Source organism: Candidatus Poriferisocius sp. (assembly GCF_965214065.1).
Taxonomy (GTDB): Bacteria; Actinomycetota; Acidimicrobiia; order Acidimicrobiales; family Bin134; genus Poriferisocius.
Genome location: NZ_CBDCAT010000027.1, coordinates 1 through 55,682 on the forward strand (window position 1 = coordinate 1; position 55,682 = coordinate 55,682).

A 55,682-nucleotide genomic window follows, 5' to 3' on the forward strand; every position below is an offset into this window, starting at 1 on the left:
GGAAGACGTGGCCGCCGCAGCCCTGGTGGGGCTGGGAGAGCTGGCCGCCACCGGGTGTACCTCCGCCTCCGACCACCACTACCTGGTGCCCCACGGGGACGACGCTGTGTTCGACGCCATCGTCGAGGCAGCCGCGGCAGTGGGCATCCGCCTGCATCTCAGCCGGGGCTCCATGGACCTGGGCGAATCGCAGGGCGGGCTGCCCCCCGACCATGTGGTGGAAGATCTGGACTCCATCATGGCCTCCACCGAGCGGATCATCGCCCAACACCACGACGGCGACATGGTCCACGTGGTGGTGGCGCCGTGCAGCCCGTTCTCGGTCAGCTCTGAGCTGATGGAGGCTTCGGCTGCGCTGGCCCGTCAGCACGGCCTGCGGCTCCATACTCACCTGTGCGAGACCATCGACGAGCAGGAGCACTGCCTGGAGCGTTTCGGCCGTCGGCCGGTGGAGCAGCTCGACGATTGGGGCTGGGTGGGAAACGACGTGTGGCTGGCCCACGGCATCTGGATCAACGACGAGGAGATCACCCGACTGGGCTCAGCCGGCGTGGGGGTGGCCCACTGCCCGTCGTCCAACGCCCGCTTGGCCGCCGGCACCTGCCGGGTGACCGATCTGGAGGCCGCCGGTGTGCCGGTGGGGCTGGGGGTGGACGGGGTGGCATCCAACGAGGTGGGTGGCCTGTTCCCCGAACTGCGCCAATCGCTTTATGCCGCCCGGCTGCGGGCCATGGACCCCAGCGCCTTCATGCCCGCCGACGCCGTGCGTTTGGGCACCACCGGCGGAGCAAGCTGTCTGGGAGTAGCCGACCGGCTCGGGAGCATCGAACCCGGCATGGCCGCCGACCTGGCCGTGTGGCCCGGCGACGACATTGCCGATGTGGTCGATCCTTTGGCCGGACTGGTGCTCGGCCCCGACCGCCGAGTGCGCCACCTCTACGTCGCCGGCAACCCTGTCGCCCAAGACGGCCGCCTCCTGGGCTGCGACCTCGCCGCCGCCCACGCCGAACTAGCCAAACGAGCCCGACGCCTCTGGGCCTAGCGGTGTGAGCGTTCTATGCAAGCGCGCTAGAAGAGTTCCTTGCCGGTCTTGAGACGCTCCAACCCCCACTTGCCACTGCCTAGGATCCCAATGGCCCACGCCGCCAAGAAGTGCATTATCGCCACCTCTCCACCGTGGTGGAGAGCGTCGAATCCATGATCCGGATCCCAGTAATGAGGCCAAAGCCCACGCTCCAGGTGAATCATGAAGAAAGACAGCGCGGTCACAACCATCATGGCCCCAGCAGCCAGCCGGGTAATCACGCCTAAACCGATCATGACGGCGGCGATCAACTCGACATAACCGGCGATGTCCACCAAGGGGTCCAGATCCTGTTCGGCGGGAAAGTTCCACAACAAGAAGGTCTTCTGGATGCCGTGCATCGCGGTCATGACAGCGAAGCCCACGCGGAAGAACAGATACAACTCCCCAAAGTGAGCGCCGAAAAACTGGCCCAGGTACCCGTCTTGGGGAGAGCCTTTGCCGAACCTGAACACGCTTCGAGCGATGCGCGGCCCTACCCGAGGTGAGCCTTCGGAGGTGCTTTCCCCTTGCTTTTGTGTGCGAGACATGCCTAGTTGCGACCCTTTGTGTTGACACGAAAGGAATTCTCTCCCGTACTGATAGGCGTGGCTGCCCGAATGGATTCTAGCCAGTAGCGCTATCTGCCGGTGAACGTGGCCTTTCCAGGGCCGCTCTCCAGGAAACTGGCCACGCCGATGCGGGCGTCGTCGGTGCCGAAACAAGCGGCGAATTCCTCGATTTCCACGTTCAGAGCCTCATCCAGGGGCAGGGCGAATCCCTCGAGGATCGCTCTTTTGGCCATGGTGAACGCCGCCGGCGCGGAGCAGTACCGGGCGGCAAGCTTGACCGCCTCGTCGTAAACCTCATCATCGGGGTAGGCGGCTGAGGCCAGTCCGATGGACACCGCCTCGTCGGCCCAAACGTTGCGCCCGCTGTAGATCAGCTCTTTGGCCTTCGTGATGCCCACCAGGCGGCTGAGCCTCTGGGTGCCGCCTCCGCCGGGGATTATCCCCAGGTTGATCTCGGGCTGGCCCAGAACCGCCCCCTCGCCGATCAGTCGGAACTCGGCTGCCATGGCCAGCTCACACCCCCCGCCCAGCGCATAGCCGTTGACCGCGCAAATTGTTATCTGCGGAAGCATCTCCACCGCCCGAAACGCGGCATTGAACCTTCGGGCCAGGTCCCGGCCGTCCTCTACTCCCATTCCGGTGAACTCGCTGATGTCGGCGCCGGCGGCGAACACCCGCGGCCCGCCCCAGATCACCACCGCTCGCACATCAGTCATGGCCGACAGCTCGTTGACCGCTTGATGCAACTCGGCCAAGACCTGCGCGTTCAGCGCATTGGCCTTGGGACGGTCCAGTCGCAAAGTTGCCACTCCTTTGACCTCGCCAGTTTCAACTCTGACAAATTCACCCATGTTTGCAGTGCTCCCTTCTGCTGGGAGGCCACCGTATTCAGTGAACGCCCAACCTGCTCAGTCATGGTTCAAACGATCGGGAAAGGTGCTCTTGACTGGGACGGGGCCTCAGGCCAGGCCATGGCGCTCGAGGAAGCACACCGTCAAGTCGGCGCAATCCTCAGGGGCCTCAAGCTGGAGAAAATGCGTTTTGTCGGGCAAGAAGTCGTAGTCGAGCTTAGCCAAAATACTCAGATCCAAACTGGGCAAGAACGAGTACTGAACCGTGGGGTCGGCGCCTATGGCTTTCAGTGGGATGTCGATGCTGTCCAGAAAGCGGGCCACCTGCATGGCAAAGCCGAAATACCACTCGTAGAGCCGGGCCTCGTGCTCGGGCGGGCAGCGAAGCTGGTATCCGCCGCCTTCCGCGGGCTGGAGCGTGGTCTCAGAAAATAGCGCCCGGGTTTCCGGCGACATGAGGGAGTAGGCCGGTGCCTGACCGAACATCTCGGCAAGTTCTTGGCACGACTCAAAATGGCTCTGTCGGCGCCGGGCCCGCCTCGCTTGGCGCTGGCACACCTCTTCTAGGTGCCTGCTGCTGTCTCCGGGCAGTTCGAAAACCGGGTCGAACATCACCAAGGCGGCGAAGTCCGGCCTTTGGTACTGATGCGCCACCGCAATGACGGTGGACACCGAATGGAAGAGGCCCACACACGGCTTCGGCCCCCAAGAAGATGAGATGGCGTCGATGACGGTCTGGTTGTCACCCACCAGGGTCGGGATGTTGTAGCTGCCGATGGGGGTGGCGGAATTCCAACCGTGGCTCCGCAGGTCGAAGATGCAGATGTCGAAACGGTCGGCCAGTAGCGACCAGTACGGGTAGTAGAGGTCGGCGGCCAATCCGCATCCGTGACTCAGCACCAGCCTTGGCCCGTCGGGGTTGCCGTGCCTCCGCACGGAGATGGCGGAACCATCGGCCATGACCGCATCTATGGTTCCAGACGGCTCCGGCACCCTCCAGCTAGACACCGCTTCATTGTACACCCATACCCCTGCCGATCCATCGCCTAATCGCGCTGCGAACTCGAACAGGCAAAGCCCCCTGGGAGTACGACTCAGGCAATCGACTAATATTCTCGGATTACGTTTACGGCGAGGAGCAGCCCATGTCGATAATCGGCAACGTAAGCCTCACGGCAACCGATGTAGACGCGTTCTCCAACAGCCTCGACCGCCTGATGGAATTGGCCGACAGCGCAGTCGAGCATGGAGGCCGGTACTTGGCCAAGGGCGGAACCATCGAAGCGACACAGAGCGAGCCTCCGCCGGACCGGATTCTGGTTCTGGAGTTCGAGCATGTGAGCCAAGCCCGGTCGTGGATGCGATCGGCGGAATACGCCCAGTTCACCGACCTCGCAAGCACATGCTGCCAGGTGCGATCCATGATCGTCGAGGGAACATGAGCGCCGACACCCGTCCCGAGGGGGCGGCATCGGACCGAACCAGCTCGCGAGAGGTCGTGATGTTCCCCGGCGGCGGGATCGACATGAACAACATGCGAGAGACCCCCCTGCTCGACACCAGCTACATGAGGCGCATGAGCGGCCATTTGGGCATCGACTTCGTCTCCAAACTGGCCAACGGCGAGGTGGGATCGGACCCCGGCCCATACCAAGCCAGCGTGGCGGCTTTGACCTACGCCTGCACCCGCCAGCGCTACGGCGGCGCCCGGCCAATGGCGGTGATCGGCCAGTCGAGCGGGGTTTGGGCCGCCGCGGCGCTGATGGGTGCCATCTGGATCGAAGATGCCTGCAACTTGCTGATGATCCGCGGGGATCTGATTGCCGAGGCGAGCGCCCGCCACGGCGAGGGGCGAATGCTGTCGGTGGTGGGCCCGTCCCCAGACGAGACCGCGGCAATTGTGGAGGGGATAGACGGCTGCTGGGTATCGGGAGTAATGACACGGAGTTCGGTGACGCTGGGATGCCGCTTGGAGGTCCGCGAAGACGTGGAGAGCGCTCTGTCCGCCGAGCTGAATGCCAACGTCGTGCGACTGCCCATAGATTTCGCCAGCCATTGCCCTTTGATGGACGGGGTGGCCGACGAGCTCAAAAAGGCCATGGGCGATCTCGAGATCATCGACGGCGCCGACACGGGCGCAGTCGAGTTCTACGACTGCTTCACAAGCGATCCCGGCCCGGTGAGCCTTGACGACCTGAGGGACCGGTTGGCGCTGAACATCGAGAAGCCCTTCGACTTGATGGCCACCGTTCAATCCTTCGACGACGATGCGCTGTTCGTGGAGTCGCTGCCCAATGCGGGAATCTTCAACATGATCCGCTACTCCGGGATTTCGCGCCGGAGAATCATCAAGGCCGCATGAGAAGCCTCCCGGCGGCACAGGCGCCGGCGGTCGTGGCCAGCGGATCGAGCCCACTGGGAAGCGCCATCGTGCGATCTCTGGCCGAAGCGGGCCACCCGGTTTCTTTCGGATGCGACCCGGAGACCCGAGACGGCGCCGAGATGGAACAGGAGTTGGCTGATGCCGGACACCTTGTAGCGGCGTTCGAGCTGAACGTTTTGGATTCGAGTTCGATGGGCCGGTTCAAAGACCTGAGCACGGGCCGTTTCGGGCCGCCTCTTTGTGTTGTGGCCAACTCGCCCGCGGGCATCTCGGCCCATGACGGCGGCGAGCCGGATTGGAACCGGGTGGTGGACGCCAGCCTCTCGGCGGCCTTCCGGCTGGTTCAGCAGTTCACCCCCGAAATGCAGTCGCGGGAATACGGACGTGTGGTATTGGTCGGCTCGGCGGCGTCATTGGTGGGCCGACCCGAACAGGCTGCGTTCTGCGCCGCCAGCGCCGGTCTGGAGGGGTTGACAAGGTCTCTGGCCGTGAAGTTGGCCCCTTTCGATGTTCTGGTGAACGCGGTGGCCCCGGGATACATCGAAGAAGACCGCGACGGCCTCACCCCCGAGGTGCGGAGCAAGAAGGTCGCAGCCAGCATCGCGCTGCGCCGAGTGGGCCAGGCAACAGAGGTGGCCGAGGCGGTTCGATTCTTGTGCGGTCCCGGCCCCAGCGCCATGACAGGCAACGTTCTGCGGGTGGACGGCGGCCTTACCGCCTGAGCGAACCGGCTCTCTATGCGACCGGCATTTTGGGCGACCGGCTCTCTATGCGACCGGTTCTTTGAGCACTGCGGCCGATTCTCCGCAGTCCACGTTCACAATGGTGCCGGTCACATATGAGCTTTCGGGTCCTGCTAGCCAGCATATGACCGCGGCCACCTCCTCAGCGTCGGCCATGCGACCCAGGGGATTGCGTTCTTTCAGGGATTCCTGCCAACTCAGGGCCAGTACATCGGTCATGGGCGACTTGACCACCCCGGGGGCAACGATGTTGGCCCTGACCTTGCGCCGCCCCACCTCGCGCGCCAAGGAGTAAAGGGCTGAGTTCATCGCTCCCTTGGTCGCCGCGTAGGCCACCTGGCCGGGATCGCCGAGTTCTCCCCGAACCGAGCTAACCCACACGATCGAACCCCGCCGTTGGGCCAACATCGCAGGCAGCAACGCCCGCGTCACCGCCAACGGCCCGAGGAAGTTCACCGAGATCATTCGCTCGACCGACTCCATCTCATACTCGGTCAACAGCGAAACCTCGTGGATGCCCGAAGCAGCAACAAGCGCATCGCAGCCCCAACCGGCGGCTTCCAGCCAGGCTTCGACCTCATCGCCGGCACCGGGCTCGGTGATGTCTAACGGCAGGTCTGCCACTCCGATGCGGAGCAGTTCTTCGGGCAGGCCGCGCCGGCTTACGCCCACCAAATTCCACTCCGGCGCCATCGCCCGGCACACCGCCATCCCTATAGCCCCGGTCGCCCCGAGGATCACGGCCGTCGGCCTCGAAGCTTCGGTCGTCATGGAATCGGCCTACGCGCTAATGGCCGTGCCAGCCTCAAGAGGTGCCGTCGGGGAGCTCTACGGCCAGATCAACCCCTCCGGCGTCAGAGTGGAGGCGCTCCAACTCCAGCAGAAGCTCGGGCTGCCGGCGTCCCGACAGCTCAACCGCATCGCCTCCCCCCCCTCCAGGCACCACCCGAACCCCGACCGCGCCGGCCGTATCCGGCGGCAGCTCGAACCCGCCCGAGGCTCGGGCAAAAACGGCATAGCCCACTTCAACCGCTCCCGAGCACACGCCTCGCACCGCGGCGGCCACCGCGCTGAGGTCGGCGTGGGCATGGTTGGTGTACTGGCAATGCCGCCAGCAGTCGATTCCCTCCTTGGCCGCCAGGTATAGAGCGATGTTGTAGAGCTTTTGCAGCGGCAGCAGCGGGTTCAGCCCTTCCGCCATTGCGGTCAGCGCCGCAATCCGGTCGCTCTCGTCGGCCAGTTCGTCGGAGAAGTCCACGTCAAGCTGCAAGGTGTCCTTGGCCCCGGCGAAGTACAGGCCGCAGCCGCGCCCGGCCATCTCCCCGCCGTCGCCCAGCAACTCCTTGAAGCAGGCCAGCGTGAGCACTTCGAAATCAGAGACGCAACGCCGATCGTGGCGGAACGGAACCAACTCCCGGTGGTTCAACTCATACGGGGTGTCGAAACCGATCTTGGCCGAGGCCGATACCAGCGCTCTCATGGCTGCCTCAAGAACAGCGAGGCGTTCGACCCTGCCAGGCCAAATGAGTTGGAGAGCACCCCCCGGCAGGTGCCGTGCCTGGCCCCGTCAGCGATGTAGTCGCCGAGGCTGCACCGGGGATCAACCTCGTTGAGGTTGGCAGTGGGGGGAAGCGTCGAGGTGTGGATGGCCATCGCGCCGAACGCCGCCTCGAGTGCTCCGGCGCCTCCGAGCAGATGCCCGGTGACCCCCTTGGTGGAGCTCACCGGAGGTGCCCCATCGCCGAACACCTTCTGCACGCCCTCGCTCTCCGACACGTCATTGTCCACGGTGGAAGTTCCGTGCATGTTTATATAGTCCACCTCACCAATCGAAGCGCCAGCGCTGTCCAGGGCTCTCTGCATCGCCAGAGCCTGTATATCGCCGCCCTCGGAGCCCGCGGTGAGGTGAGCAGTAGACACCGCCGTGCCCCACCCAGCCAGCTCGGCAATGGGCTCTGCGCCGCGGGCTTCTACGCTGCGCTCCGACTCCACCACCATCACCCCGGCACCCTCGGCGATCACGAAACCGGCGTGGGTGATGTCGAAAGGCCTCGAGGCGCTCTTGGGCGTGGAGTTGTGCCTGGTCAACACACCCATCCGCGAGTGGACGGCCACGATCACCTCGTTGATGTTGGCATCGACGCCGCCGGTAATCACGATGTCGGCCAAACCAGAGCGCACAATCTCGCCCGCTTCCAACACCGCCACACCGCCCGCCGAGCAGGCGGTGGTGATACCCGAATACCGGTCGCCGAAGTCGGCGCCGATGCCCTCGTGGGCACCCTCCTGGGGGCGTCGCACATAGCCCGAGAGATCGGTTCCGTTCACCGTCTCGCCCCGGCATGCGGCTGCGAACTCGTCAATCTTCCACGCGAACCCATGACTGGCCACCGCCGCCCTGGCCCGCGGGTCAGCCACGACTCGCTCCCGCTCCAGCCCAGCCTGCTCAAGGGCCTCTGCTTCAGCGAAGCGGTAGAAGTCCAACAGCCGCAGAGGCGACGACTCATACCCGGCGCCGTCGCGGGCGGGAACCTGCCCGGCCACCTTGCAGTCGTTCTCTCCGACTTCGACAACCTCCAGCCGGGCGGTGCCCGACCGGCCCGCCACCGCGGCCGACCAGCTTTCCTCCATTCCCCAGCCCACCGGGCACACCGCGCCCAGGCCGGTGATCAGCGCCCTAGCCATTCTCGTCCAGCGCCCGCTGGAGCAGGGCTACCAGATCGCCCACCTTGAGCACCACGAAAACGTTCTCCACCCGATCCCCGGCCGATATGCGGCCGTCGTCCAACTCGGGCATGAAATCGTTCAGTGTGGCAAGGCCCTCATCGGTGACCCCGCCATACTCATCGAGCCAGCGGATGCCGGCCTCCTCGAAGTGGCGCTGGATATGGGCGACGGCCATCTCGACTCCGAACGCCTTGCGAACCTGGTAGTTCATGTCGAGGATGTCAAGCGAGTCGGCGTCGAGGTCGTCGTACAGAAGTGAGTCGTCGCTCACCTCGTCCACCTCGATGTCGAGCGACTCGGCCACGATGTTGTGGACTTTTGCGGTCAGATCTTCCATGAAATGCTCCTTTGGGCTTCTATCGACCGGTCCAGTGGGACTCTTCGAGCATGGGGTCAGGTGGAAGCGGCTGCGCCGGCCCCCGCAGAGGCGCTGTGCCGTCCACCAGCGTGGTCCAGTAGTCGTAGGCCAGGTCGCCGATCAGGTTGCCCAGCGGCACCGCTACCTCTACCGAGGGCCAGAAGTGAACTCCACCCCAGACCCGGCTGGCCGCACAGGCCTCCTCATACTCGCTCCAGGTCTCGAAGTTGATCTCGACGTCTTCGGCCGGGGTGACGCCCGGCTCGATGGTGTTATTCCCCGCGGCCCGAATACCCCGGTATCCGCCGGTGGCGTCTTCGCCGTCGGCGAACCTTCGCAGAGCCTGTGCGTAGGCGCCGCAGAATGAGGTGGTGGCCGATGGGTACTCGGGATGGTCGGCCGTGCCGGCAAAGCTCCGCCATGAGCTGGCTGGCATGCTGACGGTGCCCTGGCCGGGACCGCCCCACGCTTCGACGGTCTCGTCGCCGAACAGATGGTGGATTGCGGTAACAGGCCGCACTGCGTCAAAGCGCTGCTTCTCCTGCCAGACCACCACGCCCACATCGTGGGAGGCCATCTCTACCAAAAAGGAGATCTGGATGAAGTCCACGATGTCCACGATGTGCTTCACGTCGGGAAGGATCTGCGATCCTCGCAGCTTGTTGTCGAAGAACATGACGATTTCCTTCTTGTAATCGTCAAGGCCCGCTGACTCGTCCAACACCTCTTGGGCCTGTGCCCGGTACGCCTCGGCGTTGGTGTGATCGCTTTCTGTGGGTGGCTCAACCCGGTAGTCCCTTGGGTTGAAGCCGGAGAAAGGCTCTACGTTGGCCCACTGGGGAGTCACGAACACCTGCGACCTGAACACGCCGTCGGTGTGGGGCACGATCAGGGGCTGCCAGCGCGACGCATCAGTCAGCTCATGGGGAGAGTTGACGGGCACATAGCCGGTGGTGTCTCGCCACGCCATGCCGTTGACGTCGCCAAACTGGTTGAACCCATCGGCGCGACGGGCATCGAGGGTGCAGCGGGCTGCCAGGTTGCCGATCGCCGCCGCAGTGGCATCAGTGCGATCGCTGCTGTCGCAGGGCCAGTCCAATCCAGACTCGTCGTCAGGGTCTAGCCCATGATCGGTGAGCATGGCGCGCCACTCGTCGGCCCGGTGGGGGGCGAAATCCAACATCAGGCGGTACATGGAGTGCATTACCGCGGTGTTGGGCAGCAGATTGTCGTCTGACTCAGAAGCGGGTCGGCGCGCAATTCGGGAGTAGATGCCGACGGCGGTCTCGTCATAAGGCGCTACCGCGTCAAAAGCCGCGCTGTACATCTGCACCGTGTAGCGGAACACCACCGAGGCGTCGTTGAGCGCCGGGGACACCTCTGAGGAAGCCCAAGGACCGAGGCGGGGGATCAAGATCCCATGCATGGCGTTGCCATTCACCAGGTCGAACTCGCCGTTGGGCCCTTCCCGGGTCAGCACCCCGGGCTCAGTCGTGGGCGTCGGCTCTGGCGTGGGCATCGGCTCAGCCGTGGGCGTCGACGAAGAATCGTCCGTTTCTGTGGAATCGCCGGCCTCAGGATCAGGCACATGCATCATTCGATAGACCATCAACAAGTTGGCCTGATCGGCTAGCAATTGATCGCGCTCAGCGATGTCGTCTGCGGTCGGCTGCTCGGGAGCAGGACCGGGTTCACTGCTTTCGAAATCGGGGCAGCCCCCGGGCACAACACCGGTGTCCACGCCGAGCTGGCAGCGGTAGGTGTTCAACATGTTCTCGTGCTCGGCTATCTGCCGGTCTAGGTCAGCAGCTTCGTCTGTGGTCTGGGCTGAGGCGCCCCCCACCAAGACCAGCCCGAAAGCCAGCACTGACAGGACGCAAACCACTGCGAACCAAGGCTTGCCCCGCACGGCCATCTGCAAACGTCCAGAATCCTTCATTGTTGCCTCTTCTCAAGTCACCAAATGAAAGACCTCATACAGATTTGAGTGCTGCATGAGGTCTTTTCCGGTATGCACCATGTTAACAACAATGTGCTTTGTCAACAACAAGGTGCTATGTCAACAACAAAGTGCTTTGTCAACAACAAAGTGCTTTGTCAACAACACAGGGCGGCCAACGCCTCCCAGGTGCGATCAATCTCGTCTTCGGTGCCGATGGGAGCAGCCAAAATACTGGTGGCGCCTGCTGACATGAACGCCGCCAGCTTTTCCGATACCTCATCCTCGCTGCCGATGACGCAGATTTCCCCGGCGCCGGATAGGCCCTCGCGCTCCAGCATGTTCTTGTAAGACGAGGCCTGCTCCTCTTTGCTGAGCAACCCGGTGGCCCGCGCTCTGGCCCCTTCAATGTCGTCGGTTACGCAAACCGGCAGTCCAACTACCACATCTGGAGCGCTGCGACCGGCGGCGGCGGCCGCATCTGTGATCGTCGGCGCGACGAAATCCCGGATCGTCTTCAGCCCTGCCATCCAGGTGACAGTTCCCGCCGCCGCCCTCCCGGCCAACTCCAGCATGCGCGGGCCTAAAGCAGCGACCATCACCGGGCAGGCAGGACCCTCGATATCCAATTCGCCCCTCATGACAACTCTCTTGCCCCTCATGTAGGCCTGCCGCTCCTCCAGCAATAGCAGCAGGATCTCCAGGTATTCGGCCATGTAGCCCACGGGTCGGTCGAAGCTCTGGCCCCATACCCGCTCCACGAACACCCGGTGGGAGGCACCCACGCCGAGGGTGAGATTCCCGTTCAGGGCCTTGTTGGCCGTCAGAGCCTGCTGGGCCAGGGCTACCGGATGGCGGGTGTACACCGGCACAACGGCCACGCCCATAGGCATGTCAACCCCTGACCCGACCGCGGCCAAAACGGTCAGCGCGTCCAAGCCTGCGGCCTGGGGGAGCCAATAGCCGCTGAATCCCTGGCGCTCGGCACGCTCGATTTGCGCCCGGATGGTGTCCAAAGAGGTTGCCGATGCTGCGTTCCGACTCAAGTCGACACCGAAGATTGAAATCTCCACAGATCAGCTCCTCACTGGCCATCCGCCCTCGCCCTATTCTTCTCCAAGGTAGCGGGTGAGGACTCAGCCGCTAACGGCGAGCCCCATGGTCTGCTTCGCTGTTCAGCGATTCTCGGCCAGCGTGAGCCATTGCCGGCTTCGCTGTTCAGCGATTCTCGGCCAGCGTGAGCCATTGCCGGCTTCGCTGTTCAGCGATTCTCGGCCAGCGTGAGCGAGTTGAGGATGGCGTTGCGCATGTCGCGGGGGTCGATCACGTCGTCGCTGCCGAGGCGGTTGGCCAGGCGGTAGGGGCCGGAGCGCTGGTCGCGCTCCACTTGGGCCTGGGTCTCGGCGTCGAGCTTGGCTGAGCGGCCGCCGGGCTCGGCGGGCATGGCGGCCATGTTCACGCTGGGCAGGGCGAACGACTGGGTCTGGTTGTCGAACGGGTTCTGGGCCATCACCACCGAGCCGAAGCCGAACGCCTTGCGCATGGTGATCTCGATTTTGGGGTTGGTGAGGCGGCGCTCGGCCTTGTACATCTTTCCGCCCCACTTCAAGATGCCCTCCCGCTCGGCCTTGGTGCCGGCCATCACGCCCGGGTTGTCGGCCAGAAACACCACCGGGTGGTCGTAGTTGCCGATCACCTCCAAGAAGTCGGTGGCCTTGATGGCCGCGGCCGAGTCCACCGAGCCGGCCAAATAGGAGGGGTTGTTGGCCACGATCATGCTGGGCCGGCCTCCGAAGCGGGCCAGCCCGATGATGATGGCGGGGCCGTAGGCGGGCTGGATCTCGAAGAAGCTGTCGTCGTCAACGATCAAATCGATCACGTCATGCATGTCGTAGGGGCGGCGGTCGTTGGGAGGGATCACATCGAGCAGCTCTTCCACCGAGCGCGGTTCGCTGTCGGGGCCGCTGCTTCGGGGAGCGGGCGCACCCGACCGAGACGGGAAGTACGACAGGTAGTGGCGGGCCATGTCGATGGCCGACTCGTCGTCGGGGGCCTCGTTGTGGGCCGACCCGGCGATGCGGGTGCAGACGTGGGCGCCCCCGAGCTCCTCTTTGGTCACGTCCTCGCCGGTGGCCGCCTTCACCAGTGGCGGTCCCCCGGTGAACATGGAGGCGTACGAGGTCATGATCACGAAGTCGCTGAGAGGGGCGGCCAGCGCGCCGTGGCCGGCGGAGGCCCCCATCACCAGACACACCATGGGCACCTGCCCGTTCAAATCGGCGTAGGCCTGGAGATCGCCGGGCGCACGGCTGCCCCCGGTGTCGGTGAGCCGGTGTCCGGCCCCCTCCAGCATGGTGACCAGAGGCAGGCCCTCTTGGGCGGCCAGCTCGGCGATGCGGTAGCGCTTGGCGGTGTTGCCCGCCCCTATTGACCCGCCCAGAACGGTGAAGTCCTCAGCGCCGGCCAGCACGGTGCGGCCGTCGATGCGGCCGTAGCCGCACACGAACCCGTCGGAGGGAATGTCTTCCAGGGCGCCTACCAGCGGGCCGATCTCCCGGAAGGTGCAGGGGTCGAACAGCCGGTCGATGCGCTGGCGCACATCCAGCTTGCCCCGCGAGTGCATGTACTTCTCGACCCGCTCAGGGCCGCCCATGGCGGCGCCCTCAGTGCGCCGCCGGTCCAGCTCCTCCAGCCACGGCTTCCACTCCTCGCGATTGCTCATGGTCCTAACCCTTCCAGCTATGGCTGTTCGCGTTCTGATCGCTCCTTCAGTGGAGGCTCGTCAGGGCGAGAAGGCGTCGATCATGGCCGCCACGTCGGGGCCGAGGGGGTAGAGGATGGGGCAGGTGGCCCCGTTGGCCACGTACTCGTCCACCTTGGCCCGGCACTCCTCGGCAGTGCCGGCCGCGCACAGCATCTGCACGATCTCGTCGGGCACCAGCGCCGACGCCGCCTCCACCTGCTCCATGGTGGCGGGCCAGGTGAGCACGGCGTTGACCTGCTCCAGCAGCGAGTCGGGCACGCCAGAGGCGGCCATGATGTGGGGCTGCTGGCCCAGATACTGGGTGACCAGCAATCGGGCGGCGTCCAGCGCCTCGGCCCGGTCCTCGGCCAGCGAGCACACCACGAGTTGGGGCCGGTCGAGGTCGTCCACCGTCCGGCCCGCTCGGGCCGCTCCTTCGGCTAGGGCGTCCATAGCCCGGCGGTTGTAGTCGGGCGACACCAGGTAGTTGAGCACCACGCCGTCGGCGATCTCACCGGTGAGCTCCATCATCTTCATGCCGGTGGCCCCGATGTAGATGGGCACGTCTTTGGGGCGGCGGGGCTGGTGTACATAGTCGAGCTCCACGTCTTCGAGGTGTACGTAGTCGCCGTCGAAGGTTACGTTCTCATCGGCCAGAAGCGCCCGCACCACGGTGACCACCTCCCGCATGGCCCTCAGCGGGCGGCGGCGGTCCACCCCGACCTTGCTGGCCAGCGGATCCCACCACGCCCCCAGCCCGCACAGGATGCGGCCCGGGGCCAAATCGTCGAGGGTGGAGAACGTGGCCGCCAGCCGGGCCGGGTTGCGGGTCCACATGTCGAGCACCCCGCTGCCTACTTTGATCCGGTCGGTGGAGGCGGCGAAGGCGGCCATGGGCACGGTGGCCTCCCGCACCAGCCGGGAGTCGGCCTGCCACACGGCGTCGAAGCCCCGCTGTTCGGCGTAGCGCACAAACTCGATGGCGTCGGCCACCGAGTGGGCGTCTTGCAGGTATAGGGCCACCGGATATGAGCTCATGGGTCGATCTCCTCCAATTTCGCGAACATTCGGCCAGCGGCCTCGGCTGCCTTGGCCCTGATCTCGCCGGGGTCCACCCGGGTGGCCACACCTTGGGCCAGCAGCGTCTCCCCGTCGACCGTCACGTCGGTCGCCCGCACTCCGGGGGTGAACGCCAGCCGCCACGGGTCGATCGGTTCATACGACCAGGCGACGATATCGGAACGGGCCTCGGGGAACAGTTCCCAGCCCTGGGCCAGCCACTCCCACGCCGAGTCGGGGGTGGCGGTCACGTCGTATTCCCGGTGGCGGACATAGGCCACCCGGAACTCCTCCAACATGTCGGCGCCGATGCCGTCGGTGCCCAGCGCCACCGGGTTGGCGAACCGAGTGGGGCGGGCGTAGCCCACCGCGTTGTTCATGTTGGACCGGGGGTTGTGGACCAGGGTGCCGGCCAGTTGATGGTCATCGGGCAGGTGTACCCCGTGGATCAGCAGCCACTCGTCGGTGCTCCACGGGGCGAGCCTGTCGGCGGCCGGCGCGTCCACCGGGCCCTCGGCCACGTGGATGTGGACGCCGGTGCCCAGATCGGCGGCCAGACCGGCGGCTGCTTCCAGGGTTTCGTCCGAGCAGGTGAAGGCGGCGTGGACCCCGACCATGCCCCGGCCCCCGGCCCGCAGGAACCGCTCGTTCTCGGCCAGGCCCCGGCGGGCGCCGTCGGCGCCGTGGCGATCGGTGACCCCGTAGGCGCAGCTCACCCTCACCCCCACCTCGGCGCAGGCATCAGCGATGGTCTCCAGCGAGCCCTCGATGGCGTTGGGCGACTCGTGGTGGTCGACGATTGCGGTGCAGCCGGCCTCCAACGCCTCCAGCGCCCCCAGCTTGGCCGACCACTCGATGGTGTCGAGGTCGAGCGCCCGGTCGAGCCGCCACCAGACCAGCTTGAGGATGTCGGCGAACCCGGTGGGCACTCCAGGCGGAGCTGGCATCCCCCTGGCCAACGCTGAATACAGGTGATGGTGCGCGCACACCAGCCCGGGCGTGGTCTTGGAGCGATGCCCAGCCTCCATATCGGTGGTGCTGGTGTGGTGCCCAGTGTCCATGTCACCAGTGTCCATATCAGAAGTGAAGGATAAGCCGCTTCGCCCGGACGGGGGCGCTCACTCCCCCATGGGAAGGCTGTTGTGCCACGTTCCGCTGTGGTTCCGCAGCGCGGCGGCCACCGCTCCGGCGGTGGGCACCAGGCCGATCTCCCCCACACCCTTGATGCCGTAGGGGGCGTTGGGCTGGGGCGACTCCACCAAGATGACGTCCACCGGGGGCATGTCCTTGGGCCGCAGGATGCCCAGCGACTTGAGGGTCATGTTGGTGGGCCAGCCGTTCTCGTCGGCGGGGAAGTCCTCGGTAAGGGCATAGCCCAGGCCCATGTGGACCGCCCCCTCGATCTGGCCCTCGCACAGCAGCGGGTTGACCGCCTTGCCCACATCGTGGGCGGCCACCACCCGCTCGACGGTGCCCTCGTCGTCGAGCACCACCATTTGCGCGGCGTAGCCGAAGGTGGAGTGGATGATGGGGTTCTCCACCCCGTCGGACAGTTTGTTGGTCCAGTCCACCCGGTACTCGCCGAAGTAGTCCACGCCGGGCTGGCACCCGTCGGCCATCGCGGCCTGACAGGCGTCGGCTACCGATCCGGCCCCCATCAGCGTGCCCCGGCTGCCGGTGGTCTGGCCGGCGCCCAGCTCATAGGTGGTGTCCACCACCACCCGCACCCGGTCGGCGCTCACGCCCAGCTCGGTCACCGCCACCTGCTGGGCCACGGTGTGGATGCCTTGGCCCATCTCAGTCCAGCAGTGGCGCACCTCCACGCCGCCGCCTTGGTGGAAGTCTTCGTCGAAGCGCACCACCGCCTTGGCGATCTCCTTGAAGCCGTTGCCCAGCCCGGAGTTCTTGAGGCCGAGCCCCAGGCCCACCGACTTGCCGGCCGACCGGGCCTCGTCCCAGGCCGGCTTCACCGCGTCCAAACAGGCACGGGCCCCCAGCGACCCGTCGTCCATTATCTGTCCCGGCCCCCAGATGGCGCCGGGCGCCACCGCGTTGCGCGACCGCATATCCCAGCCGTCGATGCCCACTGCCTCGGCGAGGCGGTCGATGACGCCCTCCATGGCGAACTGGGCCTGGTTGGCCCCAAAGCCCCGGAAGGCGCCGCACACCGGATTGTTGGTGCGAGCCGCAATCGCCTCCACATCGATGTTGGGCACCGAATATGGACCGCTGGCGTGGCCCGCGGCCCGCTCCAGCACCTTCATGCCCACCGACGCGTAGGGACCCGAGTCGCCCACCATGCGGGCCCGCAGGGCGGTGAGCTTGCCGTTGGCATCGCAGCCGGCCCACATCTCGATGCGGATGGGATGGCGCTTGGGATGCATCCGCAGCGACTCCTCCCGCGACACGGTGCACGACACCGGGCGGCCCAGCAGCCAGGCGGCCAGAGCGGTCTGGGCCTGGTTGGCCATGTCCTCTTTGCCGCCGAACGCCCCGCCGTTGCTCACCAGCTCCACGATGATCTTCTGGGGCTCGACCCCCAGCACCGAGGCGATCTGGTCGCGGTCGTCCCACACCCCCTGGCCGCCGGAGTAAACGTGCATGGTGCCATTGCCGTTGGGCACCGCCAGGGTGGACTCGGGCTCCAAAAAGGCGTGCTCGATGCGCTGGGTCTGGAACACCTCGTGGACGGTGTGGGCGCTGGCCGCCAGGGCTGAGTCCACGTCGCCCCGGGCGTACACCGATCGGGAGAGCTCGTTGCCGTCGAGCTGCCACACCGCGTCGTCGGCGCCGTTGGACACTGCCGCCACCGCATCGGTGATCGGCGTGTGTACTTCGTAGGTCACCTGCACGGCCTCGGACGCCTGTCGGGCGGTGGCTCGGTCTTCGGCCACCACGATGGCCAGCACGTCGCCCACATATGAGGTGCGGCCCCCCTCGGGGATGAACACCGGCCAGTCGGTGTGGATGATCCCCACCCGCAGCTCGCCGGGCACATCGGCGGCGGTGAACACCGCCACCACGCCGTCGATGGCCTCAGCGGCGGTGGTGTCGATGGACACGATGTCGGCCCGAGCGTGCTCGGACAGGTGCAGGGCGGCGTGCAGCAGGCCCTCGGGGCGCAGGTCGTCGACGTAGCTGCGGTCGCCCAGGGCCAGCTCTCGGGCCTCGTACTTGATGCCCCGGCTGCCCACGCCGCCGGGAACCTCGGCCTCGGGCATCTCGCCTTTGGCCAGCGCCTCTACAGCGTCCAAGATCTTGGTGTAGCCGGTGCAGCGGCACAGGTGGCCCCCCAGATGCCGGGAGGCCTCCTCGCGGGTCAGATCAGATCCCTTGCGATCCACCAGCGATTTGGTGCGGATCAAAATGCCGGGGGTGCAGAAACCGCACTGGAGGGCGCCGCAGGCCGCAAACACGTCGGCCATGCGGGCCCGCTCCTCAGCCGACACCCCTTCGAGGGTCACCACCTCAGAGCCCGCCGAGCGCTCCAGCGACGTCTGGCAGGCCACTCGGGCGCGGCCGTCCACCAGCACAGCGCAGCAGCCGCACTGGCCGCTGGGCGAGCACCCGTCTTTGGGCGACATGATGCCCAGCTCGTCGCGCAGGGCGGCCAGCAAGTGCTCGTGGTCGCCCGCAATGGTCACCGACTGGCCGTTGATGGTCAGCGTCGTCATGGCAATTCCCCCTCTTGGCGGGGCGCTTCGCCGATGATCGGCGCCCCCTCTACGTATGGCTTCTCTTTGATGAGCGGCATCTCCTCGGAGATGGACTTGTACATCTCCGGGCGGCGGTAGCGGCTGAAGTCGTACAGCGTGTTCTTGTAGGCCGCGCACCAGTTCAGATTGCAGTTGGCCACCACCAGCTCGTCGCCGTCGGTGGTCGCCTGGGCCAGCACCTCGCCGGAGGGGCCGATGATGCAGCTCTCGGCCAGGCTCTCCACCCCCTCCTCTTCGCCTCCTTTGGCCACGCCCACCACGAACGTGCCGTTCTGGTAGGCCCCGGCCTGCATGACCAGGCGGCTGTGGAATCCGGCCAGGAAATCCTGCGACGGATCGGGGTAGTAGTGGATGGGGGTGTTATAGCCGATCAGGATCATCTCCACGTCGGCCAGTCCCATTACCCGGTAGGTCTCGGGCCAGCGCCGGTCGTTGCACAGGGCCAAGCCGACCTCGCCTTTGAACGCGGTCCAGGTGCGGAACGTCTCGGACGCGGGCTCGAAGTAGGCCCGCTCCAGGTGCTGGAAGGGGCGCTGGGGCTCGTGGGCCTCGTGGCCGGGGATGTGGACCTTGCGGAACTTGGCCACCTCGTTTCCCTCGCCGTCCACCAGCAGATAGGTGTTGTAGCGGTGGCCGTCGGGGGTCAGCTCGGCGTAGCCCAAACAGAACCCGATCCCCAGGCTGGCCGCCTCGTCGAACAGCGGCTTGACCTCAGGCGATGGCATCTCGGTCTCATAGAAGCTGTTCAACTCGTCGATATCGTCGATCCACCACCGGGGGAAGAACGTGGTCAGGGCCATCTCGGGGTACACCACCAAGTCGCAGCCCCGCTTGTGGCCCTCATGCAGCAGCGCCAGCAGCCGCTCCACCACGTCGGCCCTAGTTTCGGCCCGGGCGATGGGGCCGAGTTGGGCCGCGCCGACGGTGATCTCGCGGACGTTGCTGGTCAGGCGCGACACCCGGTCGTCGGAGACTTCGGTCTCCAGATGGGTGGTCAGCGTCTTGTCCTCGTCTGCGCTCATGCCTTCACCTCGGCCGCCTCCTCAAATGCAGATTGCTCGGCCACCTCGGCCAGCTCCAGCATGACCCGGAGCAAAACGTTGGCCCCCGCTTCGAGGTGCTCGGGCTCGGTGTGCTCGAACGGGTTGTGGCTGATGCCCTCCCAGGAGGGCACGAACACCATTGAGGTGGGGCAAACCGGGGCGAACATCTGGGCGTCGTGGCCGGCGCCTGAGCACAAACGGCGGTGGCTGAGGCCCAACTCGGCGGCGGCTCGCTCGACCCGGTCGATCATCTCGGGGTCGAACTCCACCGGGGCGAACCGGGCCAGCCGCCGGTTGGTGATCCCGGTGCCCGATTCGGCGGCCAGCTCTTCCAAGAAGGCGGCCAACCGGCTCTCGGCCTCGGTGAGCAGGCCGTCGTCGGTGTTGCGCATGTCCACGGTCAGCACCGCATCGGAGGCCACCACATTGACGAGGTTGGGGTGCAGCTCCACCCGGCCCACGGTGCACACCTGCGGGGGGCCGAACTCGGCGGCCAGCTCGTGGACGAACACCGCGATGCGGGTAGCGGCCCATCCGGCGTCGTGGCGCATGTCCATCGGGGTGGTGCCGGCGTGGTTGGACTGCCCGGCCACGGTGACCTCCGTCCAGCTGATGCCTTGCACCCCGGTCACCACGCCGATCTCAAAGTCCTCGGCATCGAGGATCGGGCCCTGCTCTATGTGAAGCTCCACAAAGGCGTGGGGCGGGGGCGAAGGGCACGGCGCTGCGCCCCGATAGCCGATCCGGTCGAGCTCGGTGCCAACCACCGCGCCGTCGGTTCCCACGATGTCGAGCGCCTCCTCCAATGCAAGCTCGCCGGTGTACACCAGGCTGCCCAGCATGTCGGGAGGGAACCGGGAGCCCTCCTCGTCGGTGAAAAAACCCACCGCCAGGGGCCGCCGGGTGGTGATGCCAGCCCGCTGCACCGCCTCGATCACCTGCAAGCCGGCCAGCACGCCCAAGTTCCCGTCGTAGCGACCGCCGGTTCGCACTGTGTCGATGTGGCTGCCGCACATGACCGGCGGCCCAGATTCGGCCCCGGCCATCGTCCCTGTCACGTTGCCGATTCCGTCGATGCTGATCTCCAGGCCCAGATCCCGCATCCATGTAATCACCAGATCGCGGCCAGCCTTGTCCTCATCGGTGAGCGCCAAACGGCATGCGCCGTCGGTGCCCTCGATTTCGCCGATCAATGCCAGAGCAGCCAAACGGTCGCTTAGGCCCTGACCATCAACGCTGATCTCAGTAGCCACAGAAGACATAGTTTGCCAGAATTAGCCGGTGAATAGGAAGGGGCAGCGGTGAGCGATGTCGTGGTGGCCCTCAGCCTGGACGAGGCCCTCGGCGCGCTCAGCGATTATCCCGACGCCACCGTGCTGGCCGGGGGCACCGATCTCATGGTGGAGGTCAACCGGGGCCTGCGCCGTCTGAGCCATGTTGTGGGGGTGTCCAAGGTGCCCGAGTTGCGGGAGTGGAGCATCGCGGATGACCGGGTGGTGGTGGGCGGCGGAGTCACCTACACCGAGATGATGGCCACCCCGCTGGCCGACGCCGCTCCCGCCCTGGCCCAGGCCGCCCGCACGGTGGGCTCCCCGCCCATTCGCAACGCCGGAACCCTGGGGGGCAACTTGGGCACCGCCTCACCGGCGGGAGACACCCTGCCGGTGCTGGCCGCGCTCAACGCCGAGATCGTGGTGGTGGGCCCCGACGGGGAGCGCCGGATGGGCCTGGACGATTTCATGGTGGGGGTGAAGCGGACCTCGCTGCGGCCGGGCGAGCTGATCGTGCGGGCCGAGATGGACCGGCCACAGGGCCGCCAGGAGTTCTTGAAGATCGGCCCCCGCAACGCCATGGTGATCTCCATGGCCGGGCTGGCCCTGGTGGCCGACCACGATGCCCGAGCCGTGCGCTGCGCCCTGGGTGCGGTGGCCGCCGGCATCCCCCGGGCCCGCGAGGCGGAGGCCTGGGTGGCTGAGCGCATCGACTGGGACAACGACGCTGGGGTTGACCACGCTGTGGCCGCTGAGTTCGGCCAACAGGTGGCGGCGGCTTCTGCCCCCATCGACGACCATCGCTCGAGCGCGGCCTATCGTCGCCATGCAGTGGGCGTGCTGGCCACCCGAGCCCTGAAGCGGGCCTTCGCCCAAGGAGGTTCCAGCGATGCCTGACCCCTACTCGCTGCGGGTCATTCGCCCAAGGAGGCACTACTGATGCCTGACCCCTACTCGCTGCGGGTGAACGGAGTGGACTGCGAGGTGGCCGACTCCGATATAGCCGAGAGCCTTTTGTTCGTGCTGCGGGAGCGCCTCGGGCTCACCGGCACCAAGAACGCCTGCACCGAGGGAGAGTGCAGCTCTTGCGCGGTGTTGATCGACGGTGTGCTCACCTGCTCTTGCCTAGTGCTGTCCGCCACCGCCACGGGCCAAGAGATCACCACAGTGGAGGGCCTGGGCGACGGCCGCGACGGCCTGTCGGTAGTGCAAGAGGCATTCGTAGATGAGGGCGCCGTGCAGTGCGGCTTCTGCACACCGGGGCTGATCGTGGCCGTCCACGACCTGCTCGAGGCCAATGCCGATCCCAGCGACGGAGACGTGCGAGAAGCCCTGTCGGGCAACCTGTGCCGCTGCACCGGCTATGGCCGCATCCTGGCCGCGGTCAACACTGCGGCCGAGGCCAAGCGGGGCCAGCAATGACCTCTGAAGCTTCCTGCACCGCGGCCGAGGCCAAGCGGGGCCAGCAATGACCTCTGAAGCTTCCTGCACCGCGGCCGAGGCGAGGCGGAGTCGGCCATGACCGCCGAGATTTTCGGCTCTGTTGAGGCATCCGGCGCCGACACCATCGTCGACGCCGGTACCCGAGGGATTGGTGCCGATGTGGGGCGCCCCGACGGGGTTCCCAAGGTTCAGGGCCGGTTCGCCTTCTCCTCCGACCTGTGGGCCGACGACTTCTTGTGGGGCCACACCCTGCGCTCGCCCCATGCCTCGGCTCAGATCCGCGGCATCGACATCGGCCCGGCTGTGGCCATGGCCGGGGTGTACGCCGTGCTGTTGGCCGACGACGTGCCTGGCTGCCTCACCTATGGGCTGGAGCACGGCGATCAGCCCGCATTGGCAAACGGGCAGGTTCGCTATGTGGGCGAGGCGGTGGCGCTGGTGGCCGCCGACCACCCCGACATTGCCCGGCGGGCGGCCGAGGCCATCGTGGTGGACTACGAGGCAACCGAGCCTCTGACCGATCCTGAGGCCGCGCCCGCCGCCGCCCCCATCCACCCCGACGGCAACGTCTTTAGGGAGCTGGTGATCCGCCACGGCGACTTAGATGTGGCCGGCGAGGTGACGGTGGAGGGCGTCTACGAGGTGGGCATGCAGGATCAGGCCTTCATGGGACCGGAGTCGGGCATGGCGCTGCCCGATGAGGACGGCAGCGTGGAGCTGTTCGTGTCCACCCAGTGGCTGCATGTAGACCGTGAGCAGATCGCGGCCTGCCTGGGTATCGACGAGGAGAAAGTCCGCATCACCCTGGCCGGGGTGGGCGGGGCATTCGGCGCCCGCGAGGACCTGTCGTTGCAGGTGCACCTGTGTCTGTTGGCCCTGCACACCGGCAAGCCGGTGAAGATGGTCTACAGCCGCGACGAGTCGTTCCTCGGCCACGTCCACCGCCATCCGGCCAAGATGTGGTATCGCCACCATGCCAACCGCAACGGGCGGCTGGTGAAGGTGGAGGCCCGAATCGTGCTTGATGGCGGGGCGTACGCCTCCTCGTCGGGCGCGGTTATCGCCAACGCCTCCTGTTTCGCCGCCGGGCCCTACAAGGTGCCCGCCGCCCATGTGGTGGGGCTGGCGGTGCGAACCAACAACCCGCCGTGCGGCGCCATGCGGGGCTTCGGCGCGGTGCAGACCTGCTTCGGCCACGAGTCGCAGATGGACAAGCTGGCCGCCGCGCTGGGCATCGACCCGGTGGAGCTGCGGCTGCTCAACGCCCTGGCGCCAGGTGATCGGCTGATAACCGGACAGGCCATCACCGGGACGTTCCCGGTGGCCGAGGTGATCCGCCAGTGTGCCCATGCCCCCGAACCGGAGATCCCCCTCTCCGACGACCGGCGAGACCTCCCCGGGGGATCGGGCCGCACCACCGATGCGTCCGACACCGTGCGGGGAACTGGCTTCGCCGTGGGGTTCAAGAACCTGATGTTCTCCGAGGGGTTCGACGACTACTCGTCGGCCGCCTGCCGGGTGTCCGACGGGGTGGCCACCATCACCTGCGCCTGTGCCGAGGTGGGTCAAGGGTTCGTGACGTTGGCCCAGCAGATCGCCCGCACCGAGTTGGGGGTGGACGAGGTGATCTTGGCCCCGGCCCAAACCGCCACCATCGGCTCGGCCGGGTCGACGTCGGCCAGCCGTCAGACCTGGATGTCGGGCGGGGCGGTGCAGGCCGCCTGCCGAGAGGTGCGAGCACAGATCCTGGCCGACGTGGCCGCCGAGTGGGGGGTGTCTCCCGACGGGCTGGTGCTGCGCGACGGCCTGGTGGTGTCGTTAGACGGCCAGCAGGAGGCATTGCTGGCCCAGGTGACCGGCGGGGCCGGCTACGAGGCCGACGTGGAGTACCACCACGCCCCCACCGAGACCCTCGACGAGAACGGCCAGGGCAACGCCCACGTGTCGTTCGCCTGCGCCGCCCACCGGGCCACCGTGGATGTGGACCCCGACCTGGGCCTGGTGCGAGTGCGGGACATCACCACCGCCCAAGACGTGGGCCGCATCCTCAACCCCACCCAGGCCGTGGGCCAGATCGAGGGCGGCATCGCCCAAGGCCTGGGGCTGGCCCTGATGGAGGAGATCGTGCTGGCCGACGGCCTGGTGCGCAACGCCTCCTTCACCGACTACGTGATCCCCACCACCCTCGACATGCCCGACGTGACCATCGCCGCCTTCGTAGAACAACCCGAACCCGGCGCCCCCTACGGCGCCAAAGGCATAGGCGAACCCCCCACCATCTCCTCCTCCGCCGCCATAGCCGCCGCCATAAGAACCGCCACCCGCCAAGACCTCCCAAGAATCCCCATCCGCCCCGCCGATATTGCCTTGGGGTGAAAACCACAATCTGACGCCGCTACGCCCGGTTTTCCGCACCCCCCTCACGTCCACGAGTGCTATTTTCCTCTTGTCCCGGCCGCTAGTATGTGCCATCATGAAATATATTGATAGATCATAAAACGAGGTTTAGAAATGGCGACGCAGATGGAGTCCCGAGTTGCTTCCCTCGAAGAGCGGGTAGCACGTCTAGAGGAACACTCCGCAGAGGAGAAGGTGATCGAGTTGCGGGAGGTCACGAAGGACGAGGCCAGAGCCGAGATCCTCGACCTCTTCGCCACCGGCGAGACCCTCTACTACTCCGACATATCCGAGCGGCTGCGGATCGACTTTGACATGGTTGTAGACATCTGCCGTGAGCTGCAACAAGAAGGAGCTATAGGGGTCAATGACCACGCTGTTTGACATCGGCGACGCGGTGAGGGGCCACCGCGTCGCCATCACTGCCCGCAGATTGGGCAAGGCCACCCTGGTCAACCAGTCCGGTTGCCACAAGGCCAACTACCTCATCGCCCGCGACAACGTCCACTGCGTCATCGAAATACCCCTGACCGCTCGACCAACCAAAGCATGAGCAAGAAATCCTGACCTAGGTCGCCTGAGAGATTTCCCTCTCACGAAAGACCCCGACTGTCAACAACCTCCATCAGTTTTAGAGACGTGACCATCGCCGCCTTCGTAGAAGAGCCCGAACCCGGCGCCCCCTACGGCGCCAAAGGAATAGGCGAACCCCCCACCATCTCCTCCTCCGCCGCCATAAGAGCCGCCACCGGCCAAGACCTCCCCAGAATCCCCATCCTCCGGGCCGATATTGCACTGGGGTGAGTCCGAGTGCGGTTATATTGCCGCTCCATAGGCGCAGTCGGCCAACGATGCTCCCGCTTGAGCTTCCCTCTGAGCATCCCCCCTTTGGCCGGTCACCTCGATTAGGAGGTATCCATGTCATTGATGGAAAAGGAGAGGCCGCCGGGCAGGTCCAGGCGGCGTTTCACCAAGGAGTTCAAGGCTGACGCGGTGGCGTTGGTGTTGGACGGGGAAAGGCCGGTCGCCCATGTGGCCCATGATCTGGGTATCGGGGCGACGAGTTTGGGGAACTGGGTTCGCCAGGCCCGCGTCGACCGTGGGGAGAAGCCGGGTTTGACGACCGAGGAGCGCTCTGAGCTGGTGCGGTTGCGCCGGGAGAACTCGAAGCTGCGGATGGAGCGTGAGTTGCTCAAACGAGCGACGGCCTTCTGGGTGCAGGAGTCGGGCCAGTGACCCGCTATTTGTGGGTCGCTGCCCGGAGGGCCGAGGGGTTCCCGACCACAGCCGCGTGCCAGACAGCCGGCGTGAGCCGCCAGGCGTTCTATGACTGGTCCGCCCGCCACAAGGCGGGGCCCTCACCAGCCGAGCTGGCCGAGGCCGAGCTGGTCGCCGCGATACGCCGTGTCCACGTGGACTCCGGCGGGGCGTACGGGTCGCCGAGGGTGACCGCGGAGCTGCGCCGCCAGGGCCGGCGGGTGAACCCCAAGCGCGTCTGCCGGCTCATGCGGCTCCACGGGATCTGCGGCATCCACAAACGCCGCAAGCCCCGCTGGAACGGAACTGGAGGCACCCGCCCGGCGCCGGCCGATCTGGTGCGCCGCGACTTCCGGCCCGGCCCCCCGGATCGTGTGTGGGCCGGCGACATCACCTACATCCCCACCGGCCAGGGGTGGCTCTATCTGGCCGTCGTGTTGGACCTCGGGTCCAGACGGGCGGTCGGATACTCCATGGCCCCGCACATGTCCGCCCAACTGGTCATCGACGCGCTGGACACAGCCGCCGCCTCCAGAAGCGGCCGCACCGCAGGGGTGATATTCCACTCCGACAGGGGCCCGCAATATCTCAGCGGCGATTTCGCCTCGGCGCTGGCCCGCCACGGCATGAGCCAATCCGCAGGCCGGGTGGCAACTTGCTGGGACAACAGCGTCGCCGAGTCGTTCTTCTCATCCCTCAAAAGAGAACTCGTCACACAGACCCGGTTCTCCAGCCGAGACCAGGCCCGCCGAGAGATCTTCGCCTGGATCGGCCGCTACAACACACACCGGATCCACTCCACCCTCGACTACCGAACACCGACAGAATGGGAGAAACACCACCGGCAACGACTAGACCAAGCCGCATAAAACAAGTGTCCAGCCAACAGGGGGAAGCTCACTCCTAATCGTGGAGAGTTTGTTTATGAGGTTCGGTGGTGGTGGCTTGTTCGTATTCTATTGGCGGGACCATGCCGATTGCGCCTGCATCCATTGCCGCTTTCTGCTTGAAGCCCTCCTCGACTGCCTGCCAAAGACCAGCCAATGACAGCCGCCTTGCGCGCTTCCCGGAACAGGCGCGAGGACTTCTCCAACTTGACTGCCATCCTCCGAAATCACTGCGACATGACTGTAGAGTGCCGTCCGGACAAGCCGCACTGCACAGGAAGTGAGATAACAGTGGCGATTACCGACCCCAGCGTCGCACTCGAGGAGGTCGGCCGATTTATCGACCTCATAGTCAGGGACAAAGAACTCCATGAAGCAGAAAGGGGAAGGGACCACCGCTCGCACCAGAAGGAGGACAGCGGGGATAACGAGAGGGATCACATCAACGTTGAGATACTGCGGCTCCAGCCGCTGATGGAGGCCATCGGTCGCGAAATCGACCCCGACGAGGACTCGGACCGCTTCAAGAACCGAGTCATCATGGCCGGCATGTGGGGCTGGGAAAAGGCGCTGGAAGCTGCTGAGCGACTGAACGGCATACTGCAACAGCAGGAGAAACTCGACGCGATACTCGGCCCGAAAGGTCCGGTACTGGCAGCTGGGGGCTTGCATAAGTGGGTTTGGCATGCTGCGGTCAACCTTTGGGACAGCGGCCATTTCAAGGAAGCTGTCCGCTCCGCTGCGTCCGCGGTCGAAGAACAGACCCGCCTCAAGATCGATCGAAGCGACCTCACTGGCACATCGATCTTCAACGAGGCTTTCAGCCTTGGCGCGCCCGAGCCGGGAAGGCCGAGGCTGCGCTTTGCCCACATCGAGGAGACAGCCGGCAGTGGGGAGAGGTCGCAAGAATGGATATCGGCGCACGAGGGGGCGATGGCCTTCGGACGAGGATGCTTCCAAGGCATCCGAAACCTCCAAGCCCACGGAACCGCCGACCTTCCCGAACAGCAGGCGCTCGAATACCTCGCAGCTCTGAGCGTGCTGGCCCGCTGGGTTGACGACGCCCGGACAGAACAGAGCGAAAGAAGCTGAGCTTGGCAGGACTCCCATAGGGGCTGACGCGAAGCGCTTACAGCCCCCGGTCGACTGCACTACCGGTTCGCCCAGGCTAAGCCAGGGTGAACTCCACCGGTGGTCGCCCACCGATAGAGCTTGCCCCCCTTTGGCCGATCACCTCGATTGAGAGGTAGCCATGTCGTTGATGGATAAGGAGAGGCCGCCGGGCAGGGCTAGGTCCAAAACTGACGGAGGTCGTTGACAGTCGGGGTCTTTCGTGAGATGAATTTCCCGTGGGGAGCAGTGTGATCGAGCTCGACGGGCGGCGGGTACGGGTGACAGAGGTGTTCTGGTCGTATTGGCGACTGGCGGCCGAGCGGCAGGCCATCTTCTTTCGCCGTGTGTCCGGAGAGTCTGGCCCCTGGACAGACGACCCCGTGCTGGACCGCTACAGGTTTACGAATGCGTATCGCGCGTCGGATCGAGTGAGTCAGTACCTGCTCCATCATGTGATCTACGACCAGGAGCGCGACGCACTCGACACAATCCTGCGGGTTCTGCTGTTCAAGATTTTCAACCGGGTCGGCACCTGGGAGTACCTGGTTGACCGCGTCGGGCAGCCAACATCAGTCGGATTTAGCGCTGAAGGGTACGCAAAGGCATTAGATGAGCTCTTCGACCATGACCGACGCGTGTATTCGGCGGCGTACATAATGCCGAATCCGCGGCTGGGTGAAGCCCGCAAGCATCGCAACCACCTGTCTTTGGTCGAGATGCTGCTTCAGAACGGTGTGCTTGCTGACCTCGAGAAAGCCCGTTCGCTGAGGTCACTGTATGAGCGGCTCTGCGAGGTGCCGTCGTTCGGGCCGTTCTTGGCGTTTCAGTACGCCATTGATCTGAACTACTCGCCGCACTTCGACTTTGACGAGATGGAGTTCGTTGTGGCGGGCCCAGGCGCTCTTCGCGGTATTGGCAAGTGCTTCGAGGACACTGGCGGGCTCGACGCGGCCGGCGTGATCGCAGCGATGGCGGCCTCGGCGACCGGCTTCTTTGAGACGACCCCAACGCCAACACCGTTTCGAGACCTGTGGGGTCGTTCTCTTCAGCTCATTGACTGTCAGAATTTGTTCTGCGAAGTCGACAAGTACGCCCGGGTTGCTCACCCCGAACACTCAGTGGACGGGCCGGGCCGCATAAAGCAGGTGTATCGGGGCGACCAACGGCCCTTGACGCTGGGCTACCCACCCAAGTGGGGCTTGCCGTTGTCCGCGCAGGCCCCGTCCTGCTTAGGGGCCGTTAGCTAAGTCTGAATTGCAGCAGTGAAGCTGATTTGCTTGACAGTGAATGTCAGATAATCTAACATTCATGTCATGACAGGTGACATCGACACGGGGAGCATTTCCCCGCCTCAGCGTCAAGCTGAGAGCACGGTCAATGTCCGTGGACTCAGCGAGAGCGAGCTCGAGGTCCACGTAAATGCGTTGCTCACAAGCGTCGGTGAGGCCCCGAGTGGCCCCAGCGCTGGCGTGGCCAGCCTCACTGCGGTGTGGGTGATCAGCCAGGTCGAAGAGTCTTGCGGAATTGGACGGCTCGTCAATCCTCAAGACCTGACTAAAGATGATCTCGCTACTCCAGCAGCCCTGAGCCAAATGCTGCATCAGCAAATCCGCAAGCAAGATGCACCACTTGTCAAGTCATGAGCGAGCTACTCGACGCGACCAAGACGTTAAGCGAGGCGTGGCTCCAAGCCCTGACTCATGCGGTTAGCCAGCGGGGCGGCCGCTGCGTTCACTTGGTGATGACTGTCGAGAATCCCGGCTCAGAGGACGAGACCATCCGCGACGTGCTCGATCTTGCGCTCAATGAGGCGAGTAGCCAGAGCGTGGAGACGGTCGCAGGGACCATTTTCCCGAACTCGCTCTACCAGAGCCCTGGATTCTCGTGGTCACCCGACCTCGATGAGCAGTCTGTCCGAGAGCTAGATGCTGCGGCACACAACCTCTACGAGCGTTACGTCGGCATGCTGCCCGTGCTGCTTAGGGTCCGAGCGAACAACCGAGGAACCTATTTCTCGCGAATGGTCACATGGCCAGGCAAAAAACCCGGTGGAACGAATCAATTGGAATTGAGGATCTCCCGCATTCGCGGGGAGTTCGCAAACGGACGTCGAACTAACAACACGCTCGACATCGATGTCGGTGCCGATGCCCTCATTTCCGAACCTGTCGCTGGAGTGCAGGTCTATGCGCCTAGTGACCAGCGGACGCGGGGCTTTCCCTGCTTGGTGCATATCGATCTCACCTTGCTCGATGGGACGCTGCATTGCCTGGCCGTGTACCGCCATCAATACCTCATTACGAAGGCATACGGGAACTTGGTCGGCCTCAGCCGTCTGATGCACTTCTTGTGTGAACAAACAGGTGCTTACTGCGGTGAGCTGGTGGTCCATGCAACGCTGGCCGACGCAGAGCCGAATCATCGTGCGCGACCCCAAGAACTCGTCCGGTCTTTAGGAGCACTGTTATGAGAGACGTCGATGCTCTGCTGGCATCGCCTTCTGCGGCACTCGCGTCTGCACTCGAAGCCTCAGCGTTAGCCGAAGATCGCAACGGTGTCGTGGGCATCGGAATTGATGTCGTATCAGTCCCGAGAATGGACCGACTTGTTTCTGAAGGCGGCTCGGCGTTTCTTGACCGCGGCTGGACACCAGTCGAAAGTGCCGAAGCCGATGGGGACCCGGAGCGGCTCGCGACAAGGTGGGCGGCGAAGGAAGCGGTGATGAAGTGCCTCGGTCTAGGGATCAGCGACCTCGACCCGCGAGACATCGAAATCTCGTCGTCGGAATCTGGAGCCCCAAGCGTCGTATTGCGAGGTTCGGCTGCCACGTGTGCCCGATCGCTTGGCATCTCGAAGTTCCACGTCTCTGCCTCTCATGAGAGTGGCTGGGCCGCGGCAATCGCAGTTGCCTTCGCAAGGGTGGGACAAGAGGATCCGGAAGCGCCACACCAACGAAAGGACAAAACATGAGCATGGATGAGCCTGAATCGAACTCAAGCGAGCAGATTGCGCTCGCACAGCGGCTACGGGAGGCGCGCGAATACATCGGACTCCTCCAAGAGGATGTCGCGGCTGCGCTGGAGATTCCCCGAGCAAGCGTGTCCGCGATTGAGTCCGGAAAGCGTCGCGTATCGTCGCTTGAGCTCAGGCGTCTCGGCCGCCTGTATCGCCGTCCCGTGGCGTGGCTCCTAGGAGAAGAGGACGCTGAGGTAGATATGAATGCGCCCCTGTATAGGGCGACCGCGGCCCTATCGGATCAAGATAAGGAGCAGGTCTTGCGCTTCGCTGAGTTCTTGGCAGGGGCGGGGCGACCAGGGGCCATCCGAACTGAGCCAACGGAGTAGCCCGTGCCTTCCGGACACCAACGCCGACTCATGGCTGCAAGTTCCGCGAACCGGCTCTTGACCGAGGCGGGCGTGGATCAAACGCGCCAGGTGGACGTGTTCGGTTTGATCGAAGGCCTCGGGTTGTGGCTCGCCTTCTTCCCACTTGATGGCCTCCTGGGGGCGTACTTGCCAGAGGGCACAGGCGGAATCCTCATCACTACCGAACGTTCAACGCCAATCCAGCGGTACACCGCGGCGCACGAACTCGGTCACTGGCGACTTGATGGCGGCCACGATGCAGCTCTCGATACCGAATCGGACGTGCTGGGACGCACCGAAATCGAACGGGAGACTCTTGCGCAGGTATTCGCTGGGGCGTTGCTGATGCCTCCCCCACTGGTTCACAGCATCCTTTCGCGCCGCAATACGACGTCGCTTGACCCGGTAGATGTCTACACCGTTGCCCGTGAAGCAGGCGTCAGCTACGAGGCAGCTGCAAGGCAGCTGTACCACCTCGAACGGATCACCCAGCACGAACTGCGAGACCTGCTCAAGGTGCAGCCGCTAAGAGTCAAACAGGCGATCGGCGCCGGACGCCGACCTGTCGTCGGCATTGCGGACGTTTGGCCAGTTGACATGGCTTGGCGCGATCAACAACTCAACGTCCGGACTGACGACGAGATCATTATTTCGTTGCCCGAAGACCGCAGTACTGGCTACAGGTGGTCGATCCCAAGTGCCAGCCCAGGTCCACGACGCTCCGCGACACAGCCGCCTCCCCCTTTTGCCGACAACGAGTTTCCAGGCTGGACAGGATTGGCAATGGCTGAACCAGAGGCGGAGCTACTTCGCAAGCCCCCAAGCCAAGCAGTCGACCGAGCGCGTCAACCCTCGCCGACGGAAAAACCGGAGCCACTCCCCATTGCAGGTGGGCGGGCAACCGTGGTCGGCGATATCTACATTGCTGATAACTCGCCGCAGGTAATGACCAACGCGGCCATCCGAAGTCGCCGTCTCGCGAGACTTGGCGCCTCCGAAGCGCAGGAAGCCGTGCAGCAGGTTCGCAACGAGAAGATCGTCGTGGGCGCAGTGGGCCGCCGAGTCTTCGGTATTCGGTTGGAAAAGCCCGGCAAGACAGATCTCCGGCTAGTGCTGCGCAACGAGTACGGCGACTCCGATCCGGTCGACGAGTATCGAATCACGGCAGCCGTCGAAGCGCGGCGAGAGGCGTTCACAATTGATCAGATCAGCGATGGTGACGACGCCTGGGCGGACGTAGCGAGGGATCGCCAGGGCACGGCCGCCGCCGCATCGGTAGATGAACACCGCTAGGCGATGGCCGGGTACGACACAAGGCGACAGCGCAGCTTGGCTCGGCCACCAGCCGATTTGAGACCGATGCTCGCTCCCGCGATCGACCAAGGAACCCGACCACTCTGCATCCCTATTGTCGTGACCGCCTCTCATGAAGCATGTCGCAAGCAACCTCCTGAGCCGCTCGCACCCGATGCCTTGTGGTCAAGCTGCGTCGCTAATGGCACAGCATCTCGTGAAGGCACAACACTGGAAGCGGTCGCCGATGCCCTCCGGGCAGATGGCCAGCCCAGTTTGATGGACTGGCCATTCAATACTGAGATCATCCACGAAGCCGATCAGATTCCATTGGCGGCCCAGGCGTCCATCTGGCACCAAGCCGATTTGTCCTCCGTGCCGGTCGCCAACGACGGCATCGAAGATGGCATCGAAGACCATCTAGCGATCGGCCTCGTTGTTGCGCTGATAATTGAAGTCACGACGGAGTTCGAGCAAACCTCGGCCGATGGGACCATCAAAGTGCCTCCGTTGACGGCTCCCCAGGGTTCCTACCACGCCGTGTTGGCGGTTGGAGCTCGGACGCGCGAGCGAGTCCGAACTTTGCTGGTACGTAACAGCTGGGGACCCGGATGGGGTGCTGGCGGATACGGCTGGCTGCCGCTGGACTATCTCATCGCGTTCGGAGCACGCGCAGGCGCGATTGATCCCTCGAGCTTCACAAGCGGCCCACAACCGAGCACATGGGGGACCGACTCCTGATGACGCACGACTCACTCACCCTTGCCGAATACCAGCGCCGATCCCAACAAACCGATCACTTTCCGCAGCTCAGCGATAACGAAGTCGACCCGCTGCTGGGTCCGCTACTCGGCCTCGCGGGTGAAATTGGAACGTTGCTCGCCGGCTACAAGAAACGGCTGCGAGATGGGGCCGCGTATGAACTTTTCAAGGACAACGTCGCAGAAGAACTCGGGGACATTCTGTGGTACACGGCAAATGCCGCCGAGAAGGTCGGGCTCTCGCTCGACGAGATCGCCCGGAGCAACCTTGCCAAGACTGCCGATCGATGGCCGGCTCGCGGAGGGAATTCGCCAAGTCGCCGGAAGCCTTCAGAACACTTCGACGCCGGGCTCCACTGGCGACATCAGCTTCCCCGTAAGTTCGCCGTGACGATTCAACCAATACCCAGCGATGGACCCGAACCGCTGATCGAAGTGATCTGGAAGGGGAACCGCGTCGCCGACAACCTTGGGGACAACACCTACGATGACAGTGGCTACAGGTACCACGACGCATTTCACCTGGCCAACGCCGCAGTACTGGGTTGGTCGCCCGTGGCCCGGAGGAAGATATTCAAACGCAAGCGTCCAAAGGGAACAATGGCTGATGCCGTCGAGGACGGTGGTCGGGCAATCGTGATCGAAGAGGCGGTCGCCGCATTCATGTTCGCCTACGCCCGCCAGCATAATTTTCTCGCAGACGTGCAGCACCTCGACTACCACGCGCTGAAGACGTTTCAGACCTTCACAGCCGGCCTTGAGGTTGCACAACGCCATCTCTGGGAAATCGAACAAGCCGTGCTCCAAGGATTCGACGCATGGCGGCAACTCCGAGAAAACAACGGCGGAGTTCTGCAAGGCGATCTTGCTGCCAGAAAGCTCACCTACATGCCGTTTGGGCAGTTGTAGTATCCATTGAAGTCGCTAGCCCAGTTGCTGGGTAAGCCTTCGATGCGGGGCATAGAGACCGAGCAATGTATCGTTGTTCGAGGCCTGTTGTACTTGATTTGGCCTACAATAAATGGATATGGATCTCTCCGAAGCGCTCGACCAGTTTGACCGAACAGCTGCCAACCTTAATCTTCTAGAAGGTCTCTGGCAGCAGTACAAATTGTATATCCCAGAAAACCCGGCATTTGACCTAGACACGCCGGAAATTGACCAGCTTCGACGCGACTACGCTGATGCAGCGAATTCACTGCCTTCAATAGAGGGATATAGAGTAGATCCAGAACTACTGGCATTGGATGACTATTCACAGATGTTGCTTGACGCTCATGAGATATATGAGCTTAGTGCATTTCGCAGTGTATACGATTTCATGCAAGAGCCGGAGAAGCAGATTGGCGAATATAAGCATCGATTTTCTAAAGCCAGAAGACGTCTAGTGCGACGACGTATGGAGGAAGTGGTTAGTGAAGTCGACAACTTGCTTCACTCATCGATTGAAACTGATTTAGGTCGAGAGTTTTCCAATGGAGAAGATGATTGGGTAGCCTTGCGAGAAAAGATAACTGAAATAAACAGACTCAGAGGATCAGCAACTATTCGCGCAACCCGCTTAAGAGACCTCTACCGCCATATTCGCTTCGCAGAACCTCATGACCTTCACGATATAGTCACTCAGGACTGGCCCAACGTCCGAACGGCGCTCATCGATCTCGTCTTTGAGGGCGAGCCCCGTGTTATTCAAGTAGATGATCTACAAGACTTGGTCGAATCGGAACCAGGGGGAGCAGTGTCTAGCAAGCTGGCCTGGCAATTACTTGATCAGGAGACTTTCGAGCGACTTGTGTTCGAAATACTGCGAAATACCAAGTCGTATGAGAATGTGGAATTGCTGATGAAAACAAAAGCGCCTGACAGAGGTCGAGACATCTCTGCTACCCGAGTATTCATAGATGAAGTTAATGGTACGGAGCGGCGTAGCGTGGTCTTCCAGTGCAAACACTGGTTGACCAAATCAATAGGGGTCAAGGAGATCTTAGTGCTTCTTGAAGAATTAAAACTTTGGTCCCGGACCTTTGTGGAGGTATTCGTCGTTACCTCAGGAAGCTTCACACAAGATGCTGTGGATTGGCGTGAGGAGAGAGAGATGAACGATGAATCCCCCAGGGTTTACTTCTGGCCTGACACTCACCTGGAACACGTTCTCGCGACGCGGCCAGCAATCCGCTCAGCCTACTTCTGAGAGGAACATTTGAACCGTTCGCTGTCGCGCCGTAACCATTAGAATCGATTCAACTATTCTGCTGGCGTAACCAACGAATGTACTCAGACGGACTCATTTCTGTATCTCCTTCAAGCTGTAGCATTGCCTGTCGCAAAACTGCTTTGTCCTCGTAGCCAAGATTAAATTCGGCAAGGTCACGGTACCTTGGGGGAAGTGGGGAGGTGAGTCTACCCGACGATATCGCTTTCGGATCACCTGGATTTATGACATTTGGCAATACCAATAGCGCATTATAATACCTTAGTCCAAAGAAACCCCCACTCCCACTGTGGCTACGCATTGCAGGCTCTTCGCGTCCAAGCGGGGACTGGGGTGATGTGGGGGTCCGCCACTGGTTAGGGGGCCTCGCCGATTCTTGTGACTGTCAGAGTCCAAGAGTCAGGAGGCCCCTGGTGGTTCAAGATAGTTCAGTGGTCGGGTTCGGCGCGCTCGGGTTGGAGGTGGCCGGCGTCGAGGAGGCGGGCGGCGAGGTGGTTGTGCGGGTCCAGTCCCCGGGCGGCCGGGCGGTGTTCTGCGATGGTTGCGGGATCAGGGCGCGCTCCAAGGGGCGCCGGGATGCGGTGTTGCGCGATGCCCCTTTCAGCGGCGGGTGCCCGCAGCGGGTGGTGTGGAACAAGAGAGTCTGGGCGTGTCCCAACCCGCTGTGCGCGAAGGGGTCTTGGACCGAGCGGTCCGGGCTGGCCGGGCCGCGGCGGGTGCTGACCGAAAGAGCGGTGGGCTGGGCTGTGGGCAGGCTGGCATCTGTGGAGGGGTCGGTGGCGTCGCTGGCCCGCCAGCTCGGTGTCGCCTGGCACACGATGTGGTCACACCTCGCGGCCTCAGCCGAGCGGGCTGCGGGCGGCGGCCGGGTCGGGCCGGTGGCCAAGCTGGGCTTCGACGAGACGGTGATGGCCTCGGCCTCGCGGCGGAGGCGCCGCCGGTTCATCACCGCCGCGGTCGACGCGGACACCGGGCGGGTCGTCGACGTGTTCGAGGGCCGCGATGCCGCCGACCTGCGTGAATGGGTGTCGCAGCAGGCGCGGGAATGGGTCCGGGCCGTCGAGGTGGCCTGCATCGACCCCCACGAGGGCTACCGCAGCGCCATCAAGTCGCTGCGCGGCGACCGCCTGAGGGCCGACACCCAGATCGCGGTGGACCCGTTCCACGTGGTCAGACTGGCGAACGAGGCCCTCGACCGGTGCCGCCGCCGCACCCAGAACGACACCACCAGCCACCGGGGCCGCAACAGCGACCCGCTCTACGGGGCCCGCAAGCTGCTGTTGACGGGCCAAGAGCGCCTCGACGACACCGGCTGGGACCGGCTGCGAGCAGCCCTCGACGCGGGCGATCCCTACGACGAGGTCGCCGACTGCTGGCAGGCCAAAGAAAGAGTCCGGGCCGTGTTCAAAACCGGCGGCCCCGACCAAGCCGCCACCCGGCTCGACGACGCCATCGCCTGGTGCGAAGCCCCCGAGGCGGCCCCCGAGCTGCACCGCCTCGCCCGCACCCTCAAAAGCTGGCGAACCGAGATCCAAACCAGCATCGCGACCGGCGCCCACAACGGGCGAACCGAAGCCGCCAACGCCAGGATCAAAGACGTCAAACGCTCCGCCAGAGGCTTCCGCAACTTCAACAACTACCGGCTAAGAATCTTGCTTGCAACCGGACAGAAACCCGGCCAAACTCAACCCGTCACAAAAATCCGAACCCGAAACCCCCGCTTCATCGCGTAGAGCCGGTAAATGAGCGATAGCAGAAGTCTCCCTGATCAGGATTTCTGCCCAGGTCTAGGTTGGCTGGTCACCAGCCTGAGCCAATCGGAAGCTCAATTGGGCATAGACGTAGCAAACAAGACCTTGGCGCAACCCCTCATCTGTGAGTGGACGCTGAGGTCCTTGGTAGACAGATGCTGGAACATCGCAGAGACTGCACGGCCACCGCCTCCACTTACACCGCAGACGCTACTATCAGCGACGTCCCATCCAAGTGGTCTGTTAGGACTAGGGTCTATCGACTGTGGCCGACGAGATTGACGTACTCCTAGAGAAAGTGGATGATCCAGCACTTCGCGCTGATCTGCGGACAGCGATTGATCGGGCACGGGCGAGGCGGACTTTCGGACTGGTGTTTGAGTCGCATCTTCCGGAGCGAGTGTGGCTGCCCGACCATCCAGTGCGACGTGGTGTCAGGGTGGTGGATCGCGATGCCGATGGCGAATCTCGCTTCGTGCGGCAAGTGAGTAATGGAACGGCGACAGTTATCGGACTCGATGGTTCGACTGAGGAAGTGCAAGTTTCTGACCTAGTAGTCATCGCAGAGTTTGGAGAGACAATCTTTCCAGGTCTCACACATCTTGAATCAATCGATCAAGGAGGAGACAAGCCTGCTCACATCGTGATCAATGGTGAGAACCACCACGCCCTTGAAGCGCTTCAATTCACTCACGCTGGAAGAGTCGACTGCATCTACATCGACCCTCCTTTCAACTCAGGTGCTCGCGATTGGAAGTATGACAATAACTATGTCGACGCCGAAGACGACTACCGGCACTCCAAGTGGCTCGCATTCATGCATCGTAGGCTCAAGCTGGCTAAGCAACTCCTCAATCCAGACGACTCGGTTCTGATCGTGATGATTGACGAAAAGGAGTACATGCGTCTCGGACTGCTGTTAGAGCAGATTTTCCCAAGCGCAGTGCGGCAGATGGCCACGATTGTCATCAATCCAATGGGCCAGGCACGCAAGCAAGAACTTGCTCGCGTCGAAGAGTTTGCCTTTTTTGTATTTCTCGGGAAAGCGGCACCCGCTGCAGGGCAAGATGATCTGCTCACACTAGAAGAGCCTGATGCCCAACGAAAGGGCAGGAGAGTGAGATGGGAATGGTTGTTGCGTGGGGGAACTAACTCGCGACGTGCCGACAGACCCAATCTCTTTTATCCAATCTTTATTGATCCTATGAGCCGCACTGTTGTTGACGTTGGAGAATCACTTCCTTTGGACATGGACCGAAGTACAGTCGAAGATCGCGATGGATGTGTCACAGTATGGCCGCTCAGAAGGAACGGGGACGAAGGCAACTGGCGAGCTTCTTCCAAATACCTTTTGGAGCTGCTGGAGGCCGGCTACGCGAGGGTAGGTACCTACGACAAAGCAAATGACCGATGGTCTCTTTTGTATCTAGGAAAGGCGCAGATCCGACGTATCGAACAAGGCGAACTCAATGTAGTTGGTCACAAAGCTGATGGGTCGGTACAGCTTGAGAGTGCAGGCTCGCGCAGCCTCATTGCAAAGACAGTGTGGAACCGTTCATCCCATCGAGCAGGTGAGCATGGCACAAATCTCCTAAAGCGTTTCTTGCCTGATCGTTCCTTTCCATTCCCTAAGAGCTTGTACGCGGTGGAAGACGCTCTTCGTATTGGAGTAGCTGAGCGGCCTGATGCATTGGTGCTGGACTTCTTTGCTGGATCAGGTACAACGGCACATGCATTGATGCGGCTGAACCGGGAGGACAAGGGTAGGCGTCAGTCGATCAGCGTGACAAATAACGAAGTGTCAGCCGAAGAGTCGAGAACATTATGTCAAAAGGGACTCCAGCCGGGTGATCCAGAGTGGGAAGCTCTAGGGATCTTTAGTCAAATTACTCGGCCACGCATCACTGCTGCAGTTCTAGGAGTCACGTCGACGGGAGAAGATGTCAAGGGTGTTTACAAGTTTGGCGATGAATTTCCTATGGCGGAAGGGTTCGAGGAGAACGTCAAGTTTTTTCAACTTAACTACCTGGACCCGGTCGAAGTGGAGTTGGATCAAGCGTTTCTTGCCATTGCACCTCTACTTTGGATGCGCGCAGGCGGGGTCGGCCCAATTGTTGAAGACAGTATCGACGCAGAGAATCGAATCAAATCGTATGCGTTAACTGATCACTACGGGGTACTCTTCAACCCTGATTCCTGGCGGGAATTCGTTGATCGGCTGCCGGAAACCGCCAGAACGGCATTTGTCGTGACCGACTCGCCATCAACGTTTGCTGGCGTAGCTGAGGCGCTACCTGAGCGGGTCGAAGCAGTCCGGCTCTATGAGAACTATCTGACAACATTTGAGATCAACGAAGGTTGGTGATCGGTGCGCTACAGACTATTCGATTACCAGCGAGAGGCAGCGATCGGTTGCCTAGAGCGTCTTCGGTGGGCTAGTCGTGACTTGCAGGAAGATCGAAGACGGTCCGCGTTTGCTCTCTCTGCGATTACTGGGGCAGGCAAGACAGTGATTGCTACTGCCGTGATTGAGGCGATATTACACGGTTCATCGGACTTAGGAGTTGATGCTGATCCAAGAGCGACATTCTTGTGGGTGACTGACGACCCTGCGCTGAACCGTCAAACTCGCCACAAGATGCTCGCTGGTTCAGACTTGTTGCGGCCAGCGCGACTGGTTGTGCTCGACAACGACTTCTTGAACTCAACGCTGAGTGTCGGGCGCGTCTATTTCCTCAACATCCAGAAGCTCTCAAAGACGAGCGGCCTTTCCCAGGGAGGCCGAAACCTCAGGCAGTACTCAATGTGGGAGGTTCTAGCTAACACAATCAACGGTGCGAACACCGACTTGTACTTGGTGCTGGATGAGGCACATCGCGGAATGAAGACCGCAAGTGATCGCCAAACCATTGTGCAGCGTCTGATCGCGGGAGAACAGGGTTCGAACCCCCCGATGCCGATCGTGTGGGGGATATCGGCAACGATCCGCCGGTTTGAGACCGCAATGCAGGATGTAACCGATCGGACCAGATACCAATCTGTCGAGGTCGACATCGACAAGGTGCGTGCGTCGGGTTTGGTGAAGGACGAGATTGGTATAGACGAACCTGACGAGAAGGGGACTTTTGGGACAACGCTGCTTCGAGAAGCGGTCAAAGCGACCCTCGATTACGAGCGTCGCTGGGCCACATACTCGGAAGAACAGGATGAGGAAGAGGTGTGGCCGATCTTGGTAGTCCAGGTTCCGGACAAGGCATCGGAGGCCAAGCTCACCGAACTCGTTGAGGTGATTGAGTCGGAGTGGCCTGAACTAGGGCCAGACGCCATCGCGCATGTATTCGGAGAGCACGACCGGTTGTATCTTGGCGGGCGGGCGGTCGATTGGGTGCCGCCAGAGTCGATTCAGAGCGACACTGAGATAAGAGTTGTGCTCGCAAAGCAGGCAATCTCGACCGGGTGGGACTGCCCCCGTGCCGAAGTCTTGTACTCCGAACGACCAGCAAAGGATGTCACCTACATCGCCCAGATCATCGGACGCATGGTCCGTTCTCCTTTGACGCATCGAGTATCCACCGATGATGCCTTGAACTCAGTGGCCTGCTTTCTTCCGCTCTTCGACCGAACAGCGCTTGATTCGATCAAGGCAGAACTAGAGGGGGCAGGTAGGTCGAATGGCGACTTGCGTGTCGGGTCAGCCGTAGTACGGGCGCCAAGGCTGTTTATGCGAAATCCATCTATCGACTCTGCAGCATTTGACTTGGTTTGCGGACTGCCGTCGCTGCCTGCCCCAGACCTGCTGGCGAATCCGTTGCGTCGGGCAAAGGAACTCGCACGTCTCCTTACAGACACAGCCCGTGGGGGTGCATTGATGCCAGGTGCTGGTGCACAGCTAACAGATGCCTTGATGGCCAAGCTTGATGGTCTTGCTGCCCAGCACTTCGACAGAGTGGATGATAACGTACTCGATCTTGAAACGGCCGATATCCGACAGACCAAGGTATCGGTGGTTGGTGAACTGCTTGATGTCACCAAGCATCAATTTGCAACTCATGTAGCCGACATGGAGCGAGACACTCGCAAAATCGTGAAGGGCATAAGAGAGGGTGTCGGCAAGGATTACTTCGCCCACCTCGTCAGAAAACACCCTGATGACGATCCCTTTGGGCTCAGGGTCAAGGCGGCTGGATTGTTGATGATTGAAGATGTCAGCGAAGAGCTTGAATCCGAAGCAACGAAGTGGGTACAAGCTCGGCAATCAGAGTTCTCGGTGGCAATCAAGAACACAACCGGATCTGAGCGTGATGCGTACCGCAGAGTCGAGCAGCAAGCCTCCACTCCAGAGCGGGTGACGATCGATCTTCGAGACAACATGTCGGCCCCAACCAAGAACAGTAAAGGCGACGACCTACCGACTTACAAGGGCCATCTGTACTCGGACGAGTCTGGGCTATTTCCCGCTGAACTCAATTCTTGGGAGACGAAGATCATCAAGCGTGAGATCGAAGAGTCGACTCTTGTCGCATGGTATCGGAACCCTTCGCGAGCCAGCTCCGCAGCCTTACGCATCGCATACATGTCGGACGAGGAGAACTGGACTTCGCTTCAACCAGACTTCTTGGTTGTCTCACGCCGTACCGACGGCTCATTAGGGGCGTCAATAATTGATCCCCACAGCTTCCACCTCGCTGATGCATTAGCAAAGCTGAAGGCCCTCGCTGAGTACGCAGAGCAGTACGGTGACGAGTACGTTCGAATCGAGTCGTTGGCCGAGAACAGTGAAGGTCAGCTGGTTGTTCTTGATCTGCAGAGTCCGACTGTGCGCGAAACGGTGAGCAGCTTCAGAGGCGGCGAAATTTCAGCGATCTACGACTCCGACGTAGCTCAGCCCTATTTCTGACCGCCACATAATCTTGCTGTTGAGTGAGTGCTCTGGCCCGGCTCGTGTCTATTGACCGGGGCTATGTGCCCCAATTGGTCGTAGGGGCCGAAGATGAATTGCTCTAGGACTCCTATGCCTTGGCGTATGCCCATGCGGACTTTCATGAGGTGTTGGACATGCTGATTCTCGGAGGCGTTGTCGTCAACGTCGGCTAGCTTCCAGCGTTCGTACTCCATGGCCAGCTCGCCGCTCCAGTCGCCGTGCGATCAGGGGTGGTGCATGTAGCCGATGCCAATCATGCGGTAGTTGAACTGTTTCTCGAAGGTGATCTCGTGGCGGGTGTCGTCTTCCAGCGAGTTCAAGGCCAGGGTGGCGCATGTGGTCATGCGGCTTCCGCACTCGAACTCGATTTGGAGCGCCAGTCGATGCATGGGCTCGGCCTTGGAAGCGACCGGGCTCGGGAGCTCTCGGCCTTCGACGAGCCAGATGATCGGGCCGAGCGGGCGGCCAAGCTGACCGAGGGGGCTGAGCTGTTGGTTCGCCTGTGGTCCGAAGAGCGAGTGCAGCACCGCCACCGACGCCTGGGTGGTTGGTCGAGGGCTTCAAGCGCATCGTCGACGCCGTGTTCGAACAGCGGGGCTCGCTCGACGGGTTCGACTTCGTCTGCTCGGCTCACCCCAGCATCGACACCGCGCCATTCGTCGAGGCGGGGGCAACCTGGCTGCTCCACGCCTTCTGGCCTGGCAACACCCCAGAACAGGTACTCCGCTTCATCTCCCGGTTCGCTGAGCGGTAGGTCGGCTTCGTTCTGCTAAATGCAGGCGCTGACCCTGGACTTACGGAGGGGAGACGAAGGAACGCGCGTCGCGCCTAGTGAGCAGTAATAATCCATGAGTTCTCGCATCGCCGAGGAGGAGCGCTGTCATGAAGGTTTCGACAATTCTCGATCACATCGACAGTGGGCAGTTTGCGTTGCCGAAGTTCCAACGGGGCTATGTCTGGAATCGTGATCAGGTGCGCGGGCTAATGGATTCCCTCTATCGGCGGCATCCAGTAGGCAGCCTGCTGGTTTGGGTAACGGCCGCAGATGGAGCGCAGTCTCGCGGAGAGCATGAACTCTCCCAGGGAGTGGTTCAGCTTCTGCTGGACGGACAGCAGCGCATCACTTCGCTCTACGGCATCATCCGCGGCGCTCCGCCCGCGTTCTTCGACGGAAACGAAAAAGCATTCACCGGTCTCAATTTCAATATCAAGACCGAGGAGTTTCGCTTCTATCAGCCGACGCTGATGAAAGACGACCCGCTGTGGATCGATGTCACAACCCTCATGCGTGATGGGCACGCAGGGGTGGGTGAATACATCTCATGGATAAGCCAACACCCAGATCTTGCCTCCGGTCAGGGCGAATACATCGGCCGGCTCAACAGCATCCTGAGCATTAGAGATATCGAGCTGCATGTGGAGGAAGTGACCGGTGCTGACAAATCGGTCGAGGTCGTCGTTGACATCTTCAACCGGGTCAACAGCGGAGGCACGAAGCTCTCCCACGGGGATCTTGCCCTCGCCAAGATCTGCGGCTCATGGCCCGAAGGCCGTGAGCACATGCAGTCTGTTCTGAAGCGTTGGGAAGAGAGCGGCTACTACTTCAGCCTCGACTGGCAGTTGCGCAACATGAACGCCATCGTCACTGGCGAGGCGCGATTCGTCTACCTGCACGACACGCCGACAAGTTCCATCAAAGATGGGCTCGCCCGTGCCGAGAAGTCGATCGACTATGCCTTGAACCTCATCGCCGGTCGCCTGGGCCTCGATCACGACCGGGTTCTGTTCGGACGCTACGCCCTACCGGTAATGTCGCGGTATATCGACCAGCGCGGCGGACACCTCGGAGATGCCGCGGAGCGGGACCAATTGCTCTGCTGGTACTTCCAGAGCGCCATGTGGGGACGTTTCTCGGGATCGACCGAGAGCACCCTTGACGCCGACTTTGAGGCAATTGCAGAAAGGGAGCACGGCACTGATCGGCTGTTCGAGCAACTGCGGCTGTGGCATGGAAGCCTTCGGGTAGAACCTGCCCACTTCCGCGGCTGGAGCCTCGGAGCTCGCTTTTACCCAGTGCTGTACGCCCTTACACGTATCGGGGAAGCAAGGGACTGGGGTACGGGCCTGGCTCTCAAGAGCTCGCTGCTGGGCAAGATGAGCGCCCTTGAGGTGCACCACATATTCCCCAAGTCGCTGCTGTACAAGAAGGAGTTCAAGCGGCCTCAGGTGAACGCCGTTGCCAACTTTTGCTTCCTGACCAAAGACACAAACCTCCAGATCGGCGCTAGATCTCCCTCCGAGTATTTCGCGGAGGTCGAACAGAAGCACCCCGGCGCCCTCGCCTCGCAATGGATTCCCATGGACAGGGAACTCTGGAGGACGGAGAACTACCTTCAGTTCCTCGAGGAACGCCAACGCCTTCTCGCCAAGGCCGCGAACGAGCTCATTGAAGGGCTTCTCCATGGTGCCTCGTTGGCCGCTCCCTCGGATTCCGCAGAGTTCACAGAAGCTGTAGCGGCGACTATTCCCGGCGGAATCGAAGATGCTGAGGAAGAAGCCATCCTCAACGCCATCAACCAGTGGTTGAGCAAGCAAGGTCTCCCAGCTGGGATCATCGAGCACGAATTGTCCCACCCGGAATCTGGCGATCCGCTGGCAATTCTCGATCTCGCTTGGCCAAATGGCATCCAGGAGGGTTTCAGCGACCCTGTCGCCCTACTGCTCGGCGAAGGCCCCGAGACTCTCCAGGCTGCGAACGACCACGGTTTCCGGCACTTCACAACTGCCGAAGCATTCAAGCGCTACGTGGAGTCCGAAGTGATGGCCCTGACCGCTGGGAACGGGGATTGGGTCCCAGCTGAGAGCGCTTCATAGGAAGTGTGGAGAAACGGCCTCACGGACCGAGATGGCCCAGGTCGTTTAGGTCCGTAAGTGCTGCAAGTAGAACCTGCTTCGCTATGTGAGCAGTGTTCATCCGAGGCTCGAAGTTCTCCTTCAACTGTTGGCGGGGATGGATGTAGTTGCGGAACTCACGGACCTGGTCGGCATGCTTGAGGACGTCTTCTCCGATCACTCCGAGGGATCGCGACACCCTGATCAACTCGGCCAGCGTCCAGTCGTCGAGAGGCTTCGGCTTGCCCTTCTTCATCGGTGCAGTATCGCAGGAGATGTAGGCATCCGGATTGGCCAGAGCTACTTCCATCAAGAGACCTTCCAGGGTGCTCCCGACCAGGAAGATTACGGCGAGCGGTGCCTCTACAACTAGACATCGTTCAATCTCAACAATGCGAGCCTCCACGACCTGTTTCGCAGTGAGTCCACTAGGCAATGCGCTGAAATCGATCTCACCGAAGTCCTTCTCGAGGAACTCCACGTCGGCTAGCGAATTCGGAGCTACGGGCTGGGTGAGAATTGACTTGAGGTCGGAGTACATCTGCTCTTCAAACGATGTGAGCTCCCTATTGGCAGAATGCCTCTTGAAAAGCCATAGCTCGAGGAGTTCGAGGTTGAGCCTTGCCACGTCCTCTCCGGGTTCTCGTTCCCAAATCTGGCGCAGGATCTTCGCCTTGGAGCCTTGGTACCGGTCGTATGGGTCGAATCCAAGGCAGCCTTCGATGAAGTCGGCGAATGAGCTGTTTGTGAAATCGAGGACGTAGCCACCCGACATCTCAAGAAGCTCCTCCAGCTTCTGTCTAGTGAGATTGTTGATCTGGCCCAACTACAAGATTCCCTGCTCTTGAGTGCAAACCTACCTGCACAAGTGCAAACTAATCAGGTAGTTGCGACTGACAGCCGACCGTTCTGGCATATGTCTTGACGAATCTGACAGAGAATGCCTCTGTCGTAGTTCAAACGAGGGTCGGGAGTCGTGCAACATGGGTTGACGATGCCGTTGTTTGGAGCGTTGGCGGACCTGGTGGCGTTTAGGGACATCGCTGAGGCTGCTGATGAGGCCAGGATTGACGGGGTGTTCGTTTGGGACCATGTGCTCAGCCCGGTTGAGGGCCAGTGGCCGATTGCCGATCCGTGGGTTGCCCTGGCTGTCGCGGCAACTCGCAGCCGGCGAATCAAGGTCGGGCCGATGGTCACGCCGCAGGCGCGTCGAAGGCTCATCAACGTCTCGCAGGCGACGCTGTCGCTCGACCAGCTCAGCGGGGGAAGGGTGATCCTCTCTTCGGCATCGTGATCACGGCTAATGCCCGTGATCATGGCCTCATCACTTTGCCGTGCGGGTTGCTGCGTTTTACAGGTAGGCGTCGAGTGCGTCTCGGATGACTTGGCTTTAGGTCTTGTCATCGGATGCTGCCCGCTGCTTGATCCGGCTCTTGTAGCTGGGGGGAGCACGGAATGTGTACACCTCGGCCCGTGCCTCTCCAATCCTTGGTGAGCGACGGCGCGTCCGCTTGATCTTGGTGAGTTCGTTGGGCGTGAAGTCGCGGTTCTCGAAGTCCGCGGCAACAGACTCGATCTCATCGCCGGTCAGCGTCCTGTTGGTCTTGGTCTCGTTGCTCATGCTCGCTCCCCGGTGAGGCCGCAACAGCTAGCTGGATTTGCCGGTGTCGTAGCCGGCGAGTCCGTCCGTCTTGTCTACGCGCCCCGTTGCCTCATGTACTACATGACGGCCAGTGGCAGGCTCGGCGATTCGGGGCAAGACATCTATGACGTAGTCAGGAGGCTTGGGGCCGATTTGGAGCGATACCGGTGAAGAGTCCGGGTAGGTGACTATGAGATGGAGGTCGCCACCGGTTGCCTGGATGAACGAGCGGAGTGTGGACAAAAGGATGTCGCTTCGGTGCTCTAGGCGCGACACGGCAGATTGGTCCATGTCAAGATTCATCCCGATCACCTTTTGGGTGAGCTTGCGGGCCCGGCGGACTTGGGCCAGGGTGCTTTGGCGGGCGGAGATCTCTTCAGCCAGCTTGTTGAAGGCCTCCACGGCTATGGGGGACTCAGCCAGCATTTCGTAGAACTGCTCGAGGCTGTCGTCTTGTTGCCAGGCGCTATCGGGAACGTCCTCGATGCTGGCATCATCGACGGGGACTGCTGGTCTGGTCGGGTTGGTCATTTTGGTCCTCCGCTTTTGTGGATGGGTTTGTAGCCGGGGTGCTGTTGGCACCACTGGTCGATCCTGACTTCGGCTTGGGTGATGTTGGCTGGGTACCAGTCGTTGCCAAGGAGGGTCTTGTCGCCTCCTTTGGCTAGGACTGCTATTTCGTGTCCGGTGTGGTGTCGGACGTATCCGTAGAGGAGCCGCAGCACGGGCGGCCCATCGGCATACGGCGTGGTCTGGGTTGGGGGGTTGCGCCGAAGGGCGTGAAGGTCGTAGTGGGTGCTCGACACCGGGTGCGACTCGTCCCCCTCGAGTTCGCGGCCGCAGTTCTCCAGGGCGTTGATCAGGGCCATGACCTCGCCGAACACTTCGTGGAGCTGGGCAGTTCCCGCTAGTGATCTGAGCCAGTCGGCGAATAGAGGGTGTTGGCGAACCTCCATAAATATGAAGTGTACATCATATTCTGGTCTTTGGGTCAGAGGTTCAGGTCAAGGTTTCGCGGCTGCCGGTCAGGCGATTGGGCGGCCCGTCGGCAGTGCTTCCACCGCCTCGCCGATTTCTTGGCTGGCAACCGCCAAGTCGTGCTGGGTTTGTAGGTTCATCCAGAACTGGGGCTCGACGCCGAACCAGTGGCCGAGCCGAAGCGCCGTATCGCCGGTGATCGACCGCTTTCCGGCAATGATCTGAGACACGCGATTGGGCGGCACGGCGATCTGGCGGGCGAGCTCGGTCGGAGCGATCCCGAACTCCTCCAACTCGCCCTTTAGCACCTCCCCTGGATGCACAATTTGTCGCAGCATTACTGGCTCTCGGTTTCGCAGCCAAAGAAAGACCCGGCCCTCATGGTGCCGGGTGGGTGCCCTCAATATACCGCTTCAACTAGCCAACCTCGACCTCGATTTGGGTCACATATATCTCCTCGCGCAGCCGGCGCTCAGCCTCATCGACAGATGCGCTCTCAAAAAACAGCGTGAGTGCCTCGGCAAGGTTCTCCCGTGCCTCGGTGACCGTTTCTCCCTGGCTTGCGACATCGACGTTCGGGCAGAACGCGACGTAGCCGTCACTCTCGCATTCAACTACCGCGGTCAAGCGTCTGTTCACCTCACACCTCCCGTCGCAAAATTACCGGCTGGCGGGACTGGGGCAAGTCGTTCGCTAATGGCGGGGAAATGCAAATATCGTTTGTCTCATGCTGTCGCCGCATGTGGTTGAACTCGAGGTTCGAGAGCAGTACAAGCTCTGGCTGCGATTCGATGACGGCATCACCGGTACTGTCGATTTGTCGGACAGCGCGGCGCTTGGGGGCGTTTTCGCCGGTCGGGCTGACGAGCGATTCCAAGAACGGCTTGCCGCATCGATGGCGCGCAATCAGCGGATCCTCGAACGCTTGGCCCAATAGGGCACAGCAGCGGGCTCTCGCCAAGCGCTTGGTCAAGTCGGAGTGCAAAATAGGAAATTGCGTTCTGCATAGAATTCTGTACAATTCTTCCGCAGTCAGATCCGACGACTGCTGGAGACTCCCATGACCCCGCTTACCGAGGCCCGCAGCCGGCTCAGCGAAATTGTTGACGAAGTCGAATCGACCGGCTCGACGATCGAGATCTCTCGGCACGGACGACCCGTAGCCGTCGTCATGAGCTACGAGGAGCACGAATCGCTTCTCGAAACGCTGAACATCCTCGCCGACGAGGCGACTATGGACGCCATCGCCGAAGCCGAGCGAGACATCGCTGCGGGCAACTTGCTCGAACTCGACTGAAGTCCTCGTGGCAAAGTTGGCGCGCCGCGCCGAGAAGGATCTTGATCGCCTGCCCGAGGCACTGGCGACCAAGGCAAGGGAGATCATCCGGCGCCTCGATCAAGAACCGCACCTGGGCAGAAGACTGGCCGGGCCCCTCCAAGGAAAGCGTGCCACCCGCCTGGGTCGATCCCATCGAATCATCTACACAGCAAGCCAAGGCCAGGTCATTGTGCTGACAATTTCACACAGAAGGGATGCCTACCGCTGATGCCTACCGCCCCAACCGAAAAGCCCCACCACGTGACGGGACGCCCCCTTCGAGCGGCTTAGGCCTTGCCCGCATCCCCGTCCGCTCCGACGAAATCGCAATGGGCTGAGATTGGTTGCCTCTACAGCTATTATTACTATATTTCCATATATTTTCTTGTATACAGTGTTGATGCCAGTGGAAGCGGCCGCTAGAGTTGCGGCATGGAAGTGGTCTCCTTGTCGGACCTTGGGCCGGTGCTCGCGGCAACGTTGGGGCCAGTGCTGGGCTTTGCGGTCGCGTCAATGCGCTACCACCACCTTGACACCCTCAAAACCCGGGAACTGATCACCCAATCCAACAGGGAGACTCTCCAAGAGGCCACCCGGCAGTTCAAACTGCTCAGCACCTCGCTAGCCGAGCATCGACAGGAGACGAAGGAGGGCTTCAAGGAGATGACAGCCAACCTCACCGACGCCCGGGAGCGAATCGCCCGCATCGAAGGCAACATGGGCATCACCCCCCCGCCCACCAAAAGCGACGGCCAAACCACCGACCAAGCCGAACAATAGGCACTCTGACCAGACCCCGTTTTCTTGGTCCAGCGGTCCAAACTCTTGGGGTCATGTCGATGGGGTGTTTGGGGTGTGCGCGTACGCGGAAAAGCCCCTTTGGTGCGGGACGATGTGAATAGATGAGCAAACATCGTGACCGCAGAAAGGGGCATCTCCGAGGTGGAGGTTAGCAGCACCCGCGATGCGAAGGTGACAGGCGGCGAAGGCCAGGTAATCGTGCTGACGACTTCACCGTGCTGACTATTTCACAATGAATGGATTCCTGCCGCTGATCCCTTCCAGGTCGGGCTACCCCGACAGCGCGGCTTTCACTGCGGCCGCGGCGGTCTCCTGGGCGGCGACGGCGCCGGGGATGGCCAGGGTCATGCCGAAGAACCCGTGGAACATGCCGTCGAAGCGGTGGACCTCGCAGGCCACACCGGCTTCTTCCAAGCGGCGGCCGTAGGCCTCTCCCTCGTCGCGCAGCGGGTCGTACTCGGCGGTGATCACACAGGCCGGGGGCAGCCCGCTGAGGTCGTCGGCCTTGATCGGCGAGGCAAAGGGGTTGTCGCGGTCGGCGACGTCGGCGTACTGGTCGTAGAACCAGTCCATCGACTCCTTGGTCAGGAAGTATCCGGTGCCGTTGTCGGTCTGCGACGGCCAGGCGTTGGAGTCCATGTCGCAGCAGGGGTAGATGAGCAGCTGATGGGCGATGGCCGGGCCGCCCCGGTCACGGGCCATCAGAGCCACCACCGCGGCCAAATTGCCCCCCGCGCTGTCGCCGGCCACCCCCAGCCGGGCAGCATCGGCGCCGATGTCCGCCGCGTTGGCGGCCACCCACTCGGTGGCGGCGTAGCAGTCCTCGGCCGCGGCCGGAAACCGGGCCTCCGGCGCCAGCCGGTAGTCCACCGACACGAACACCATGCCGGTGCGGTTCACCATCTCGCGCACCTGGCCGTCGTGGCTGTCGATGCCGCCGATCACCCAGCCCCCGCCGTGGAAGAACACCACCACCGGGCAAGGCTCGTCAGATGTCGTGGCCCAGTAGATGCGTATCGGCAGATCGGTGCCATCTGGGCCAGCGATGATGCAGTCGTCGGTGCGGGCCACGTCTTCCACCGGCATCTCAGCGAGCTGGAACCGGTTGCGCAGCTCCTCTGCGGTCAGCGAGGCGATGCCCGCAAAGCTCGACCCGTTTTCTTCCATCATGTCCATTACGGCCTTGGCGGCCGGATCTAGTGCCATGGGTCGCACCCTAGTTGTCCGTATTCGCTGGCTTCGGGTCGCGCCGTTTACCATCTGCCCCGACAACTCACCGCCGCATACACAAGGGGAATGGCATGGAGTTTGCGATGTTCTACGAAATTCCGGTGGCTCGGCCCTGGAATCCCGACAGCGAGTACAACGCCTACCAGAACACCATCGAACAGGCCGTTTTGGGCGACAAGATGGGCTTCCACTCCTTTTGGACGGTGGAGCACCACTTCTTGGAGGAGTACTCCCACTGCTCCAACCCCGAGGTGCTCTACGGCCACATCGCGGCCCTCACCGAGAACATGCGGCTGGGCTACGGCGTGCGGCTGCTGCCCAAGCCCTACAACCACCCGGTGCGCACGGCGGAGTCGGTGGCGGTGCTCGACCTCATCAGCAACGGCCGGGTGGAGTTCGGCACCGGGCGCTCGTCCACCCGGGCCGAGTTGGAGGGCTTCGGCATCCACCCCAACGAGACCCGGGCCCAGTGGGACGAGGCCCTGCGCCACATCGTGGGCTGCTGGACCAATGACGAGTACGAGTTCGAGGGCGAATACTGGTCGATGCCCAAGCGCCGGGTGCTGCCCAAGCCCCGCCAAGACCCGCACCCGCCCATCTGGGGCGCCACCAGCTCGGTGCCCGGCCACTACGAGATCGGCAAGCGGGGCATCGGGCTGTGCTCGTTCACGGTGGGCTCGCCGCCTGAGGACTTGGCCGAGCGCATCGAGACCTACCGCAAGGGCCAGGCCGACTGCGATGAGCCGGTGGGCAAGTTCCGCAACGACCGGGCCGCCACCTTCACCATGGTCCACTGCAACGAGACCAACGAGAAGGCCCGGGCCGCCTCCGAGGAGTCGTTCGTGTGGTATCCGGGCTACGGGGGCGGGCTCATCGCCTCGGTGGCCGACTACCTGGCCGACCTAGAGGTGGCCGAGCTGGGCTCCTACTCCTACACCGGCGATGCCGCCCAGAGCCGCGACGAGGGCCTCTTGGGCCAGATCACCATGGACTACATCTGGGAGTCGGGCGCCGCAGTGGTGGGCGACCCCGACCGCTGTATCGAGGTGGCCAAGCGCTACGAGGCGGTGGGCTGCGACCTTTTGTTCTGCCTGCTCAACCCGTACAAGATGAGCCACGAGGATGTGATGACCTCCATCGAGCTCATGGGCAAATACGTGATCCCCGAGTTCAAGAGCTGACTTGGGCGGATGATCTCGCCATCCGAGTTCGATAAGAGCTAGTCGACAACAGGAGACGGCCATGGCCCTGCACAACATCCGCTACGACTTCCGGTGCCCGGACATCTGCCCGGTGCCGGTGGACGAGCTCTACGAAGCAGCCATCGAACAGGTGGTGTGGGCCGAAAAGCTGGGCTTCGTGTCGGTCACCCTGTCGGAACACCACGGCTCCGACGACGGATACCTGCCGTCGCTGGTGGCCATGGCCTCGGCCATCGCCGCTCGCACCGAGTCCATCCACATCATGCTGGGGGCGTTGATCGCCCCCATGCACGACCCGCTGCGAGTGGCCGAGGACCTGGCTGTGCTCGACCGGATCAGCAAGGGCCGTATGAGCGTGATCGTGGCCGGCGGCTATGTACCGTCAGAATTCGCCATGTTCGGCCATGAGATGAAGGACCGGGTGGCCCTCACTGTGGAGATGGTGGACACCCTCAAGGCGGCCTGGACCGGCGAGCCGTTCGAGTTCCGGGGCCGCACCGTTTGCGTCACGCCGACGCCGTATCAGGACCCCCGGCCGATGATCTGGCTGGGAGGCAGCTCTGAGGGGGCAGCCCGACGGGCAGCCCGCATCGCGGACGGGTTCTTACCCTCGCTCCCCGAGTTCTGGGACCACTATCGCGACGAGGTCATCAAGCTGGGCAACCCCGATCCCGGTCCGGCCTCATCGGGCAGCCCCGGATATCTGCACATCACCCACGACCCCGACGCCACCTGGGCCAAAGTCGCCCCCCACGCCCTGCACGAGATGAACGCCTACGGCCGCTGGGCCACAGAGTCGGGTGCTGCCACCGGATATGAGCCGGTGAGCGACGCCGACGCGCTGCGGGCCATGGGCATGCACCAACTGCTCACCCCGCCCGAGGCCATCGAGATGATCAAGGCCATGGGCGACTTCGACGCCCTAATGTTCCACCCCCTAATGGGCGGCCTAGACCCCGCCCTGGCCTGGGAAAACCTCCACCTCTTCGAATCCGAGGTCCTACCTCACCTCTGAAATACCTTTGTATTGCAATGTAGTGCCATGTAGCGTAATTCTGAAGCGGCTAAACGCCAGAGAGGTGTGAGCTATGTCTCGTCCTACATCATTCCGGCTTGAGGAAGAACTGCTAGAGCGGCTCGATACTGAGAGCCGCGCGGCTTCTATGTCGACTACTTCTCTTGTGAGCTCGCTGCTCGATGAGGGGCTGAAGACCCGCGAGTTCCCCGGGGTGGTCTACCGCCCCGGTCCCACCGGTCGACGAGCTGGGCTTGTGGGGGGTCCCGACGTTTGGGAAGTGATCCGCGATCTGCGGCACTGGCCGGGCCGGGGCATGGAGCGCGTCGAGCGCCTTGCTGAGGATCTCGACTTGCCGGTGAGCATGGTCAGCTTGGCAGCAGATTTCTACAGCGCCTTCCCCGTGGAGATTGATGCTCGTATCGAAGCCGACGAACAGGCTGCCGAGCAGATCAGTCGGCGGATAGAAGAACGCGAGAACTTGCTGTCGTCTTGAGATGGCTCATCGACGAGATGCTGCCTCCGACTACAGCGGAGGAGCTGAACGCACTAGGCCACGACGCCATCAGCGTCGCTGCTGTCGGGCTCGCTGGAGCAGATGATGAGTCGATCTATGCCGAAGCCCTCAAGCAAAGCAGAGTGGTGGTGACCGAGAACTTCTCAGACTTCGCTGTGATCGCCGCCCATCGACTCGCCAACGACTACCCCTGCACACCCGTAGTGCTGTTCCGCAAAGCCGACCACCCCCGCAGTGGCGCATTAGCCCACCACCTCGCCCGCCATCTACACCATTGGGCCACCCGAAACCCCTACCCCTACCCCGGACCCCACTGGCCCTAGGGTCTCCTACTACCCCTCCGAAGGCACCTGGTACCGCTCGACGTAATCGGCGAACTGCTCGCGGAGGTCGTCGGCGTCTAGGCCGAACTGGTCCAGGGTGTAGCGGTGGCGGCCGAAGCGGTCTTGGGGGTTCTCCTCCATCCACGCCTGCATCTTGCGTCGGCCCAAGTCATCCAACTCCATGCCGAAGTGGCGGTAGATACGCTCCACCGAGCCCACGGGGTCGTCCATGAGCTCGGCGTACTGGAGGTCGAACACGGTGTCGTCAGAACCTCGCCGGTCGCGGAACTCGGTGCCTGCCTTGATGCCGTGGAGGCACTTGTCCCGCCAGCGTCGGCCCACACCGGCGAAGTCCACTTTGTCAGTGTTGGTGGCGTGGAGGGTGCAGTTGAGGCTGGCCACGGAGCCGACCACCTTCATCGGATCGCGGTGGGTCCACACCACTCGGGCATCGGGATACACGGCGTACACCGCGTCCAAGTGCCACATATGCCCCGGTGTCTTCAGCGCCCACCGCTGGGTTGGGATGGTGGATTGCAGCATCTGCAAGCACAGCCGGTGGAACTCATAGGCCGGGACCATGTCGCAGGTCTCAAACCAGGCGCCGTAGGCGTCGAAGGTGCCCTGGGTCTCGAAGTGGATCGACTTGAACTCCCCGCCCAAAAGCGTCACGCACTCGGTGGGCAGCGTGGCCGCCATGGGGTGCATGGCCTGCACGCTGGGGGCCAGCTTGGACAACTGGCCCGAGCCCTTCACCGAGGCGGCGATGCGGGGATCCTCGCGGTGGTTCGACAGGGTGGGCGGGGGCACCACCGCGGCGGCCTCCCAAGCCAGCAGAGATCGGTTCTGAGGATCGAGATCCAGCAGATTGCTGAGCAGTGTGGTCCCGGTGCGGGGCATACCAGTCACCATGATCGGAGCGGTGATCTGCTCGCGGGCCACCTCGGGATGGCGATTGGCCCAATCCACCACCCGCAGGCGCATCTGAAGGGTTGTGTCTATCAAGCCCCCCAGGATCATCCGCCCCAACTTGCTCAGGTTTCCCTCGTCGTTGATCGAGTCCACCAGGATCTCGAATCCCTCTTGCCAGCCGTCGGGGCCGAAATCGTCGAGCTTGGCCGACTTTTGGGCCTTTTCCACCAACGCGTCGGCGTTGAGCCGCCCATGTGCCGGTCGAACGCGGCGAAGGGTGCGGCCATAGCTGTTGAGCGCCCGCACCACCACCGGAAGGGAGGAACCATCGGTGGCCCGGACATCTCGCTTGGCTTCGCTCATGGTGGCTTAGGTTAACCCTCCCTATGCGGCTGGGATCAGGCGGTGCCGGCGGCGAGGGCGCCGCCGATGCGCAGGAGCTGTGCCGTGGAACCGCCCAGAGAGAGCTCGAGGTGCTTGGCCCACACGTAGTAGCGCCACAGGGGGTAGTCGCGGTCCACGCCCATGCCGCCGTGGAGGTGCTGGGCGGCGTTGGCCACCCGCTGACCGCCGTCGGCCGCCCAGTACTTGGCCACCGCCACCTCGGTGGATGCCTCTAGGCCCTGGCCGAGGCGCCAGCACGCTTGCAGAGCGGTGAGCCGGATGGCTTCGGTGTCGATATAGGCGTCGCCCACTCGCTGGCCCACGGCTTGGAAGGTAGCGATGGGACGGCCGAATTGCTCTCGTTCGCTGGTGTAGGCCGCGGTCAGCCGCAGGGCCTCGCTCACTACTCCCACGGCCACTGCGCTCAACGCCGCCGTACACCGTTGAACGAGCCAATCCACCGGCGCAGCGTCGGTGCCCAGCCGCTCGGCTGGCGCGTCGGACAGCACCACTTGGCCCTCGAGCAGGCCCGAAGTGGTCTCCTGAAGCACGACCTCAACTTGCGAGGCTGACTTGTCCACCAAGAAAAGCCCGATGCCA

61 protein-coding genes (1 of these 61 running past the window's edge) are annotated in these 55,682 nt (G+C 62.9%); 36 read left to right on the top strand and 25 right to left on the bottom strand.

All coding sequences use genetic code 11. The features are described from left to right. Positions 1–1,042: amidohydrolase family protein (locus ACOOGG_RS06240; RefSeq protein WP_420433403.1), on the top strand; the 1,042-nt coding region annotated here is incomplete at its 5' end. Positions 1,043–1,068: 26 nt separating this feature from the next. Here ACOOGG_RS06240 and ACOOGG_RS06245 read toward each other — a convergent pair. The 3 genes from ACOOGG_RS06245 to ACOOGG_RS06255 form a co-directional block, all read right to left on the bottom strand. Then, entirely contained in the window at positions 1,069–1,539 is a 471-nt protein-coding gene (locus tag ACOOGG_RS06245; RefSeq protein WP_420432076.1) for a DoxX family protein, read from the bottom strand. 164 nt (positions 1,540–1,703) lie between these two features. Continuing rightward, positions 1,704–2,486: an enoyl-CoA hydratase/isomerase family protein gene (locus tag ACOOGG_RS06250; protein WP_420432074.1), complete on the bottom strand. Its 783-nt coding sequence runs from the start codon at positions 2,484–2,486 to the stop codon at positions 1,704–1,706. 108 nt (positions 2,487–2,594) lie between these two features. Further along, the gene (locus tag ACOOGG_RS06255; protein ID WP_420432072.1) at positions 2,595–3,494 is read right to left on the bottom strand and encodes an alpha/beta fold hydrolase; all 900 of its coding nucleotides are present in this window, start codon (positions 3,492–3,494) and stop codon (positions 2,595–2,597) included. Between the two features lie 137 nt (positions 3,495–3,631). Here ACOOGG_RS06255 and ACOOGG_RS06260 point away from each other — a divergent pair, with 137 nt between their 5' ends. Genes ACOOGG_RS06260 through ACOOGG_RS06270 form a run of 3 tightly spaced genes read left to right on the top strand, consistent with a single transcriptional unit; the run spans position 3,632 to position 5,591 of the window. Then, a complete protein-coding gene (locus ACOOGG_RS06260) occupies positions 3,632–3,928 on the top strand; it encodes a DUF1330 domain-containing protein (RefSeq protein ID WP_420432070.1) in 297 nt (98 codons plus the stop codon). Then, on the top strand, positions 3,925–4,848 hold the full coding sequence (locus ACOOGG_RS06265) for an acyltransferase domain-containing protein (RefSeq protein WP_420432068.1): 924 nt from the start codon (positions 3,925–3,927) through the stop codon (positions 4,846–4,848). The genes ACOOGG_RS06260 and ACOOGG_RS06265 overlap by 4 nt, the downstream gene beginning before the upstream one ends. Beyond that, on the top strand, positions 4,845–5,591 hold the full coding sequence (locus tag ACOOGG_RS06270; protein ID WP_420432066.1) for an SDR family NAD(P)-dependent oxidoreductase: 747 nt from the start codon (positions 4,845–4,847) through the stop codon (positions 5,589–5,591). The genes ACOOGG_RS06265 and ACOOGG_RS06270 overlap by 4 nt, the downstream gene beginning before the upstream one ends. 45 nt (positions 5,592–5,636) lie before the next feature. Here ACOOGG_RS06270 and ACOOGG_RS06275 read toward each other — a convergent pair whose 3' ends face one another. The 12 genes from ACOOGG_RS06275 to ACOOGG_RS06330 all read right to left on the bottom strand — a co-directional run bounded on the left by ACOOGG_RS06275 (position 5,637) and on the right by ACOOGG_RS06330 (position 20,459). Next, the gene (locus tag ACOOGG_RS06275) at positions 5,637–6,383 is read right to left on the bottom strand and encodes an SDR family NAD(P)-dependent oxidoreductase (protein ID WP_420433405.1); all 747 of its coding nucleotides are present in this window, start codon (positions 6,381–6,383) and stop codon (positions 5,637–5,639) included. Positions 6,384–6,417: 34 nt separating this feature from the next. Beyond that, the gene (locus ACOOGG_RS06280; protein WP_420433407.1) at positions 6,418–7,092 is read right to left on the bottom strand and encodes a hypothetical protein; all 675 of its coding nucleotides are present in this window, start codon (positions 7,090–7,092) and stop codon (positions 6,418–6,420) included. Continuing rightward, positions 7,089–8,297, bottom strand: a complete 1,209-nt coding sequence (locus ACOOGG_RS06285) for a beta-ketoacyl-[acyl-carrier-protein] synthase family protein (protein WP_420433409.1) — start codon at positions 8,295–8,297, stop codon at positions 7,089–7,091. Before ACOOGG_RS06285 ends, ACOOGG_RS06280 begins: the two co-directional genes overlap by 4 nt. Beyond that, positions 8,290–8,676 carry a phosphopantetheine-binding protein gene (locus ACOOGG_RS06290; protein WP_420433411.1) on the bottom strand — a complete coding sequence of 129 codons (387 nt, stop codon included), beginning with the start codon at positions 8,674–8,676 and terminating at the stop codon, positions 8,290–8,292. The genes ACOOGG_RS06285 and ACOOGG_RS06290 overlap by 8 nt, the downstream gene beginning before the upstream one ends. Positions 8,677–8,695: 19 nt before the next feature. Then, entirely contained in the window at positions 8,696–10,636 is a 1,941-nt protein-coding gene (locus ACOOGG_RS06295; RefSeq protein WP_420433413.1) for a vanadium-dependent haloperoxidase, read from the bottom strand. Between the two features lie 158 nt (positions 10,637–10,794). Further along, positions 10,795–11,709, bottom strand: coding sequence for a TIGR03564 family F420-dependent LLM class oxidoreductase (locus ACOOGG_RS06300; RefSeq protein ID WP_420433415.1), 915 nt, complete (start codon positions 11,707–11,709; stop codon positions 10,795–10,797). A 188-nt stretch (positions 11,710–11,897) separates the two neighbouring features. Next, positions 11,898–13,358 (bottom strand): acyl-CoA carboxylase subunit beta, encoded by a 1,461-nt coding sequence (locus ACOOGG_RS06305; RefSeq protein WP_420433417.1) that lies wholly within the window; start codon positions 13,356–13,358, stop codon positions 11,898–11,900. A 60-nt stretch (positions 13,359–13,418) separates the two neighbouring features. Beyond that, on the bottom strand, positions 13,419–14,417 hold the full coding sequence (locus ACOOGG_RS06310) for an LLM class flavin-dependent oxidoreductase (RefSeq protein WP_420433419.1): 999 nt from the start codon (positions 14,415–14,417) through the stop codon (positions 13,419–13,421). Continuing rightward, positions 14,414–15,514: an amidohydrolase family protein gene (locus ACOOGG_RS06315; RefSeq protein ID WP_420433421.1), complete on the bottom strand. Its 1,101-nt coding sequence runs from the start codon at positions 15,512–15,514 to the stop codon at positions 14,414–14,416. Before ACOOGG_RS06315 ends, ACOOGG_RS06310 begins: the two co-directional genes overlap by 4 nt. A 42-nt stretch (positions 15,515–15,556) precedes the next feature. After that, positions 15,557–18,112: a molybdopterin cofactor-binding domain-containing protein gene (locus ACOOGG_RS06320; RefSeq protein ID WP_420433423.1), complete on the bottom strand. Its 2,556-nt coding sequence runs from the start codon at positions 18,110–18,112 to the stop codon at positions 15,557–15,559. Beyond that, positions 18,109–19,176: an N-carbamoyl-D-amino-acid hydrolase gene (locus ACOOGG_RS06325; RefSeq protein ID WP_420433425.1), complete on the bottom strand. Its 1,068-nt coding sequence runs from the start codon at positions 19,174–19,176 to the stop codon at positions 18,109–18,111. The genes ACOOGG_RS06320 and ACOOGG_RS06325 overlap by 4 nt, the downstream gene beginning before the upstream one ends. Beyond that, entirely contained in the window at positions 19,173–20,459 is a 1,287-nt protein-coding gene (locus tag ACOOGG_RS06330) for a Zn-dependent hydrolase (RefSeq protein WP_420433427.1), read from the bottom strand. The genes ACOOGG_RS06325 and ACOOGG_RS06330 overlap by 4 nt, the downstream gene beginning before the upstream one ends. A 39-nt stretch (positions 20,460–20,498) precedes the next feature. On the opposite strand from ACOOGG_RS06330, the gene ACOOGG_RS06335 reads away from it, so the two are divergent. The 21 genes from ACOOGG_RS06335 (at position 20,499) to ACOOGG_RS06435 (ending at position 41,844) form a co-directional block, all read left to right on the top strand. After that, positions 20,499–21,365, top strand: coding sequence for an FAD binding domain-containing protein (locus tag ACOOGG_RS06335; RefSeq protein ID WP_420433429.1), 867 nt, complete (start codon positions 20,499–20,501; stop codon positions 21,363–21,365). 42 nt (positions 21,366–21,407) lie between these two features. After that, positions 21,408–21,890 carry a (2Fe-2S)-binding protein gene (locus ACOOGG_RS06340; protein WP_420433431.1) on the top strand — a complete coding sequence of 161 codons (483 nt, stop codon included), beginning with the start codon at positions 21,408–21,410 and terminating at the stop codon, positions 21,888–21,890. 96 nt (positions 21,891–21,986) lie between these two features. After that, positions 21,987–24,287, top strand: a complete 2,301-nt coding sequence (gene pucD / locus ACOOGG_RS06345; protein ID WP_420433433.1) for a xanthine dehydrogenase subunit D — start codon at positions 21,987–21,989, stop codon at positions 24,285–24,287. 135 nt (positions 24,288–24,422) lie between these two features. Continuing rightward, positions 24,423–24,692 carry a hypothetical protein gene (locus ACOOGG_RS06350; protein ID WP_420433435.1) on the top strand — a complete coding sequence of 90 codons (270 nt, stop codon included), beginning with the start codon at positions 24,423–24,425 and terminating at the stop codon, positions 24,690–24,692. After that, positions 24,676–24,861, top strand: a complete 186-nt coding sequence (locus tag ACOOGG_RS06355; protein ID WP_420433437.1) for a hypothetical protein — start codon at positions 24,676–24,678, stop codon at positions 24,859–24,861. Before ACOOGG_RS06350 ends, ACOOGG_RS06355 begins: the two co-directional genes overlap by 17 nt. 86 nt (positions 24,862–24,947) lie before the next feature. Then, complete coding sequence (locus ACOOGG_RS06360) at positions 24,948–25,112, top strand: hypothetical protein (RefSeq protein ID WP_420435197.1); 165 nt, start codon at positions 24,948–24,950, stop codon at positions 25,110–25,112. Between the two features lie 114 nt (positions 25,113–25,226). Further along, entirely contained in the window at positions 25,227–25,544 is a 318-nt protein-coding gene (locus ACOOGG_RS06365; RefSeq protein ID WP_420433439.1) for a transposase, read from the top strand. Then, positions 25,541–26,434, top strand: coding sequence for an IS3 family transposase (locus ACOOGG_RS06370; protein WP_420433441.1), 894 nt, complete (start codon positions 25,541–25,543; stop codon positions 26,432–26,434). Before ACOOGG_RS06365 ends, ACOOGG_RS06370 begins: the two co-directional genes overlap by 4 nt. A gap of 174 nt (positions 26,435–26,608) precedes the next feature. After that, positions 26,609–27,544 (top strand): TIGR02391 family protein, encoded by a 936-nt coding sequence (locus ACOOGG_RS06375; RefSeq protein WP_420433443.1) that lies wholly within the window; start codon positions 26,609–26,611, stop codon positions 27,542–27,544. A 269-nt stretch (positions 27,545–27,813) separates the two neighbouring features. Next, positions 27,814–28,812 (top strand): nucleotide kinase domain-containing protein, encoded by a 999-nt coding sequence (locus ACOOGG_RS06380; RefSeq protein WP_420433445.1) that lies wholly within the window; start codon positions 27,814–27,816, stop codon positions 28,810–28,812. Between the two features lie 66 nt (positions 28,813–28,878). After that, on the top strand, positions 28,879–29,208 hold the full coding sequence (locus ACOOGG_RS06385; protein WP_420433447.1) for a hypothetical protein: 330 nt from the start codon (positions 28,879–28,881) through the stop codon (positions 29,206–29,208). Beyond that, positions 29,205–30,035: a hypothetical protein gene (locus ACOOGG_RS06390; RefSeq protein WP_420433449.1), complete on the top strand. Its 831-nt coding sequence runs from the start codon at positions 29,205–29,207 to the stop codon at positions 30,033–30,035. Before ACOOGG_RS06385 ends, ACOOGG_RS06390 begins: the two co-directional genes overlap by 4 nt. Then, a complete protein-coding gene (gene acpS / locus ACOOGG_RS06395; protein ID WP_420433451.1) occupies positions 30,032–30,535 on the top strand; it encodes a holo-ACP synthase in 504 nt (167 codons plus the stop codon). Before ACOOGG_RS06390 ends, acpS begins: the two co-directional genes overlap by 4 nt. Before the next feature lie 2 nt (positions 30,536–30,537). Continuing rightward, a complete protein-coding gene (locus ACOOGG_RS06400) occupies positions 30,538–30,909 on the top strand; it encodes a helix-turn-helix domain-containing protein (RefSeq protein WP_420435178.1) in 372 nt (123 codons plus the stop codon). 30 nt (positions 30,910–30,939) lie between these two features. Further along, positions 30,940–32,223: an ImmA/IrrE family metallo-endopeptidase gene (locus tag ACOOGG_RS06405; protein WP_420433453.1), complete on the top strand. Its 1,284-nt coding sequence runs from the start codon at positions 30,940–30,942 to the stop codon at positions 32,221–32,223. A gap of 279 nt (positions 32,224–32,502) precedes the next feature. Then, positions 32,503–32,964 (top strand): C1 family peptidase, encoded by a 462-nt coding sequence (locus tag ACOOGG_RS06410; protein WP_420433455.1) that lies wholly within the window; start codon positions 32,503–32,505, stop codon positions 32,962–32,964. Continuing rightward, positions 32,964–33,893 (top strand): MazG nucleotide pyrophosphohydrolase domain-containing protein, encoded by a 930-nt coding sequence (locus ACOOGG_RS06415; protein WP_420433457.1) that lies wholly within the window; start codon positions 32,964–32,966, stop codon positions 33,891–33,893. Before ACOOGG_RS06410 ends, ACOOGG_RS06415 begins: the two co-directional genes overlap by 1 nt. Before the next feature lie 118 nt (positions 33,894–34,011). After that, the gene (locus ACOOGG_RS06420; RefSeq protein ID WP_420433459.1) at positions 34,012–35,175 is read left to right on the top strand and encodes a restriction endonuclease; all 1,164 of its coding nucleotides are present in this window, start codon (positions 34,012–34,014) and stop codon (positions 35,173–35,175) included. A 434-nt stretch (positions 35,176–35,609) separates the two neighbouring features. Beyond that, positions 35,610–36,929, top strand: a complete 1,320-nt coding sequence (locus ACOOGG_RS06425; protein WP_420433461.1) for an ISL3 family transposase — start codon at positions 35,610–35,612, stop codon at positions 36,927–36,929. A 283-nt stretch (positions 36,930–37,212) separates the two neighbouring features. After that, the gene (locus ACOOGG_RS06430; protein ID WP_420433463.1) at positions 37,213–39,312 is read left to right on the top strand and encodes a site-specific DNA-methyltransferase; all 2,100 of its coding nucleotides are present in this window, start codon (positions 37,213–37,215) and stop codon (positions 39,310–39,312) included. A gap of 3 nt (positions 39,313–39,315) precedes the next feature. Next, positions 39,316–41,844, top strand: coding sequence for a DEAD/DEAH box helicase (locus ACOOGG_RS06435; protein ID WP_420433465.1), 2,529 nt, complete (start codon positions 39,316–39,318; stop codon positions 41,842–41,844). 248 nt (positions 41,845–42,092) lie between these two features. On the opposite strand, the gene ACOOGG_RS06440 is transcribed toward ACOOGG_RS06435, so the two are convergent. Continuing rightward, entirely contained in the window at positions 42,093–42,401 is a 309-nt protein-coding gene (locus ACOOGG_RS06440) for a hypothetical protein (RefSeq protein ID WP_420433467.1), read from the bottom strand. A gap of 14 nt (positions 42,402–42,415) precedes the next feature. On the opposite strand from ACOOGG_RS06440, the gene ACOOGG_RS06445 reads away from it, so the two are divergent. Further along, entirely contained in the window at positions 42,416–42,622 is a 207-nt protein-coding gene (locus ACOOGG_RS06445) for a hypothetical protein (RefSeq protein ID WP_420433469.1), read from the top strand. Between the two features lie 128 nt (positions 42,623–42,750). Continuing rightward, positions 42,751–44,742: a GmrSD restriction endonuclease domain-containing protein gene (locus ACOOGG_RS06450; RefSeq protein WP_420433471.1), complete on the top strand. Its 1,992-nt coding sequence runs from the start codon at positions 42,751–42,753 to the stop codon at positions 44,740–44,742. A gap of 19 nt (positions 44,743–44,761) precedes the next feature. Here the strand turns inward: ACOOGG_RS06450 and ACOOGG_RS06455 are convergent, their stop codons facing one another. Further along, positions 44,762–45,586 (bottom strand): hypothetical protein, encoded by an 825-nt coding sequence (locus ACOOGG_RS06455; protein WP_420433473.1) that lies wholly within the window; start codon positions 45,584–45,586, stop codon positions 44,762–44,764. 168 nt (positions 45,587–45,754) lie between these two features. Here ACOOGG_RS06455 and ACOOGG_RS06460 point away from each other — a divergent pair, with 168 nt between their 5' ends. Further along, positions 45,755–46,054, top strand: a complete 300-nt coding sequence (locus ACOOGG_RS06460) for an LLM class flavin-dependent oxidoreductase (RefSeq protein ID WP_420433475.1) — start codon at positions 45,755–45,757, stop codon at positions 46,052–46,054. Between the two features lie 96 nt (positions 46,055–46,150). Here the strand turns inward: ACOOGG_RS06460 and ACOOGG_RS06465 are convergent, their stop codons facing one another. The 5 genes from ACOOGG_RS06465 to ACOOGG_RS06485 form a co-directional block, all read right to left on the bottom strand. After that, the gene (locus ACOOGG_RS06465) at positions 46,151–46,381 is read right to left on the bottom strand and encodes a hypothetical protein (protein WP_420433477.1); all 231 of its coding nucleotides are present in this window, start codon (positions 46,379–46,381) and stop codon (positions 46,151–46,153) included. 27 nt (positions 46,382–46,408) lie between these two features. Further along, positions 46,409–46,933, bottom strand: a complete 525-nt coding sequence (locus ACOOGG_RS06470) for an XRE family transcriptional regulator (RefSeq protein ID WP_420433479.1) — start codon at positions 46,931–46,933, stop codon at positions 46,409–46,411. Next, positions 46,930–47,358: a hypothetical protein gene (locus tag ACOOGG_RS06475; RefSeq protein WP_420433481.1), complete on the bottom strand. Its 429-nt coding sequence runs from the start codon at positions 47,356–47,358 to the stop codon at positions 46,930–46,932. Before ACOOGG_RS06475 ends, ACOOGG_RS06470 begins: the two co-directional genes overlap by 4 nt. Before the next feature lie 69 nt (positions 47,359–47,427). Then, on the bottom strand, positions 47,428–47,718 hold the full coding sequence (locus tag ACOOGG_RS06480) for a HigA family addiction module antitoxin (protein WP_420433483.1): 291 nt from the start codon (positions 47,716–47,718) through the stop codon (positions 47,428–47,430). 79 nt (positions 47,719–47,797) lie between these two features. Then, positions 47,798–48,019 carry a type II toxin-antitoxin system HicB family antitoxin gene (locus ACOOGG_RS06485; protein WP_420433485.1) on the bottom strand — a complete coding sequence of 74 codons (222 nt, stop codon included), beginning with the start codon at positions 48,017–48,019 and terminating at the stop codon, positions 47,798–47,800. A gap of 88 nt (positions 48,020–48,107) precedes the next feature. Here ACOOGG_RS06485 and ACOOGG_RS06490 point away from each other — a divergent pair, with 88 nt between their 5' ends. From ACOOGG_RS06490 to ACOOGG_RS06505, 4 genes are all read left to right on the top strand, one after another. Next, entirely contained in the window at positions 48,108–48,317 is a 210-nt protein-coding gene (locus tag ACOOGG_RS06490) for a DUF2442 domain-containing protein (RefSeq protein ID WP_420433487.1), read from the top strand. Positions 48,318–48,440: 123 nt separating this feature from the next. Further along, complete coding sequence (locus ACOOGG_RS06495) at positions 48,441–48,677, top strand: type II toxin-antitoxin system Phd/YefM family antitoxin (RefSeq protein ID WP_420433489.1); 237 nt, start codon at positions 48,441–48,443, stop codon at positions 48,675–48,677. A gap of 7 nt (positions 48,678–48,684) precedes the next feature. Next, positions 48,685–48,927 (top strand): type II toxin-antitoxin system RelE family toxin, encoded by a 243-nt coding sequence (locus tag ACOOGG_RS06500; protein WP_420433491.1) that lies wholly within the window; start codon positions 48,685–48,687, stop codon positions 48,925–48,927. Positions 48,928–49,130: 203 nt separating this feature from the next. Continuing rightward, positions 49,131–49,478 (top strand): hypothetical protein, encoded by a 348-nt coding sequence (locus ACOOGG_RS06505; RefSeq protein ID WP_420433493.1) that lies wholly within the window; start codon positions 49,131–49,133, stop codon positions 49,476–49,478. Between the two features lie 291 nt (positions 49,479–49,769). Here the strand turns inward: ACOOGG_RS06505 and ACOOGG_RS06510 are convergent, their stop codons facing one another. Further along, on the bottom strand, positions 49,770–50,705 hold the full coding sequence (locus ACOOGG_RS06510) for an alpha/beta hydrolase (RefSeq protein ID WP_420433495.1): 936 nt from the start codon (positions 50,703–50,705) through the stop codon (positions 49,770–49,772). 95 nt (positions 50,706–50,800) lie between these two features. Here ACOOGG_RS06510 and ACOOGG_RS06515 point away from each other — a divergent pair, with 95 nt between their 5' ends. The 4 genes from ACOOGG_RS06515 (at position 50,801) to ACOOGG_RS06530 (ending at position 53,786) form a co-directional block, all read left to right on the top strand. After that, a complete protein-coding gene (locus tag ACOOGG_RS06515; protein WP_420433497.1) occupies positions 50,801–51,910 on the top strand; it encodes an LLM class flavin-dependent oxidoreductase in 1,110 nt (369 codons plus the stop codon). 61 nt (positions 51,911–51,971) lie between these two features. Beyond that, a complete protein-coding gene (locus ACOOGG_RS06520) occupies positions 51,972–52,946 on the top strand; it encodes an LLM class flavin-dependent oxidoreductase (protein WP_420433499.1) in 975 nt (324 codons plus the stop codon). A gap of 166 nt (positions 52,947–53,112) precedes the next feature. Continuing rightward, positions 53,113–53,442 (top strand): hypothetical protein, encoded by a 330-nt coding sequence (locus ACOOGG_RS06525; RefSeq protein ID WP_420433501.1) that lies wholly within the window; start codon positions 53,113–53,115, stop codon positions 53,440–53,442. Continuing rightward, complete coding sequence (locus ACOOGG_RS06530) at positions 53,439–53,786, top strand: DUF5615 family PIN-like protein (RefSeq protein WP_420433503.1); 348 nt, start codon at positions 53,439–53,441, stop codon at positions 53,784–53,786. Before ACOOGG_RS06525 ends, ACOOGG_RS06530 begins: the two co-directional genes overlap by 4 nt. Positions 53,787–53,795: 9 nt before the next feature. Here the strand turns inward: ACOOGG_RS06530 and ACOOGG_RS06535 are convergent, their stop codons facing one another. Further along, positions 53,796–55,061: a sulfotransferase family protein gene (locus tag ACOOGG_RS06535; RefSeq protein WP_420433505.1), complete on the bottom strand. Its 1,266-nt coding sequence runs from the start codon at positions 55,059–55,061 to the stop codon at positions 53,796–53,798. Between the two features lie 35 nt (positions 55,062–55,096). Then, positions 55,097–55,682: the 3' portion of an acyl-CoA dehydrogenase family protein gene (locus tag ACOOGG_RS06540; RefSeq protein WP_420433507.1), read on the bottom strand. 500 nt of this gene lie beyond the right edge of the window; the window shows 586 of its 1,086 coding nt (coding positions 501–1,086); the start codon falls outside the window, past its right edge — the gene reads right to left on this strand; it ends in the stop codon at positions 55,097–55,099.

Bases quoted from the DNA above. Each gene is read 5' to 3' on its own strand.
- ACOOGG_RS06260 (WP_420432070.1), top strand. From the start codon at position 3,632: ATGTCGATAATCGGCAACGTAAGCCTCACGGCAACCGATGTAGACGCG.
- ACOOGG_RS06470 (WP_420433479.1), bottom strand. From the start codon at position 46,933: ATGACCAACCCGACCAGACCAGCAGTCCCCGTCGATGATGCCAGCATC.
- ACOOGG_RS06465 (WP_420433477.1), bottom strand. From the start codon at position 46,381: ATGAGCAACGAGACCAAGACCAACAGGACGCTGACCGGCGATGAGATC.
- ACOOGG_RS06475 (WP_420433481.1), bottom strand. From the start codon at position 47,358: ATGGAGGTTCGCCAACACCCTCTATTCGCCGACTGGCTCAGATCACTA.
- ACOOGG_RS06390 (WP_420433449.1), top strand. From the start codon at position 29,205: ATGAGCGAGCTACTCGACGCGACCAAGACGTTAAGCGAGGCGTGGCTC.
- ACOOGG_RS06350 (WP_420433435.1), top strand. From the start codon at position 24,423: ATGGCGACGCAGATGGAGTCCCGAGTTGCTTCCCTCGAAGAGCGGGTA.
- ACOOGG_RS06400 (WP_420435178.1), top strand. From the start codon at position 30,538: ATGGATGAGCCTGAATCGAACTCAAGCGAGCAGATTGCGCTCGCACAG.
- ACOOGG_RS06490 (WP_420433487.1), top strand. From the start codon at position 48,108: ATGCTGTCGCCGCATGTGGTTGAACTCGAGGTTCGAGAGCAGTACAAG.
- pucD (WP_420433433.1), top strand. From the start codon at position 21,987: ATGACCGCCGAGATTTTCGGCTCTGTTGAGGCATCCGGCGCCGACACC.
- ACOOGG_RS06535 (WP_420433505.1), bottom strand. From the start codon at position 55,061: ATGAGCGAAGCCAAGCGAGATGTCCGGGCCACCGATGGTTCCTCCCTT.
- ACOOGG_RS06275 (WP_420433405.1), bottom strand. From the start codon at position 6,383: ATGACGACCGAAGCTTCGAGGCCGACGGCCGTGATCCTCGGGGCGACC.
- ACOOGG_RS06315 (WP_420433421.1), bottom strand. From the start codon at position 15,514: ATGGACACTGGTGACATGGACACTGGGCACCACACCAGCACCACCGAT.
- ACOOGG_RS06385 (WP_420433447.1), top strand. From the start codon at position 28,879: ATGACAGGTGACATCGACACGGGGAGCATTTCCCCGCCTCAGCGTCAA.
- ACOOGG_RS06320 (WP_420433423.1), bottom strand. From the start codon at position 18,112: ATGACGACGCTGACCATCAACGGCCAGTCGGTGACCATTGCGGGCGAC.
- ACOOGG_RS06515 (WP_420433497.1), top strand. From the start codon at position 50,801: ATGGAGTTTGCGATGTTCTACGAAATTCCGGTGGCTCGGCCCTGGAAT.
- ACOOGG_RS06410 (WP_420433455.1), top strand. From the start codon at position 32,503: ATGGACTGGCCATTCAATACTGAGATCATCCACGAAGCCGATCAGATT.
- ACOOGG_RS06415 (WP_420433457.1), top strand. From the start codon at position 32,964: ATGACGCACGACTCACTCACCCTTGCCGAATACCAGCGCCGATCCCAA.
- ACOOGG_RS06505 (WP_420433493.1), top strand. From the start codon at position 49,131: ATGGAAGTGGTCTCCTTGTCGGACCTTGGGCCGGTGCTCGCGGCAACG.
- ACOOGG_RS06265 (WP_420432068.1), top strand. From the start codon at position 3,925: ATGAGCGCCGACACCCGTCCCGAGGGGGCGGCATCGGACCGAACCAGC.
- ACOOGG_RS06405 (WP_420433453.1), top strand. From the start codon at position 30,940: ATGGCTGCAAGTTCCGCGAACCGGCTCTTGACCGAGGCGGGCGTGGAT.
- ACOOGG_RS06285 (WP_420433409.1), bottom strand. From the start codon at position 8,297: ATGGCTAGGGCGCTGATCACCGGCCTGGGCGCGGTGTGCCCGGTGGGC.
- ACOOGG_RS06305 (WP_420433417.1), bottom strand. From the start codon at position 13,358: ATGAGCAATCGCGAGGAGTGGAAGCCGTGGCTGGAGGAGCTGGACCGG.
- ACOOGG_RS06310 (WP_420433419.1), bottom strand. From the start codon at position 14,417: ATGAGCTCATATCCGGTGGCCCTATACCTGCAAGACGCCCACTCGGTG.
- ACOOGG_RS06495 (WP_420433489.1), top strand. From the start codon at position 48,441: ATGACCCCGCTTACCGAGGCCCGCAGCCGGCTCAGCGAAATTGTTGAC.
- ACOOGG_RS06295 (WP_420433413.1), bottom strand. From the start codon at position 10,636: ATGAAGGATTCTGGACGTTTGCAGATGGCCGTGCGGGGCAAGCCTTGG.
- ACOOGG_RS06460 (WP_420433475.1), top strand. From the start codon at position 45,755: ATGCCGTTGTTTGGAGCGTTGGCGGACCTGGTGGCGTTTAGGGACATC.
- ACOOGG_RS06480 (WP_420433483.1), bottom strand. From the start codon at position 47,718: ATGCTGCGACAAATTGTGCATCCAGGGGAGGTGCTAAAGGGCGAGTTG.
- ACOOGG_RS06420 (WP_420433459.1), top strand. From the start codon at position 34,012: ATGGATCTCTCCGAAGCGCTCGACCAGTTTGACCGAACAGCTGCCAAC.
- acpS (WP_420433451.1), top strand. From the start codon at position 30,032: ATGAGAGACGTCGATGCTCTGCTGGCATCGCCTTCTGCGGCACTCGCG.
- ACOOGG_RS06520 (WP_420433499.1), top strand. From the start codon at position 51,972: ATGGCCCTGCACAACATCCGCTACGACTTCCGGTGCCCGGACATCTGC.
- ACOOGG_RS06340 (WP_420433431.1), top strand. From the start codon at position 21,408: ATGCCTGACCCCTACTCGCTGCGGGTGAACGGAGTGGACTGCGAGGTG.
- ACOOGG_RS06330 (WP_420433427.1), bottom strand. From the start codon at position 20,459: ATGTCTTCTGTGGCTACTGAGATCAGCGTTGATGGTCAGGGCCTAAGC.
- ACOOGG_RS06510 (WP_420433495.1), bottom strand. From the start codon at position 50,705: ATGGCACTAGATCCGGCCGCCAAGGCCGTAATGGACATGATGGAAGAA.
- ACOOGG_RS06250 (WP_420432074.1), bottom strand. From the start codon at position 2,486: ATGGGTGAATTTGTCAGAGTTGAAACTGGCGAGGTCAAAGGAGTGGCA.
- ACOOGG_RS06450 (WP_420433471.1), top strand. From the start codon at position 42,751: ATGAAGGTTTCGACAATTCTCGATCACATCGACAGTGGGCAGTTTGCG.
- ACOOGG_RS06290 (WP_420433411.1), bottom strand. From the start codon at position 8,676: ATGGAAGATCTGACCGCAAAAGTCCACAACATCGTGGCCGAGTCGCTC.
- ACOOGG_RS06325 (WP_420433425.1), bottom strand. From the start codon at position 19,176: ATGAGCGCAGACGAGGACAAGACGCTGACCACCCATCTGGAGACCGAA.
- ACOOGG_RS06355 (WP_420433437.1), top strand. From the start codon at position 24,676: ATGACCACGCTGTTTGACATCGGCGACGCGGTGAGGGGCCACCGCGTC.
- ACOOGG_RS06280 (WP_420433407.1), bottom strand. From the start codon at position 7,092: ATGAGAGCGCTGGTATCGGCCTCGGCCAAGATCGGTTTCGACACCCCG.
- ACOOGG_RS06375 (WP_420433443.1), top strand. From the start codon at position 26,609: ATGACAGCCGCCTTGCGCGCTTCCCGGAACAGGCGCGAGGACTTCTCC.
- ACOOGG_RS06270 (WP_420432066.1), top strand. From the start codon at position 4,845: ATGAGAAGCCTCCCGGCGGCACAGGCGCCGGCGGTCGTGGCCAGCGGA.
- ACOOGG_RS06365 (WP_420433439.1), top strand. From the start codon at position 25,227: ATGTCATTGATGGAAAAGGAGAGGCCGCCGGGCAGGTCCAGGCGGCGT.